A 57229-nucleotide genomic window follows, 5' to 3' on the forward strand; every position below is an offset into this window, starting at 1 on the left:
ACCTGCAACCTATACCTGCAAAGCCGAGAGCAGGCCTACAAGGTGGTGCAGGACATGGCCTCGATCTTTCGGGGCATGGCTTACTGGTCGGGCGGTGCCATCACCGTGACCCAGGACGCGCCGCAGGATGCGGTCTACCAGTTCACGGCTGCCAATGTCCTGGGGGGCGAATTCGCCTACCAAGGATCGTCAGCAAAAGCCCGGCACACGGTAGCCCTGGTCAGCTGGGTGGACCCTGATGATTTCTACCGCCAGAAGGTGGAATACGTCGAGGACATGGCAGGCATTGCCCGCTACGGCGTGGTGCAGGCCGATGTGGTGGCGATGGGCTGCACATCCCGGGGTCAGGCCAACCGGGTGGGCAAGTGGCTGCTGTACTCCGAGCAGTCCGAATCGGAAATCATCACGTTCCGCACGGGGCTGGAGGGCGCTGTTGTTCGTCCCGGCGATGTCATCAAGGTGGCAGACAGCAGCAGAGGTGGCCTGCGCTTGGGTGGGCGCATCGCTGCGGCCACCACGGTAAGCGTCACGCTGGACCAGGACCTGCCCGCCGGTTCGTGGCGCATCTCTGTGCTGCAGCCCATGGGAGCGGTGGAGGAACGCCAAGTTGGATCCCTGTCTGGCCGAACGGTCGGGGTGACCAGCGCGTTTTCCGTAGCACCTCAGGTGGGTGCCATCTGGGTGCTGGCTTCCACGCAGGTGGAGACGCAACTGTTCAGGGTGGTGCAGGTCGCAGAGAGCGAGCCAGGCATCCATGAGGTCACGGCACTGGCCCATAACCCGAGCAAGTACGACGCCATTGAGCGGGGGCTGGCACTGCAGCCGCGTGACATCACGGTGCTCTCCACCACGCCCGTGGCGCCCACGGGCTTGGTGGTGACCGAGAGCCTGTACCGGGTCAAGGACCAGGCACTGGTGCTCATTCAGGTGGGCTGGGAGCAAGTCTTTGGGGCCCTGGAGTACCAGGTGAGCTACCGGGTCAATGGTGGCAACACCGTCACTCTGCCCCGGGTCTCGGCCACCTATCTGGAGATCCGCAACGCCGAGGCCGGGGACTATGTGTTCACCGTGCGGGCCGTTGGGGTGTCCGGCAAGCTTGGAGCCTCGGCCACGCTGAGTCAGGCCATCCTGGGCAAGCTGCAGCCGCCTGATGATGTGCAGGATTTTGTGGTGGTGCGTCGCACGACTGATCTGATGCTCAGTTGGAGCGCCAACACCGATGCCGATCTGGCAGGGTACGAGGTGAGGGTGGGTACGGGCTGGGATGCTGGCGTACTGGTTGGGCAGACCGCTGGCACCCAGCTTGTGCATGACCAGAGTGAATCTGGCCAGTACAACTACTTCATCCGGGCCTTTGACACCTCGGGCAAGTACAGCCAGCATGTCACCACCTTTCTGTTGACCCTGCTGGCGCCTGCTGCGGTGCGTCAGTTCGATGTGGTGCAGTCAGCTAACCGGCTGGAGTTTCGGTGGCTGCCCAATGCCGAGCCTGAGGTGGTGGCATACGAGCTGCGTGAAGGCACGGCCTGGGATACGTCGATTTTCATTGCCGAAGTCAAGTCCAGCAGCTTCACGCTGCCCTCGGGTTTCGACGGCGAGCGCAATTTCTGGATCAAGGCGATCGCATCGCCCGGCATCTATTCCGATGAGGCCACCTTCGTCTCCACCGTGGTGGCTCAGCTGCAAAACGCCAATCTGCTGGTCACTATCGATGCGCAGGCGACCCGGTTTCCCGGGGTGAAGCATTTCGCATCGGTCGAGTCGGTCAACAGCATGGATGTGCTGCGCATGGACAGTGGCGTGGCGCAGTCCGAGTACCTGTTCGAGGTGAACCTGCCCACCAGCTACCGGGCGCAAAACACACTTCTGGCCAGCATCGGGGCCACGTTGGACGACCGGGAGACTTGGTCATCGGCGAACTATGTCTGGAGCAGCAATGCGGCCAAGCGGCAGTGGACCTATGACGGCGCTCTCAAAAGCATTGAGGCGCGCTTTCAGATGGCGCGCGAGGATGCGCTGCAGCCGGGTGAGATCTACGGTTGGCGTCTCAATGGGGCGCTGGCTGGGTACGGCAACCCCGCCAGTGGTGAAGCCGTCGGTGTGAGCTATGGCGACGGGCGCTACGGCAGCGGCGTGCTCATCAAGGACACGACCAGGGTCTCCTGGGGCGTGAGCATTCCTGGGGTGTTCCATGTGAGCTTCTGGTTCATTCCGAACCAGATCACCACATCGGTCATCTGGATGGCCACGGGCACTGGGGTGAGCTTGCTTGTTGGGTTTGATGCGGTGACAAGCAGCTTCTTTCTGGAAGACCACCTGTTCAACCGGATCGTGGTGCCATACCCCGTTAACGTGAGCGATCGAGTTTGCATTGGCGTGTGTCAGACGGCCACCGAGCGCAGGCTCTTTGTCGGAAAGATGGGCGCAGAGGTGCAAAGCGCAAGCAGCCCACTGCTCCCCACAGCCGGGTATACGGCACTCAAGCTGTACTGAACCAAAACCTGAATCCTCACCACCACGTCGGGCGTTGCATCGAAATGTGAAGCGCCCGTTTTGTTTAATGAAACGGAAAACTCCATGATTGAAGAAGGCATGAGCATCAAGGGCTCGATCACGCTGCTGCTGGCCAAGCCAACCGGCGAAGTCGAGGTAGTCCACAAGGACAACATCATCGTCAACGGTGGCTTCGACTTCGTGGCCGATGCCATTGGCAATTCGGCCAGTCGTCCCGGGGTGATGGGCTGGATCGCAGTGGGTACCGGCTCCACGGCCGCTGCCTCTACCCAGACGGCCCTGGTCACTGAAATCAAGCGCAATGCGGCCACCTACGCCCACACGGCCGGTACCAAGGTGTTCACCTTCACGGCCAGCTACCCTGCAGGCGACGCCACGGGTGCTCTGACCGAAGCCGGGGTGTTCAATGCAGCCTCGGCAGGCACCATGTTTGACCGAGTCGTGTTCCCGGTGGTGAACAAAGGCGTGGACGACAGCCTGACTGCCGTCTTCACCTTCACCATGAGCTGATTGGGCGCTTGAGATGGCCGAGACCGTCAACGTCTCCAGCTCCCCGGGGGCGAACTACACCTGGACTTCGGGAAAGTTTGCCTGGAGCAGCGCCACGGCAGGCAAGAACTGGTCAACGGCTTACCCAGCTGTGTACGCCCTGAGCGTGGCCACGGATTTGAGCTTCGCCGAGCTGTTTCAGAAAATGGGCATCAAGCGCAGTTCCGAGGGCCTGGCCTTGGCAGAAAAGCCCAGCCGGGCTGTGGCGCTCAACAAGTTCGAAACCTTGAACTTCGTGGAGACCTACACCGATCTGATTGCCTATGTGCTGCGCATCGTCGAGTCGCTGACCTTCTCGGAAAAGTATGCACGCTCCGGCACAAAGGCCGTGTTCGAGGTGTTTCAGGTGGGGGAGGGACTGGCGCGGCAGTTGGTCTGGCGCAAATACGAGACGCTGGCGCTGGCCGAGACCTACACCGACCTCATTGCCTACATCCTTCGGGTGTCCGAGAGTTTTAGCTTGGCTGAGAAACCTGCCAAGGCCATGACCAAGCCGCAAGGCGAGAGCTTTGGCGTGAGTGATGCGCTGGCCCGCTCACAGGTCAAACGGGTGGCGGAAGTTTTCTCATTTGCCGAAGTTCTGGGCAGGACGGTTGCATACCGTCGCTCGATCAGTGAAGGCTTTTCGATTGGCGAAGCGCTCAAACGGTCCCAGACACTCAGACTCAGTGAAGCCTTGGGCCTGGCAGAGCAGTATCGGCGCCGAGCCAATGGCGTCATCAGCGACATGATCGTGGCCAGCACCGAGATCACCGAGCAGGACTTCATGGACATCCTGGAGTCCGGTCATCCCCCCGGGTATACCAACTTCCGGGATTTCATTCAGGGTGACTATACCTACCAGCGGGCGCTTTTCAGGGCGATCCTTACTTCCAGCAATGCCGACCGTGGCTACATCGATGGCCTGCGCGTCACGGTGGACGTGCCCGATGTCTTTGATCGTGGCACAGCGCAGGTGATCACAGCCGCCAATGGCGTTGCCGTGGTCTTCACCAGGCAGTTCCGCGTGGCACCTGAAGTTACGTTGACTTTCAAGGGTGGCACCACCATCGCCGTCCCCCGAATCCTGGGTTCGGTCTCCATCACCGGCTTCACCGCTGTTCTTGAAAGCACCTCTGGCACGCGAGTGACCGGGGCCATCTCCTGGGTCGCACAGGGTTACTGAAGAGAAACCAAATGCAGAACTACACCGAAATCCCATCCTCCACGACGCTCTCGGACTCCTTGTCCCAGATCCTGAACAACGACAAGACGGCGTTGTCGCTCTCCAGTGGCACATCATTTCCGACGGTGAACCTGCAGCAGGGCATGCCGTGCTTCCGGACCGATGAGCAAAAGCTCTACGTCCTCACCGTGGTCAGCCCCGCCACTTGGAAGATGGTCATTGATCTGTCGGCCACCGTGGGCAAAGTGGCCAATGCGGACCTGCTCGATGGCATTGACTCGACAGGCTTTGCGCTTGCTGGGCATAACCACGACGCGGCCTACGCAGCCTTGGGTCACAACCACAACGCCACTTACTTGGGGCTCACGGCCAAGGCGGCCGACGCTGACAAGCTTGATGGCTATGACTCCACAGCCTTTGTGCGCTCGGTCAATGGCTACGGGCCAGATGCGAACGGCAACTCCACTGTGCCGATCGATCTGTCCAGCCGAGTTGCCAAGACCGGAGACACCATGTCCGGCACGCTCACAGTGCCACGCCTGCAGATCTCCAGCACGGCCAACTACCTGGACATGGTGGACCAGGACTGGGGTACGCGCTACCTGCACCACAACCAGGGGCTCATGGGATTTCTGAAATCCGATGGCAACTGGGACATGTACATGAACAACAGTGGCCAGATGTGGACCGCCAATTACGGCTGGCTGCACGACTACTTTTTCAGCGCCGTTAGCAACTGCTTCAGAAGCTACAACCCGAGCGCGGGTTGGCAGGGTGCCCCCAACTGTGTTGCCAATACAGCCGATTACTACAACTGTGGGGATCAGAACCCATACGTTGGTTATTACATGTTGCGGCTTGTTGATGGCGGCTCGACGGTCAGCTTTGGTTCTCAGACCACGCGTTACAACTGCAATTGCGCCTGTGATTGCTGTTGAGGAGGAAACATGAAGCTCTACACAGGCAACAAAAACCCACCCTTCGCGCTGGATCTGGCACTTGACGGTACCAGACTGAGTTACAGCGTGCGTCCCATCATGCAGCGGGAGTTCGTCGGCGATCCGACCAAGGACCACCCAGGCGGCGGCAAATACTTCGACCAGTCTTTGATCACGGAGTGGCGTGGCGATTTCGGGGTACTTGGAGAGCCGATCTACCAGCGCACGCTGGACCTGCAGGCGTTCCAGCAGCACCCCGAGTTTTCTGATCACGCCAGCTTCATGCTGTACGCCCCTGTGGGCCGGATGGAGCGCTCGGCTGCACCCGAGGGTGTTTATGTCCAAACGCCCAACCTCTACGTGGCCACGCTGGCCTCCAAGATGGATGCGCAGGCTTACCACGCCTCGGTCCTGCAAACACATCCCTTGGGCCACATCCTGGTGCCATTCAGGGCCTCGCCCCTGGAGGACTGGAGTCTGGGATTCAACGTGTTTGATCCGGTTTTGATCAAAGCAGGGCGCGGCATCAAAGTCGTTCCGGCGATCACGCTGGCGCTGGTGCGCGAGGAAACGCTGCCCGTTGTCCGATTTGTCGGCGGCCATTCTGTCGAGGTTGCCGCAAGCGAAGAGCTCGCCATCGGGTTCCGTCTGGAAACGCCTGAGGGTGTGCCCATCACGGACAGGGATGCCGAGGTGTATCTCGAGGCGACGGCGGGCTATCTGGTCGGCCGACGCATCAAAACCGTCGGCGGCCAGGGTTCCACCAGCTTCAGGCCGGACGGCATGGCTGCGGGTGAGAACGCCAAGATCAAGGTCGGCTTCAAGTATTTCTCCGGCACCGATGACCTGATGGTGAATGTCCTATGAAGCTTGATCTCTTTCCGACGATGGCAGGCATCTGGGCGTTCAATCTGGGTGGCAGTTTTGATCTCTTCCTGTGCAAGGAATTGCTGCGGCTTCATGAACACATGAAAACCGGTGCCGAGATCTGGGACCGCAGGCCGCACGACATCTTTGACGGCTCAGTGAGCCTAGCCTCCATGCTGGCCAGAGAAGCCTTGCCCGTGCTGCAAAAGGACTTCATCGGCCCAAATGGACGGATCACAAGTCTGCAAGGACGCGAGGTGGTCCGCACACGTGGCGTGGAAATCATGCCGCACTCGGACGAGGATGAGTGCCATTTGCAGGCGGTGTACTTCCCCAATGGCCCGGAGCTCGATCCGGGGCAGAGCCTGCAGTCGCAGGTCAATCAATACGGACCGAATGCGTTTGCCATCTGCAATCCGGACTGGCGTTCATCGGGCTTTGGCAAATGCCTGATGCCCTGGGAGCAACACGCCAAGTACTGGATCAAGCCCCACAGGGGTTTGCTGGTGGCCTTTGACGCCCGGGCCGTTCATTTCCAGAAGCCCTATCCCGGTGATCCCCTCAGGGACGACCCGTTTGTGCAGGTGCTTTTGAACATCAAGGTGGAACGAATCGATGGCTAAATTTCTGATCACGGCATTGGACCCTCGCACAGACACTGTGGTGCCACTGCTCTACGACAACATGGACTCAAGCCTGACAGACCTCAAGGGCCAGTCAGTGATCCGCACGGTAGACCCCAGTCTTCAGGCTCCGCATCCAGTGGCACAGGTGACCTCCCGGGACGCACCGCTTGGGAAAACCTCTCCGCGCATCCTCAAGATCTCGCTGGGTCTGTCCTGCAACTACGCCTGCGAGTACTGCTCCCAGCGCTTCGTCGCACGCAACGACGAGACCAACCCAGAGGATGTGACGGGTTTCATGGCGTCACTGGACAGTTGGGTCCGCTCACCACCCGAGGCCATCGAGTTCTGGGGTGGGGAGCCACTGGTGTACATCAAGACCCTGCGGCCCTTGGCCGAGGCGTTGCGACTGAAGTATCCCCAGACCAGGTTCTCAGTAATCACCAATGGCTCGCTGCTGAACCTGCAAGTCAATGAATGGCTGGATGACCTGGGATTCACAGTCAGCATTTCCCACGATGGCCCAGGTCAGCATGTGCGTGGCCCGGATCCATTGGAAGACCCACTGGCCAGGCAGGCGATCCTGGAGCTGTACCGGCGCTTGGCACCTGAGGGGCGGTTCAGCTTCAACGCCATGCTCAACCGATCCAACCAGTCCCGAGCTGCAATTCACGCATTCTTTGCCGAGCTCACTGGCGACCCAGACGTCTTGATCGGGGAGGGCGGCTTTGTGGACGCCTATGACGATGGGGGGCGGGCACTGTCCCTCAAGCCAGAAGAGTTCCACGCTTTTCGGCGACTGGCATTTCAGGAGATCCGGCTGGGCAAGGCGGGGCGCATCTCAAGCGTCCGGGACCGGACCATGTCCTTCGTGAATTCCTTGAGGTTCAAGCGGCCAGCCTCAAGCCTGGGGCAGAAATGCGGCATGGACCGCACCGATTCCATGGCCGTGGACCTCAAGGGCAACGTCCTGACTTGCCAGAACGTGAGTGCGGCAGCTGTGGCGCCTAACGGTGAGCCCCATCGCATTGGGCATACCAACCAAATGCAGGACGTGACCCTCAAGACGGCAGCGCACTGGTCCCACCGGCAGGAATGCCCGGGTTGCCCGGTTCTTCAGATCTGCAAAGGGGCGTGCATGTTCCTGGAGGGGCCGCTGTGGGACGTGTCCTGTGACAACGCCTATTCGGATGCGCTCCCCATCTTTGCCGCCGGGATCGAGTTCCTCACCGGGCTAGTGCCTGTTCACATCGAGGGTGAACTGCGCGAGGAGCGCAAGGACATTTTCGGGTTTTCTGAGCAGGCGAGAGCACCTCGGGATAGCCCCACCAAGCCCTTCCCGATTGCGGTTGTTGCCGCCTGAACTGATCAAGCCCCTTTTATTGACCGCTGCCATGGTTCGCCCTGGCGGCTTTTCTTTTGGAGAAACGAATGCCAGAACCTACAAGCAGCGGGGTCGCCGGAGCAGCGGTGGCCTACAAAGCATTTGGTGGAACCGCAGCAGCGGCAGCCAGTGGAGCCACCCTGGCTGCAGTGGTGGTCATGTTGATGACGCCACCTCGCAACAAACGGGAGTGGGCCGTTGGGCTGATCAGCACCGTGGTGTCCAGCATCGGCGGTGGCGCCATCACTGTCGAGCACTTTGGGCTTCATCACTGGGCCTTCTCAACCATGGGGCTGTGCGCCCTGGGTGGGTTGATCTTTGCCTGTGGCCTGCCGGGATGGGCGATGGTACGTTGGACGTTTGCCTTCATCGATAAACGCCGTGACGACTCCATTGATGAGGTAGCCAAAGACGTGAAGGAGCTGCTGTGATTCCCAGTGAATTCATCATGCGGCTCACGCCGGGTGCTGTGGCATCGGCCAAAGCCACGGGTGTTCTGGCCAGCATCTCTATTGCGCAGGCTGCTCTGGAGTCGGCTTGGGGGGAGTCTGGTCTGGCCAAGACAGGCAACAACCTCTTTGGCATCAAGGCAGACAGCCTCTGGCGCGGACCAACACTGACCATAAACACCAAGGAGTTCATCAAGGGTCAGTGGGTGGTGGTGCCTGCTTTGTGGCGCAAATACCCAAGCTGGCAGGCCAGCATCGATGACCACGCCGCGTTCCTCAAGCGCAACCCCCGGTACAAGGCCTGCTTTGCATGCACCAGTGCTCCGGCATTCGCCAGGGCCCTGGCTCAGTCAGGTTATGCCACCGATCCCGAATACGCAAACAAATTGATTGCTGTGATGGACAGACACCAGCTTCAAGCTTTGGACGGAGGTGACCTATGAATGCCATTGCCCTGATCAGTGCACTTGGTGCTTGGCCTTGTTGGCGGTTGGTTCTGAAGCTGCTTCTGTGCCTGGCCATCTTCACCGCCGGATTCGTCCTGGGCCAACGGCATGTCCAGCAAGCCTGGAATGCTGAGCGGCTACAGCAACAGGCCGAGTCCTTACAGCAGTCCCTGCAGGCAGCCCAGATTCAAACCCAACAAGAACGCATCAACCAGAAGATTTCGATCGACTATGAAACCCAAAAATCCAAGCTGGCGCGCCGTCCCCCTGTGCTGCGCGATGGCTCTCTCAGCCTGTGCATCCCGCCCAGCAATCCAGCCGGTCCAATGCCCACCATGGCCGAGCCTCCCCCCAGCGCTGATGCCGCCCCCACCAACCTTGTACCTGATCCCGACCGAGATGCGGCCATCATCAGCTGTGACCAATTAGCCCGTGATGCGACCGACACCACGCTCATGGTGCTGTCGTTTCAGCGCTGGTATGCCGAACAAGCCAAAGCGCAGGCCACAGCACAGACCGTAGTGCCCGAACCTTGATCATTCCCAGACCCCGTCTGCGTCCATCATCCCCACTGGGGTGGTGAGTCGCAGACGGGGTCTTTTGTCGTTTCTGGCGTAGATCTGCCTGTGTTGCTTACAGGTCTGTGCAATCTGTCTGTTCCGCTTGACTTGTTCACCCGGCAGAGCGTTCATGCTGGCATGACAGACAAGATAAACAAAACATGACTCCACGGCTGCTGACGACACAAGAAGCTGCCGAGCGCTTGGGCCTGACCCCCGGCAGCTTGCAAGAGCTGCGCTGGAAAGACGATGGGCTGCCCATATTCCAGAACGGCCTGTCCGTTCACTACCGGTTGGAAGATCTGGAAGCATTCGAGCAGCGCGAGTTGCGAACCCTGCTGAAGCAGGTGCTGCAACGCGAGCGGCCACTGCCTCTAATCCGAGCCATTGCTCGCTCGCTCGACCTCAGTGTCAACACCCAAGGCGAAGAAAGCAACCCCGAGGTCTTCAAACTCGCCGAGCGGCAAGACTTGAAGCCAGCCCCCAAGGTCAAGGGTGCTGCTCCTACACCAACAGAGGAGCCTGTTCCGTCATCACCTGCCAAAGCCACGGCAGCCATTGACCTCAGCCTGCCACCTCAACACGCCTGGTACCTGGTCCACACCAAAGCCCGCCAAGAAGACACTGCCATCACCAACCTGCAGCGACAGAACTTCCGTTGCTACATGCCCATGCTGCATGTAGAAAAGGTCCGCCGGGGCAAACCGGTGGTGGTGGCCGAGCCCATGTTCCCCAGCTACGTGTTTGTGCAACTGGACACCAGCGGCCAAGGCCAAAGCTGGTCGCCTATTCGCTCCACGCTGGGCGTACGCGAGTTGGTCAAATTTGGCGGTCACCCGCCCAAGGTTGACGCCGAGCTCATCAACACACTTCACGAGCGCGAGCAACTGCAGCAGTCCAATCCTCAGGCCCTCTTTGCCGCCGGCGACAAGGTCGTCATCACCCATGGGCCCTTCGCTGGCATCGAGGCCATCTACCAAACAACCGACGCAGAGCGGCGTTCCATGATCTTGTTGTCCATGCTCAACAAGCCCGTGTCCATGCGCATTGAGCCTGGCCAGTTGCGTAAATGTGGCTGATCGCAAAAAAGTCTGCAAACAGGTCTAGAAATGACTTGATAGCTCTGCCGCTTCGAATCCAACATGGTCCGAACGAACAGAACCAAGCAGTCCACAAGTCCACATGACCTCAGAAGATCCACCCAAAACATTCCGTGCCGCCCAGTACGTGCGCATGTCCACCGAGCATCAGCAGTACTCCACGCATAACCAGGCTGACAAGATTCAGGAATACGCCGACCGGCGTGGCATTGAGATCGTGCGTACCTATGCCGACGAGGGCAAGAGCGGCCTGTCCATCGACGGCCGGGCCTCCCTGCAAAAGCTCATCGCCGATGTCGAAGCCGGCAATACCGACTTCAACCTGATCCTGGTCTACGACGTCAGCCGCTGGGGGCGGTTTCAAGATGCGGACGAGTCGGCTTACTACGAATACATCTGCAAGCGCAAAGGTATCGCGGTCGCCTACGTGGCCGAGCAGTTTGAAAACGACGGCTCACCCGTCTCCACCATCGTCAAAGGCGTCAAGCGCGCCATGGCGGGGGAATACAGCCGGGAGCTGTCAGCCAAGGTTTTTGCCGGCCAGTGCCGGCTCATCGAGATGGGGTTTCGTCAAGGGGGGCCTGCAGGGTACGGCCTGCGCCGGGTGTTGATTGACCAGACCGGCGCCATCAAAGGCGAGCTCAAAAACGGCGAGCACAAAAGCCTTCAGACTGACCGGGTCATCCTCATGCCCGGCCCCGATCACGAAGTGGCCATGGTCTTGCAGATGTTCGCTTGGTTCATCCAAGACGACTTGCCCCTGGCCGAAATTGCGAAGCGGCTCAACGACCAAGGCATTCGCACCGACAACCAGCGGCCCTGGACGTACAGCACCGTGCGCCAGGTGCTCACCAACGAAAAGTACATCGGCAACAACGTCTACAACCGCCACTCCTTCAAGCTCAAAAAGCTGCATGTCAACAACCCGCCAGCCATGTGGATCCGCAAGGAGGGTGCGTTTGAAGGCATCGTACCGCTGGACACCTTCCTCAAAGCTCAAGAAGTGCTGGCTGAGCGCACCCGCCGTTACAGCGACGAAGAGTTGCTGGCTCACCTCAAGCAGCTTTATGCCGAATGCGGCACCTTGTCAGGCTTCATCATCGACCAGGCCCCTGGGCTGCCGTGCGCCATTACCTACGCACACCGCTTTGGCAGCCTCACCCGGGCTTATGAGCTGGTGGGGTTCCACACCTCGCGCGACCAGGGCTTCATCGAAATCAACCGACGGCTGCGCCAGCTCCACCCCGAGATCGTGCGCCGCACCGAAGAGACCATTGCTGAGCTGGGCGGCAGTGTCCGCCGCGACGGCAAGACAGATTTGCTCACCCTCAACGACGAGCTGGTCATCAGCCTTGTGCTGGCGCGCTGTCAAACCCTGCCCAATGGCCAGCAGCGTTGGCGCATCCGGTTTGACACCGAACGCTTCAGTCCCGACATCACCGTCGCGGTGCGACTGGATGCGCAAAACGCCAATGAGCTCGACTACTACCTGCTGCCCCGCCTGGACCTGCCTGAGCAAGAAATCCGGGTCTGCAACCGCAACAGCGCTAATTTCGAGTGTTTCCGGTTTGACGACCTGAACTTTTTCTACGGCATGTCAGAGCGCGAACGCTTGCAGCGCAAGTTTTAAACCCACTCCACCAACCTGAAAGGACTTACCCCATGCTCACCACCCCAATCCAAACCCCACGGAGGCCTACATGATGACCGACACTCCTGAAAACGTGAGCTTGGTGCCCATTGCGCGCATCGAGGTGCTCAACTCCCGCGACCGCAATATGAAGGTCTTTGAGGAGATCGTCGAGAGCATCCAGCTCATCGGCCTCAAAAAACCCATCACCGTGGCCGAGCGGGCCGGTGAGGATGGCCAACCCAAATACGTGCTGGTCTGCGGGGAAGGGCGCCTGAACGCCTTCCGCATCCTGGGCGAGACGCACATCCCCGCCTTGGTGGTGGACGTGAGCGATGAAGACGCCTTCATCATGAGCCTGGCCGAAAACATCGCCCGGCGGGGTTACCGGCCGCTGGAGATCCTGGCTGACATTGAGCTGCTGCGCGAGCGGGGCTACACGGCCGACGTCATCATCCAAAAGACGGGCCTGTCTCCCAAATACGTGCGCGACATCGTCTTTTTGCTGGAGCAGGGCGAAGAGCGCCTGATTGAGGGCGTGCAGCGCGGCTCCATCCCGCTGACCACCGCGCTTGAAATTGCCCGGGCCAGTGCCAACGACCCGCAAAACGCCAACGGTGAGGGCGGCGAATCCAACCTGGGCGACCTGCTGCAAGAAGCCTATGAAAACGGCCAGCTCAAAGGCCGCCAAATCATCGAGGCCAAGCGCCTGATTGAAAAACGCCAAGAACTAGGTCCATCGTCACCCAACGCGGCGCAAATCAAGCCGCCCACCTCCAGCTACAGCTTGGTGCGCACCTACCAAAAAGAGGTGGAGCGCCAACGCAAGATGGTCCTCAAGGCCGAGCATGCTCATCAGCGACTGCTGCTGGTGGTGCAGGGCCTCAAAAAACTCTTTGCCGACGAAAACTTTGTCACTCTGCTGCGCGCCGAGGGTCTCGACACATTGCCCAAGTACCTGGCCGAGCGCATCAACCACTTTGAAGGAGCACCCGCATGAACCCCAGCAGCAACGCACAGCCCAAAATCGCAGAGATGTACCCCGGCATTTACAGGCCCACAAACCAGGGCGAAGGGGAGGGCGGCCCTGACCTGCCCATGCAGCCCCTCAACACCTTGCTGGGTTTTGACCTGGAAACCTACCAGGTGCCTCTGGACCATTTACTGCCCAGCAAAAAGATCATGGACGGCACCATGAGCACCCGCAAATACAAGCAGGTGGTCTCGTCCATCCACGAAATCGGGCTCATCGAGCCCCTGTCTGTCATCCAGCCCGACCCCAAAAAATCAGAGTTCCTATTGCTCGACGGTCACCTGCGGGTGTTGGCTCTCAAAGAGCTGGGCATGGAAACGGCACCCTGCCTCATGGCCAAAGACGACGAAACCTTCTCATACAACCACCGGATCAACCGTTTGTCTACGGTGCAAGAGCACTACATGTTGCGCCGCGCGATCGACCGGGGCGTCAGCCGTGAGCGTTTAGCCAGGGCTTTTAACGTCAACCTCAGCTCCATCAACCGCCGCATCAACCTGCTCGAAGGCATCTGCCCCGAGGCCATCGACCTGCTGCAAGACAAGCAGTTCACCCCAGATGTCACCCGCATCCTGCGCAATATGAAAGCGGCCCGACAGGTGGAAGCGGTAGAGCTCATGGTGGCCAGTAACACCATCACCGTGGCCCATGCCGAAGCCCTGCTTAAAGCCACGCCACCTGAGCAGCGCGCCGACCTTAAGCCTGCCGAGCGAGACAAGACCTCACCCATCGAGCAGATCGTCAAGCTTGAGAAGGAAATGAGCCAGGTACACACCCAGTACAAAGACGCCGAGCAGAACTATGGCTCCGATCTACTCAACCTGGTGGTGGCCAAAGGCTACCTCACCAAGCTGCTGGCCAACGATGCCGTCAAAAGCTATATCCAGCGGCACGAGCCCGAGATTCTGGAGCAGTTCGAGCTGGTGGTGAACACCGTCAGCATGGAAGAGGCTGTCCAGCAGCAGGCCGAAACCAGCCCGGCAGACGTCAGTGAAGCGTCAGAACCATAATGTTTTCGATAAATATTTTGAGCCTGACATACAAAACCCATCAGGAAAACCCTAAAATCATGCGAATTCGCACAAACGTTCCCCAGCGGAACAGCTCCTAACGCGCTTGCCGATCGTGACACGGCATGGCGGTAGCGTGGCCAAAACCTCATCCCATGACCAGCCGCCGATCCCAGCTTCAGGAAGACACCTATTTCCGAGTCTTGCGTATGCTGCAAGACAACCCCGACATGACCCAGCGCGAAATTGCTGAAAAATTGGGCATCAGCACCAGCGGGCTGAACTACTGTTTGAAAGCGCTCATCGATAAAGGCTGGGTGAAGGTGCATAACTTCAGCCAAAGCAAGAACAAGTTCGGCTACATCTATGCTCTCACGCCGCAGGGTATTGCAGAAAAGGCCCTGTTGGCAGGCAGATTCCTGAAGCGAAAAATGATGGAGTACGAACAACTTCAGTCTGAAATTGAAGCCCTTAAGCTCGAAATGAGCAGTCCTGGTGGGGATGCCCAGAAAGCGCAAAACGCATGATTCAAGTTACCCCTGTCATTCTCTGCGGCGGCTCTGGCACCCGCTTGTGGCCACTGTCCCGTACCGGTTTTCCTAAACAATTCCTGTGCCTGACCGGTAACGAAAGCCTCTTCCAGCAAGCTGCCCTGCGACTGAATCATTTGGGCAATGCAGACATTGCGGTTGCCAGCCCCATCATCGTCACGGGTGAAGACCACCGCTTTTTGGCCGCCGAGCAATTACGTGAAGCAGGCATTGAACTGGGCTTTGCTCTGCTTGAGCCTGTGGGGCGAAACACTGCACCAGCGCTTACTTTGGCAGCCCTGGCGGCCATGGAGGGTGACGCAGACCCTGTGCTGGTCGTTTCACCCGCAGATCAAACGGTGGTCAATGCAGCGGCCTTCACCGCTGCCATGCAACAAGCAGTGGGAGAGGCTGCAAACGGCACCATCGTCATTTTGGGTGTGACACCAGACAAGCCAGAGACTGGTTATGGCTATATCCAAATCAACCAAGCTGAGACGAATGCCGGCGTACATGCTGTCCGCCGCTTTGTAGAAAAGCCTGATGCCAACACAGCTCAGTCCTACCTGAACGAAGGTGGCTACTACTGGAATGCTGGCATGTTCGTGCTCAAAGCGTCGGTGTGGCTCAAAGCACTTGAGCAGTTCCGCCCAGACATCCTGCAGGCCACGCAGGCCGCCTGGGACAAGCGCAGCACAGACAACCAATTTATGCGCCCTGGCATGGCTGAATTCGCTGCCATTCCGTCCGAATCCGTCGATTACGCCGCCATGGAGCAATGCCCAGGCAGCAGTTTTCCCATCAAGATGGTCCCGCTGGATGCAGGTTGGAATGACTTGGGTGCATGGGACGCAGTCTGGAATGTTTTGCCAAAGGACGGAGCTGGCAATGCCCATTTGGGCGACGTACTGACCACTGACAGCAACAACACTTTGGTGCACGCCACCAGCCGACTCGTTAGCCTGGTGGGGGTTGAAAACCTGATCGTTGTGGAAACGCCCGACGCCGTGCTGGTAGCAGACAAAACCCGCAGCCAGGATGTCAAACACATCGTCACCCAACTACAGAAAACAAAACGCGAAGAGCATACGCTGCACCGTAAAGTGCATCGCCCATGGGGTTGGTACGACACCATCGACGAAGGCGGGCGATTCAAAGTTAAGCGCATCCAGGTCAAGCCCAAAGCCAGCCTCAGCTTGCAGAAACACCATCACCGCGCCGAGCACTGGATTGTGGTGACTGGCACCGCCGAGATTACTAACGGCGACAAGGTGTTGACCTTGACCGAAAACCAATCTACCTACATCCCACTGGGTGAAGTCCATCGCCTGGCAAACCCCGGCAGTATCCCGTTAGAAATTATTGAAGTTCAGTCAGGCAGTTACCTTGGCGAAGACGACATAGTGCGTATTGAGGATACATACGGAAGAAATGGATTAATTGGATAACGAGAATTTTGAGTTTCTGTACTAAGTTAAAAATTCATGAATAAAACAATCGCAATCATTGGCTTGGGATATGTTGGTTTGCCGCTAGCCGTCGAGTTCGGAAAGAAGCGTCCTGTGATCGGCTTTGACATCAACGAGGCACGGGTGATAGAGCTGGGCTCCGGCCGTGACCACACCCTCGAGTGCAGCCCTGAAGAGCTGGCAGAGGCCGCGCATCTTACCTACAGCCATCAGTCTGACGACCTGGCGAAGGCCCAGATCTACATCGTCACAGTACCCACCCCGGTCGACCAAGCCAACCGCCCTGACATGACCCCCTTGATCCGGGCCAGCCAGACGGTGGGTAAGGCCCTCAAGCGTGGCGACATCGTCATTTATGAATCCACGGTCTATCCGGGTGCCACAGAGGAAGTCTGCGTGCCGGTGCTCGAGCGTGTGAGCGGCCTGAAGTTCAACCAGGACTTCTTCTGCGGTTACAGCCCTGAGCGCATCAACCCTGGCGACAAGGAGCACCGTCTACCGACGATCAAGAAAGTCACGAGCGGCAGCACCCCGGCCATCGCTGATGAGGTCGACGCCCTGTATGCCGCCATCATCACCGCGGGCACGCACAAGGCCAGTAGCATCAAGGTGGCCGAGGCCGCCAAGGTCATCGAGAACACGCAGCGCGATGTGAACATCGCCCTGATGAACGAGTTGAGCCTGATCTTCCACAAGCTGGGCATCGACACCCAGGAAGTGCTGATCGCCGCAGGCACCAAGTGGAACTTCCTGCCCTTCCGCCCGGGCCTGGTGGGTGGCCATTGCATTGGCGTCGACCCTTACTACCTGACCCACAAGGCGCAGGAAGTGGGCTACCACCCCGAGGTGATCCTAGCGGGTCGGCGCATCAACGACAGCATGGCCCGCCATGTGGCGGACGAGACGGTCAAGCTGATGCTGCGCAAGAATATCCAGGTGCTGGGCGGCAATGTCCTGGTGCTGGGCCTGACGTTCAAGGAGAACTGCCCTGACGTGCGCAACACCAAGGTGGTGGACATCGTGAAAGCCCTGGGCCAGTACAACGTCCGCGTGGACATCTACGACCCCTGGATCGACGTGGAAGAGGCCCGTCACGAGTATGGCGTGCAGTGCTTGACTTCGGCCCCGGCGCAAGGCGCTTACGACGCCATCGTGCTGGCTGTTGGCCACCATCAGTTCGCCGCGCTGGGCGAGCAGGGCATCAAGGCCTTTGGCAAGCAGGGCGCCGTGCTGTTCGACGTCAAGGGGCTTCTTCCTCTGGGTGCGGCCGATGGCCGTCTGTGAGGGGGCAGGCATGAACCGGTATCAGCAAGTCAAGGAAACGCTCAAGGCCCAGCCACGCACCTGGTTGGTCACGGGAGTCGCGGGCTTCATCGGCAGCAACCTGCTGGAGAACCTGCTGCGCCTGGATCAGCGGGTGATCGGGCTGGACAACTTCGCCACTGGCCACCGTCGCAACCTGGATGAAGTGCGCAGCCTGGTCGACGCCCAGCAATGGGATCGGTTCACCTTCATCGAAGGCGACATCCGTGACCTTGACCACTGCAAGCGCGCCTGCGAAGGCGTGGACCACGTGCTGCACCAGGCGGCATTGGGCTCAGTGCCCCGCAGCTTGGGCGATCCGGTCACCAGCAACGCGACCAACATCTCCGGCTTCCTTAACATGCTCGTGGCTGCTCGCGACGCGCAAGTGAAGAGCTTCACCTACGCCGCCAGCAGCAGCACTTACGGCGACCACCCTGCGCTGCCTAAGGTCGAGGCCAACATCGGCAAGCCCCTCTCGCCGTATGCCGTGACCAAGTACGTCAACGAACTTTACGCCGACGTCTTCGCCCGAAGCTATGGCTTCACCACAATCGGCCTGCGCTACTTCAACGTGTTTGGCCGACGCCAGGATCCCAACGGGGCTTACGCCGCCGTCATCCCCAAGTGGACGTCCTCCCTGATCGCCGGCGAGCCGGTGTTCATCAATGGCGACGGCGAGACCAGCCGGGACTTCTGCTACGTGGCCAATGCCGTGCAAGCCAACATCCTGGCGTCAATGGCCACCGATCCGGAAGCCCGCAACCAGGTCTACAACGTCGCCGTGGGCGACCGCACGACTTTGAACCAGCTCTATGGCCTGCTCAGGGACGGCTTGGCGGCGGAAGGTGTCGGCCGTGACGCCCAGCCCACTTACCGTGACTTCCGGGCTGGCGATGTCCGGCACAGCCAGGCGGACGTCAGCAAGGCCCGCCGCTTCCTGGGTTACGAACCTTCCCACACCTTGAAGCAAGGCCTGGACGAGGCCTTGTCCTGGTATGTGGCGCATCGTTGAGCGACTGAGGAGAAAGCAGACATGAAGATCCTTCTCACCGGAGGTCGGGGCATGGTGGGCATGAACGTGCTTCAGCATGCGCGCGCAGCCCGGCATGAGTGGCATGCCCCAACGCGCCAGGAACTCGACCTAATGGACGCCGGGGCCGTCCTCGCGGCCATCGAGCGCATTCAGCCGGATGTCATCGTGCATGCCGCAGGCAAGGTCGGTGGCATCGAGGCCAATCGTGCGGATCCTTGGGGCTTCATGGTCGAGAACGTGACCATCGGCCTCAACGTGGTGACTTCTGCCCGCAAGGTCGGCGTGCGCAAGCTGGTCAACTTGGCCAGCTCGTGCATCTATCCGGCCAACCATGCGGGACACCTCACGGAGGACATGCTCCTCTCGGGCGCGCTGGAGCCCACGAACGAGGCTTACGCGGTGGCCAAGATCGCGGTGCTGAAGCTCTGCGCCTATGCCCGCGAGGCCAGCTCAGGGCTTGCGTACAAGTCCATCATCCCCTGCAACATCTTCGGGCCATACGACAACTTCCATCTTATCCGCGCCCACCTGCTGCCCGCGATCATCCGCAAGGTCCACGAGGCGCGCGAGTCCGCAGGCCAGTCGGTCGAGATCTGGGGTGACGGGTCGGCGCGACGTGAGTTCATGTACGCCGGCGATCTGGCTGACGCCATCATTGAGGCTTGCGAACGCTACGACGAGATGCCCTCGTTGATGAACGTCGGCACCGGTGTGGACTACAGCATCCTAGAGTATTACGAGGCCGCGCGCCGAGTGCTGGGTTGGGAAGGCGAATTCACCTTCGACCTCTCCCGTCCGACCGGCATGAAACGCAAGGTCGTCGATGTCTCGTTGCAGACCTCTTGGGGCTGGAGTCCCCAGGTCAGCCTCGACGAGGGCATTGCCCGCACGTACCAGTCTTTCTTGGAAGGGAAAATCCGATGACATTCAAGTTCCCCCTGGCGACCTTTACCTGGGACGCCGAAGAGTACGCAGCCATCCAGTCGGTGATCGACTCCAACATGTTCAGCATGGGGCCGCGCGTGGCCCAGTTCGAGCGGGAATTCGCGGCCTTCGCGGGCTGCCGCTTCAGCTTGATGGTGAACTCTGGTTCGTCGGCCAACCTCGCCATGATCGCCGCCTTGTTCTACACCAAGGAAGAGTCCCGCAGGCTGCGCCCCGGCGACGAGGTGATCGTCCCGGCGGTCTCTTGGAGCACCACCTACTATCCCCTGCATCAGTACGGCCTGAAGGTGAAGTTCGTCGACATCGATCTGCAAACCTTGAACATGGATGTCGAGCAAGTGCGGCGAGCCGTCGGACCGCGCACGCGGGCGATACTGGCGGTCAACTTGCTGGGCAACCCCTGCGACTTCCGTGCGCTCCAGGCCATCTGCGAGGAGCACAAGCTCCTGCTGCTGGAGGACAACTGCGAATCCATGGGCGCCACCCTGGATGGCCGCCAGTGTGGCACGTTCGGTCTGATGGGCACCTATTCGACATTCTTCTCCCATCACATTTCGACGATGGAAGGTGGGCTGATCTGCACGGATGACGAAGAGCTGCATCACATCCTGCTGTGCCTGCGGGCCCACGGGTGGACGCGCAACCTGCCCCAGCAGAACCTGGTGACCGGCACCAAGAGCGATGACCCGTTCGAGGAAGCCTTCAAGTTCGTGCTGCCGGGATACAACCTGCGTCCTCTCGAGATGGAAGGTGCCCTGGGCAGCGCTCAGGTCAAGAAACTTCCTGACCTGATCGCTGAGCGCCGCCGTAACGGCGCCCTGTGGACGGCCCGCATGGCTGACCATCCCGACCTGATGATCCAGCGCGAGCAAGGCGAGAGCAGCTGGTTCGGCTTCAGCATCGTGATCCGCCCCGGTTCTGCAGTGACACGTCCTCAACTCCTGGCGCGTCTGCGCGAGCTGGGCTTCGAGTGCCGTCCTATCGTGACGGGCAACTTCGCCAAGAACCCAGTGGTGCAGTATTTCGATCACGAAGTCGTGGGTTCCCTCGAGAACGCAAATCACATCGACAAGCACGGCCTGTTTGTCGGCAACCATCATTACCCTATCCCCGAGGCGGTTGAGGCCATCGCCGCTCTGCGTTTCTGAGGAATCCACCATCATGTCCAACACCCCTCGCAAAAAAGCGCTTGTCACTGGTATCACTGGCCAAGATGGCGCATACCTCGCGCAGTTCCTGCTCGACAAGGGCTACGAGGTGCACGGCATCAAGCGTCGCACCTCCCTGTTCAATACCGACCGTATCGACCACCTCTATCAGGACCCCCACACGGAAGATCCACGGTTCATCCTGCACTTCGGCGAGATGACGGATTCCACGGCCCTGATCCGCACGGTCCAGAAGGTGCAGCCTGACGAGATCTACAACCTTGCGGCCCAGAGCCACGTTGCGGTCAGTTTCCAGGAGCCCGAATACACGGCCAATGCCGACGGCCTTGGCGCCCTGCGCCTTCTGGAGGCCATCCGGATCGTGGGCTTGGAGAAGACGACCAAGTTCTACCAAGCCAGCACGTCTGAGCTGTATGGCCTGGTGCAGGAGATCCCCCAGCGGGAGACCACGCCTTTCTATCCCCGCAGCCCTTACGCTGTGGCCAAGCTCTACGCCTATTGGATCACGGTCAACTACCGCGAAGCCTATGGCATGTACGGGTGCAACGGCATCTTGTTCAACCACGAGAGCCCGATGCGCGGCGAGACCTTCGTGACGCGCAAGATCACCCGTGCCCTGGCCCGCATCTCGCTGGGTCTGCAAGATTGCGTCTACATGGGTAACCTTGGAGCCCTGCGTGATTGGGGCCATGCTCGGGACTACGTGGAGATGCAGTGGCTAATGCTTCAGCAAGACAAGCCCGAAGACTACGTGATCGCCACCGGAGTGCAATACAGCGTGCGTGAGTTCATCCGCCGTGCTGCGATGAGGCTGGGTGTGACGGTCGAGTTCTCTGGTGAGGGCGACCAGGAGATCGGCACGGTGACCCGTGTCGAAGAAGTGGCAGCAAAGTCCCTTGCCAAGTGCAAGCGCGGGGATGTCATCGTCCGTGTGGATCTCCGGTACTACCGTCCCACCGAAGTGGAAACATTGCTCGGCGACCCCACGAAGGCCCGCGAGAAGCTGGGTTGGACGCCCCGCACGACTTTTGAGGAATTGGTCAACGAGATGGTCGATGCCGACTTTGACTCCGCGCGACGCGACCATATGGTCAAGGCGGCTGGTTTTAAGATCTATCACCACCACGAGTGATTCGTCCTGGCTTCACTACTGCACCCTGCTGAAGCAGAAGATGGTACCTAGGTACTGCCTTTGACTAGATGATTTCCATTGCATCGTCCACGATACGAGCTACGGTCGTCGCTTTCCGGGGCAGGCTTGCTTCCGGGTTTTTGTGGAACCTGATCTCGACCTTTGCCTTCCAGGGCTCGGTCCTGATTACCGGATTGATTCTAGCTAGGGTCCTTGGTCTCAAGACTTTTGGTGTGTATGCACTGGTCACCATGACGGTGATGACTGTAGTAGGCGTCGCCCAAGGTGGTGTCGGAATTATTGGCACCAAGTTTGTGGGCGAATGGCTTCATGCCGAGCGTGATCGGATTAGCCGTGTGTTACACATTTGTGCAGTATTCACGTTGCTTACGGGCGCTGCAGCAACCGCCTTTCTTGGCCTTTCTGCCCCTTGGGTAGCGGATAGGCTGCTGAACAACCCTGACGTGGCCACAGCCTTGAGGTGGGTATCGGTCGGCACGCTATTTCAAGTGCAGACGGTTTACCTTCAGGGAGCCCTGCAAGGCTTTGGTGCCTTCCGGGCCATCAGTAAGGCAGGCGCCTGGGTCGGCCTGTTTCATGGTGCGCTTTCCGTTGCGGGAGCATTGCTCTGGGCACTGGATGGAGCGGTAATTGCATTCACATGCTCTTCGGTTGTGCGCTGGTGGCTGTTCCGCAATGCTCTCAATGAGTGCTGCCGAGAACATGACATCAGAGCCTCCAGCGAGACTCGTCCGGAGGACTGGGCGCTGATTTGGCGTTTCGCCTTGCCAGCAGGACTGGCTAGCTTGGTCACGTTGCCCTGTCTTTGGGGTGTGACCGCGCTGGTGGCTCGGCAGCCAGACGGGTTGGCCTGGGTGGGTCTGTTTGCAGTGGCTCATCAACTGCGACAACTAGTTCTGCAGATTCCCATCCTGCTTAATACGGTCGCCTCCTCAGTGCTCAGCCGTCTCAAGGGCCGGAACGAGGGCAGTGAATATTGGAAGATATTCCGAGCCAACCTGATCTTGGGAGTTAGCTTCTCGACATTCATGGTACTTTTGCTGGCATCGGTCTCGATCCCTGTGCTGAAGTTGTATGGCCCAGGCTTTCAGGATGGGCAGGGACTGCTGCTGGTGCTATTGTTGTCGGTGATCCCAGAGGTGATTGGCGTGACGGCCTATCAGTTGGTGCAGTCTTCTGGGCGTATGTGGCGCTCTTTGTTATTCATCGTCGCTCCACGTGATCTACTTTATCTAACCTTGGCAGCCTGGTCCTTGCCAATCTGGGGTTTGGTCGGCTCTGGCTGGGCCTATCTCACAGCCTATACGCTTGGTTGTGTAGCGACCTTGGTTGTGGGACTTGGTGGCAAGAAGCAACTTCCAACTGATAGGTGACCGTGGAAAGATCGTCAATTCATAAAACTTTAAATAGATTGCTCAAGGAACGATGGTGAATCTAGCGGCCGACTAGGCATAGAAACATGCGAATATCAGCTATTTTATGGCGCTTATAGCTTGTGTAATCACTCACCACGATACCCTTATTAGCCCGTAATTTATAACCTATATCAAATGCAGAAAAAGTTAATTAAAGTAGCGATACTTGGGCTTCGACTCGATGCAATTCGTGAACTTGGTCGCTTCGAAGTCCATGGCCTTCCATTGATTGAACTGAGTGGTTTGCGCCGCTCTTTTCGAGGACTCCTGCGCGACGGGCTTGGTAGTGTTCAATACGGACGAGCGATGCTTAAGGCTGAGTATGTCGACGATCTGTACCGAAATCGGAATCCTAAGTACATGGCTGCTGCACAGGCACTGTTAGATAGCCTAAGCGATTTCGACGTAGTTATATTTAGCACTTACAACCCGCTCCATCCTGAGCTTCTCGCTGACGGCTTAAAAAATAAAATAAAAGTACTCGGTTTTACCGATGATCCACACTCGACTTATGTGCGTGGCATTCCGTATCTTTGGGCATTTGATGCTGCTTACTATATATCGCCTGCATATTCCTCTCAGATGGGGTTTTCAGAACTCTTTGCAAAGATCGGGTACAAGCGAGTTAAATGGCTCCCCCTTGTCCAGCCTATTGATTACCCTCGGCTAACATTTGATGAAATTCGAAACCGATCCATTACTATGGCTTATGTGGGGGCTCCCACTGGTTCAAAAATCGATAGGTTAAAAGCTCTTGATCAAGCGTTTGGATCCGACCTAGCATTGTTTGGTCGCTGGCGGATGAAGGGCTATTATGGTTATGTCCGCCCCTTTCTTGGTGAACCTCCTTTTTTACGAACAGTTCGACCAATCACTCAAGCGGACAAATTGTTGCTGTACCGCAAAACAAAAATCGGCTTCAACATGCATGTGAGTAATATTCCTAGCGAGTGTGGGAATATGCGTACATATGAGGCTGCTGCCTTTGGAATGATGTTGCTGAGCGATCGTGCTGGATTGAACCTTCAGAGGGAAATCTTTGAAGAAGGTAAAGAGGCAATTTACTACGATAGTATCGAAGAGGCAATTGAACTAGCACGCTTCTACGCTAACAACACAGAGGAGCGGACCCGGATTGCACTAGCAGCGCATCGACGTGCACTCGCAGAGTACTCATGGGAAAAAGTGACTCATGATTTTTTAACTTGGCTTATTGACGGTAAGGTCTCTTCGAGTGCTGCGTCGAAATAACTTGCAAGATCAGGATCGCAACTCCGTAGTCAGATCCTGGTGGTTAACAGCATTCCAGTTCCTCATTTTGCTGTTTTTTTCAATGTTTGACTTTTATAAGTCAGGTGTTCGAATTTTTGATATTGCGGCATTTATTATTATTATAATATTTTTATTGATATATTTTTTTGATCTAAAGTCATTGCAGACAATACCGGTAATATTGCTCGCGGTAGCTGGAATCTATGCGTCCTTCGGCCTCCTTTCGAGCGAGAACTATCTAACCGTCTTCGCACTCTTCATCAACTGCTTTCTCTTATACCTGCTGTCTCAAAAAGAATTGAGGCCAAGTCAAAATCAAATAATTATAGTATTGTTAATTCATCTTGCATTTTTCTTTTTACAATTATTTTATTTTTATGCAGTTGGAGATGTGGTCAATTATCACTATTTTACTGATATTGATCCAAGATTGGAGAGTTCAATATTTAGACCGGCGGGATTGTTTTACGAGCCCGCGATTTATTGCTATGCATTATTTATATTAACGACGATGCTGGATCCTAAGAAGTCTAAATACGGTTTCCTAGAGGCAGTTGTCATGTTTTCCATGGTTCTATCTGTGTCGTTGTTGGGATTTTTGTTTGCTACTTTTATCTTCATTAGACTTGTGTTTAATAAAAAGTTTATTGCGCCAATATTATGCCTTCTGCCGATTATTTTTGTAAGTAAAGAGCAGTTCGAAATGATATTTATTTTTATAGAGAGTCGAGTTTTGGATTTAGGTTCCGACGCCTCTGCTGAAGGTCGATACGGAGACTTTTTTAATCTCTTCTCTAGCGAAAATTTAATCTATCACCTCGTTGGTCGAGGATTTGGTGCCAGCTTCGAACAGTTTGGCAGTTCGGGAGCATCGGCGGCTATTAGTGCGGTTGGCGTTGTGGGTGTTGTGCTCTTTGCGGGTTGGTTGTTTTTTAAATCACGAGAGTTACTAGTTGGTATATTGTCTTTGATTGCAATCATGATCTCCGCCCCGATTTTTAGTTATGGAATTTTCCCGTATTGGATCGCAAACATCATATGTCACAGCAATCGTTTGCGTAACGCTATGAGTGAACAAAAAATCAAAAAAAGCATGCACGAAGATATTGGTCAGTGAGTTTTCGATGATGCTGTATATATTAAAAATTGCAAACAATGAAGATTGTTCACATTATTAGCAGCCTTAGGACCGGTGGTGCTGAAACAATGCTTGCCCGGCTCATTCGAGGAATGCCTCAGCATAGCCATGTCGTGATCACACTGACAACAGTTGGCCCGTTGGGTGAGACATTAAAAGCGTCTGGTTACAAGGTTCATGACATTGGTCTAAGGGCAACAACCGCATGGTATGCCTTGCCTCGCTTGTGGTTTCTGGTCCGGCGCGAATCCCCTGATATTGTTCAAACTTGGATGTACCATGCTGATTTATTGGGGGGCTTGATAAGTCGCTTAGCGGGTGTGAAGCAGATAGTTTGGAACGTGCGAAATACAGAGATCCCGCAGGGTCGCACATCAATGACCGGCCTTATTATCAGGCTGTGCGCGGTTATCTCAACATGGCTTCCCAAGGCCATAATATGTTGCGCAAATGCCGGACTAGAAGTACATGCTTCTAAGGGTTACAAGCGAAACAAAATGCTCGTTATACCAAACGGCTACGATATTCATGAGTGGCAGCCAAATGGTGTCAGTAAATTGGAGATGCGCCAAGATTTTGGTCTTCCTGGCGACGCCTTCATTGTCGGAATTGTCGGGCGGTATGACTCGTTGAAGGGCTACGATGTATTCATCGAGGCCGCAGCTCTTATCGGAAAGGTTGTTCACAACGCCATTTTTCTGATGATTGGTCGCCACGTAGAGGCCAGCAATATTGAACTTCGTAGCTTGATCGAGAGCCGTGGAGGTGATGCTGTTTTCCTACTGCTGGGCGAACGCAGTGACATCTCCCAACTTATGTCCACCATGGATGTGTACTGTCTCTCCTCCAGAGCCGAAGGCTTTCCTAACGTGGTGGCGGAGGCCATGTTGATGCAGGTGCCCTGCGTTGTGACCAATGTGGGAGACGCGGCGCGGATCGTCGGGCAAACAGGCTATGTTGTTCCACCTGGCGAACCGGATGCTATCGCTAAGGTAGTTTGTTCATTTGAACGCATGGGTGAGGAGCTACGCCGCGCTGCCGGCGAAGCTGCACGCCAACGTATTGTCAATCACTATGGTATTGAGGTGGTCTCAAAGCAGTATGAGCAGGTTTATAAAAAGTATGCGAAGAAATTGGAGCTTGAATGAACAACGTCAATAAAGACTCTAAGACGGTCGCGGGATTCGGCGACGAATGGGAGCGTTTCGACCAGTCAGATCTCGAGGCCAATGAGCACGAAAAATTATTTGAAAAATATTTCAAAATTTTTCCGTGGGACGTTCTACCTTCGAATGCCGAAGGATTTGATATGGGTTGTGGAAGCGGGCGATGGGCAAAGCTTGTAGCGCCCAAAGTTGGCAAATTGCATTGCATTGACCCAAGCTCTGCAATTCATGTTGCAAAACGAAATTTAGAAGGGCAGTCTAATTGCCTGTTTCATCAAGCGGGTGTCGATGACGCCGCTCTTCCTGAAAGTAGTATGGATTTTGGTTATTCCTTGGGGGTGTTGCACCATGTGCCTGATACTCTCCAAGGGGTTCGTGATTGCGTGAGTATGCTTAAGCCTGGTGCACCTTTTTTACTTTATTTGTATTATGCATTGGACAATCGTTCAGTCGTGTACCGCTCCTTATGGAAAACAAGTGATTTTTTGAGGCGTTTTGTCAGCAAATTACCCCACGTGATGAGGTATGCAGCAAGTCAGCTTATAGCGGGATTTGTCTACTTGCCGTTAGCGCGTTTTGCAGCCTTGATGGAGAAACTGGGTATGTCGGCCGCTAAAGCTGCTTCTCTTCCTTTGGGGTTCTATCGAACCCTAAGTTTCTACACGATGAGAACGGATGCATTGGATCGGTTTGGTACTCGCTTAGAGCAACGTTTTACGCGCAAACAAATCGAATCGATGATGCAAGCCGCAGGTTTAGAAAATATTCGTTTTTCGGAAGATTCTCCCTATTGGTGTGCTGTGGGTACACGGAGAAAATAAAATATGTGTGGGTTTGCTGGCTTTCTAGTTTCAGAAAATTCCATCCAAAATATTGATGCTAATAGCGTGCTGCATCAAATGGCGGATGCTATTATTAAAAGAGGCCCAGACAGTGATGGCTATTGGGTAGACGATAGTGCCGGTATAGGGTTGGCGCACCGACGCTTGGCAATTGTCGATTTGAGTCCTGCAGGTGCGCAGCCGATGACTTCAAGAAGTGGGCGCTATGTTTTGGCCTTCAATGGCGAGGTTTACAACCATTTGGGCTTGCGCGCTGAGATTGAGCGATTCAGAGGTCAGCCCCACGCCTGGGGGGGGCATTCAGATACCGAAACGCTGTTGGCAGGCTTTGACGCGTGGGGTATCGAAGGCACTTTGCAGCGTGCAATAGGGATGTTTGCCTTTGCCGTGTGGGACAAACACACTCGCACCCTTACGCTTGCTCGTGACCGCTTGGGTGAAAAGCCGCTTTATTATGGCTGGCAAGGGCAGGGCGCGCATGCAGCCTTTTTGTTTGGATCTGACTTGTCTGCATTGCGTCGCCACCCAGCGTTTTTAGCGGACATCAATCGCGATGCCTTGGCCACGTTCATGCGCCACAACTGCATTGGTGGCGTCGATTCCATTTATTCGGGCATTCATAAGCTAGAGCCGGGGCACATGCTCTCAGTGTCTTTGGCTGCGCCTAAGCCAGTGGTGCGCGCCTGGTGGTCAGGGGCTGCGGTGGCTCGACAGAACGTGGCCCATCCGTTTGCGGGTACGCCCGATGAGGCGATTGATGCCTTAGAGGCTTTGTTGCGTGATGCGGTGGGCCAGCAAATGATGGCTGATGTACCGCTGGGGGCGTTTTTGTCGGGCGGTATTGATTCGTCAACGGTGGTAGCGCTGATGCAGGCGCAGTCCAGCAGACCGGTACGCACTTTCAGCATTGGTTTTAATGAGGCGGGCTACAACGAGGCTGTGCATGCCAAGGCTGTGGCTCGGCATTTGGGCACAGACCATACCGAGTTGTATGTCACGGCTCAGCAGGCTTTAGATGTGATTCCCAAGCTGCCCAGCTTGTACAGCGAGCCTTTTGCCGATTCGTCTCAGATTCCCACTTTTCTGGTCAGTCAGTTGGCGCACCAGCACGTAACGGTGTCCCTCTCAGGCGATGCAGGCGACGAGCTGTTTTGTGGCTACAACCGTTACCAAATGACAGCAGGGCTGTGGAGCAAGTTGTCGCGCATTCCACGGCCTTTGCGGCAGATGATGGCAAGCTTAATCACCACTGTGCCCCCCTCCGCATGGGACAAGTTGGGGTCGGTTCTGTCCATGTCTCGTGTGGGTGACAAGTTGCACAAAGGTGCGGCCGTGTTGGGCAGCCGTTCGGTGGCTGATTTGTACCGTGGCATGGTGTCTCATTGGGCGGACCCAGCCAGTGTGGTGCTGGGGGCCACAGAGCCTGCCAGTGTGTTATCCGGGGCCGCGCCCAATTTACAGGGGTTGAACGATGTCGAGCGGATGATGGCGCTGGACATGCTGAGTTATTTGCCAGATGACATTTTGGCCAAGGTAGACAGGGCCGCCATGGGCGTGAGCTTGGAAACGCGGGTGCCGTTTTTGGACCATCGGGTGGTGGAGTTCGCGTGGAGCCTGCCGCTGCACTACAAGCTGCGCAACGGTGTGACCAAGTGGCCGCTGCGTCAGGTTCTATACCGTCATGTACCGCGTGAGTTGATCGAGCGGCCCAAAATGGGCTTTGGCGTGCCTATTGACCAATGGTTGCGAGGGCCGTTGCGTGATTGGGCTGAAACGTTACTGAGCGAATCTCGCTTGCGGCAAGAAGGCTTTTTTGACCCAGCTCCGATACGGCGCAAGTGGGCCGAACATTTGTCTGGCCAGCGCAATTGGCAATATCACTTGTGGGATGTATTGATGTTCCAGGCTTGGCTGGAAGAAAACTAGTCACGATGAAAAAGCTGCTTTTCATTTTGAATGTGGATTGGTTCTTCCTCTCGCACCGTTTGCAGATTGCGCTGGCGGCTCAGAAGGCGGGCTTTGATGTGCACATTGCCACGGGCATTACCGATAAGTTGGGTGTTTTGCAGGCGCATGGCCTCAAGGTGCATCCCTTGGGTTTGGTGCGTGGTGGTGTGGGGCTGCTGAACGCAGTGCAAACCGCTTTTGACTTGCGGCACATCATCAATCATGTAAAGCCCGACGTGGTTCATTTGGTCACCATCAAACCGGTGTTGCTAGGCGGCTTGGTGGCGCGGTGGATGCGGGTGCCGGCCTTGGTGTCGGCGGTGTCGGGTCTGGGTTATGTTTTCACAGCTCATGGTTTGAAAGCTCGACTGCGGCAGAGACTGGTGGGGCTTGTTTACGGCTGGGCTTTGGGGCATCGCAATCAGGCGGTTATTTTTCAAAACCCGGATGACCGCGACACCTTGATGGCCGCGACTGGCTTGCCCCATTCCAAAGTGGAGATGATTCGTGGCTCGGGGGTGGATTTGGCTCAATACGCAGTGGTCCCAGAGGTGGCTGGTGTGCCGGTGGTGTTGTTTCCGGCCCGTTTGCTCGCTGACAAAGGGGTTTTTGAGTTTATGGCGGCAGCAAGGTTGCTGCGCGCAAAAGGGCTTTCTGCGCGTTTTGTGTTGGCGGGCTTGGTGGATACGGCCAACCCCACCAGCGTGACTCAGGAGAAGCTGGATGCCTTGCTGGAAGAGGGGGTGGTGGAGCATTGGGGTTACCGGTCTGATATGCCTCAGGTCCTGGCTAGTGCCAGTGTTGTTGCTTTGCCATCTTATCGTGAGGGCATGCCCAAGGCCTTGCTGGAGGCGGCAGCATGTGGGCGAGCTGTTGTTACCACCGATGTACCTGGCTGCCGCGATGCGATTGAACCCGGCGTAACCGGCCTGTTGGTGCCTGTGCGTGATGTAGCGGGTTTGGCGTACGCGATTGAGCAGCTGCTGACCCACCCCGAGCAGCGCAAGGCGATGGGTTTGGCCGGTAGGCGTTTGGCCGAGCAAGAGTTTGATGTGCACGCCGTGGTGGACAAGCATTTGGCCATTTACCAGAGGTTGTTGGCATGACGTTATCTATGGGCAAGGTATTGGTAACAGGCGCCACTGGTTTTGTGGGTGGGGCTTTGGTCAAGCGGCTTGCTGGTGAATACCCATCTGGTGATGTGCTGGCAGCTGTCCGGCTCAAAGGTGTTGTACTTCCCGAAAGTGTGACGTCAGTTTTCGTAGGGAATTTGCTGGCCACAACCGACTGGCGCGTAGCTTTGCAGGGTGTGAAAGCCGTGGTGCATTGTGCGGCGCGGGTTCATGTGATGCGAGAAGAGGGCGGTGACCCATTGATGGTTTACCGGCAGGTGAATGTGGAAGGCACACTTAATCTGGCAAGACAGTCGGCAGCTGCCGGTGTGTCCCGGTTTGTGTTTGTCAGTTCAATCAAGGTGAATGGCGAGGTCACCCCGCCAGGGCAGCCGTTTTCTGCGGAGGATGAGCCGGCGCCTCTGGATCCGTACGGCGTTTCAAAGCTGGAGGCCGAACAAGGATTGCGTGAGCTAGAAGCCAAAACCGGCATGGAAGTGGTGATCGTGCGGCCTCCACTCGTGTACGGCCCTGGGGTTAAAGCCAACTTTGCTTCTATGATGCGTTGGGTGGCGCGGGGCGTGCCCCTGCCTTTGGGGGCCATACAAAACGCCCGCAGTATGGTGACCTTAGACAACCTTGTGGATTTGCTGGTCACTTGCCTGAAACACCCCGCTGCAGCGGGGCAGACCTTTTTGGTGTCAGACGGGGAAGATGTGTCCACCAGCGAGCTGTTGCGCCGCACAGCACAGGCTATGGGTAAAAAGGCGTTGCTGTTGCCTGTGCCTGCGTTCGTGCTGGATTTGAGTGCATCCCTGCTGGGTAAGCGCGCGGTGGCGCAGCGCCTGTGTGGTTCTTTACAGGTGGATATTGAGAAAACCCGCCGGCTGCTGGGCTGGTTCCCGCCCCTGTCACTGGACCAAGGGTTGAAGAAAGCCGTGGAGGGCATGAAACCGTGAAACGGCTGTTCGATTTGGTGTTGGGGTTGACGGCTGCAGCCCTGTTGCTGCTGCCTATCGTGGTAGTGGCCGTGCTGGTGCGCTTGACATCTCCGGGGCCGGCCCTGTATTGGTCTGACCGGGTGGGCCGGTACAACAAGATCTTCAAAATGCCCAAGTTCCGCAGCATGCGGGTGGGCACGCCTGCCGTTGCCACGCACTTGCTGGCCAACCCCAAGGCACACCTTACGCGCATCGGCTCCTTTCTTCGCAAAAGCAGCCTGGACGAACTGCCCCAACTCTGGAGCATTCTGGTGGGTGACATGAGCTTCGTCGGCCCCCGGCCCGCCTTGTTCAACCAGCAAGATCTGATTGAGCTGCGCACTCAGAAAAACGTGCACACCCTGGTGCCAGGCCTCACCGGTTGGGCCCAGGTGAACGGACGCGACGAACTGCCCATTCCCCAGAAAGTGGCCTTGGACGCCGAATACCTGCATCGCCAGGGCTTTTGGTTCGACATAAAGATTTTATGGCTCACCTTTTTGAAGGTTGTACAGCGAGATGGGGTGTCTCATTGATGGCCAAGACTCGATTGCTGGTGGTCGGCGCGGGTGGACATGGACGCTCGGTAGCAGAGGCTGCTGAATTGTCTGGTCAGTTTGAGGTGGTGGGGTTTCTGGACGATGCACTCCCGGCCGGCAATTCGGTGCTCAATGTGGCTGTGTTGGGGCCTATGGTCAGCATGGGCCATCACAGGGCTGCGGCTGATCAAACTATTGTGGCCATTGGCAACAACGCCATTCGCGAGAAGCTGATTCAGCAATTGGCCGCAACGGGTTTCGCTTTAGCGACAGTCGTTCACCCTCGGGCCATCGTGTCGTCCAGTGCGGTGTTGAGTGAGGGCTCTGCTGTAATGGCCGGCGCCATTGTGGGTACTGAAGCCCGCCTGGGCATGGGTTCCATAGTGAACTGCGGCGCCGTGGTAGACCACCACGCCATCGTCGAAGACTTTGCCCATCTGGGTGTGAACGCCAGCATGGCCGGTGGCACGGTGCTGGGGCGCGGCGCCTGGATGCAGGCCGGAGCAGCGCTGGGTTACGGTGTGACGGTTCCGGCAGGGGTCACGCTGGCCCCCGGTGAGGCAGTGGATAGCAAGACCAACAAATACCAGAATGACTAATCAATCAAATTCAGATTTCGGGACTCGGGACTCGGGACTCGGGACTCGGGACTCGGGACTCGGGACTCGGGACTCGGGACTCGGGACTCGGGACTCGGGACTCGGGACTCGGGACTCTTGCGGGATTTCACATCATGGGTGAAATCATGATCCGCACTTTGAGTCGTTTTGCAGCGCCTGCCTTGGCTTTGCCCCGTGCGGTCAAGCGTGGTGTCGTGCTGGCTTTGGATGCGGGCCTTTGTATTTTGTCAGTTTGGCTGGCTTTTTACCTGCGCAGCGGTAGTTTCGCGCCACTGTCTGGCCCAGCCATTTGGCCAACAGTGGCCTCTGTTGCGTTGGCTTTGCCGGTTTTCATCACCTCGGGTCTGTACCGTGCCATCTTCCGCTACAGCGGCTTGCCTGCGATGGTGGCGGTAGGGCGTGCCATGCTTTTGTATGGCCTGGCTTTTGCGGCCATTTTTACCTTTTGGGGTGTGGATGGCGTGCCGCGCACGGTGGGCTTGATTCAACCCATACTGCTGTTGCTCTTGGTCGGTGCATCACGCGCTGCGGCGCGGGTGTGGTTGGGGGGGCTTTACCACCAGCAGTTGCGCAAGGCTTCTTTGCCGCAGGCACTCATTTATGGGGCGGGCAGCGCAGGCCGCCAGCTCGCCTCAGCCATGGCCAATAGCCCAGAAATTCGGGTGGTGGGTTTTCTGGACGATGACGACCGGTTGCATGGCCATGTGTTGAACGGTCTGCCCATTCACAACCCAGCCGATTTGGCCGAGGTGTTGAATGGCACCTCCATCACCGATGTGCTGTTGGCCTTGCCAAGCGTGTCGCGTCAGCGGCGTAACGAAATCTTGAATGAGCTCAAGCCCCACAAAGTGGCGGTACGCACCCTGCCAGGCTTGAGTGACATTGCCACAGGCAAGGTGAGCCTGAGCGATGTGCGAGAGCTGGACATTGACGACCTGCTGGGCCGCGAGCCGGTCAAGCCCAACGGCCTGCTGCTCAACCTGAACACCCACCACAAAACCGTGCTGGTGACCGGGGCGGGGGGCAGCATTGGCAGCGAACTGTGCCGTCAGATCCTCAAAACCAACCCCAAGCAACTGTTGTTGGTGGAGATGAGTGAATTTGCGCTCTATCAGATTCACCAGGAGCTGCAGGCATCGGTTGCTGGCGAAAGGGTGAACGTGAACGAGCCGGTGGAGGGCGATGCGGCTGATGCGCAAAAAGCTGATGCTGGGCCAGACATTGAAATCGTGCCTTTGCTGGCCTCGGTGTGCGATGAAGTACGCATGCAGGAGATCATGGACACCTGGAAGCCGAACACGGTGTATCACGCTGCTGCCTACAAGCATGTGCCTCTGGTGGAGCACAACCCGGCCGAGGGTGTGAGGAACAACGTGTGGGGCACACGGGTGTGTGCCGAAGCGGCCGCGCGAAACGGTGTGCGCAACTTTGTGCTGATCAGCACCGACAAGGCGGTGCGGCCGACAAATATCATGGGCGCGACCAAGCGCTTGGCAGAAATGGTGTTGCAGGCCCTGGCCGAGGTGAATGCGGCAGTAACCGCTCAAGGGGGTAGGGCGCCTACTGCAAAGACCACCTTCTCCATGGTGCGCTTTGGCAATGTGCTGGGCTCCAGTGGTTCTGTGGTGCCGTTGTTCCGCGAGCAGATCAAGAACGGCGGCCCCATCACGCTCACGCATGCCGACATCACCCGCTACTTCATGACCATTCCCGAGGCAGCGCAGCTGGTGATTCAGGCCGGTGCCATGGGGCAGGGCGGCGATGTGTTCGTTCTGGACATGGGCCAACCCGTCAAGATCATCGACCTGGCACGCCGCATGGTGGAACTGTCTGGCCTGACGGTGCGCGATGAGTTGAACCCCAGTGGCGACATTGAGCTGACCGTGACTGGCTTGCGCCCCGGAGAAAAGCTCTACGAAGAGCTGCTGATTGGCGACAACCCCAAGCCTACCCAGCACCCACGCATCATGAAGGCGCATGAGCAGTACCTCACTTGGCCTCAATTGGAGGGCAAGCTCAACGCCCTGAGCATGGCCATGAGCGTGAACGATGTGCCCGTCATCCGCGCCTTGCTCAAAGACCTGGTCAGTGGCTACCAGCCCAGTGGCGAAGTGGTGGACTGGGTGCACATGGCGCTGGAGCGCGAAGCGCTGGCCAATGAGTAAATTGGGCTGATGGGCGGACGATGAAAATCTTGTCAGACCTCGTCAACATGCTCATGCCCAGGAGCGATCCGTCCGTGCTCTACGTGAGCATTGACGAACTGCCCAACCCGCGCGATTGGGGCACTGTGGACTTTATTGCCGGCAACAAGCTGATCTTCAGCGAAGACATTGACTTGGCCGCACCCAACACCGACGCCATCGAGGCCTTGATCGGCCAGTATTGGCAAGAGATCCAATCCAGCGGTTACCAGCGGATCGAATACAAAAACGTGTCCGACTGGGTGCAGAAAAAGATCGAAGAGAAGCTGGCTTCTGGTCGGCGCTGACCCAAATCTGCCTTTTGGTCTGGCTCAGTTGACTTTGCGGATGCTGGCAGGCGGCACGGCCATCTTGACCTGCTTGCTCAGAATGTTGAGCAGCACCATCACCCGGCCTTCGGCATCGGCCATTTGGTAGATGGCCTCCACCCCCACAAACGGCCCATCTGTCACCACAACCTGTTCACCAGGCTCAAAGTGACGCAGTTGCACCTCGGTCGAATCGGTTTTGACCTGCAGCTGGGAAATCAGCTCGTCTTCAATCTTGGCGGGCGTTTGCCCAAACGTGACTAAGCGGCTGACGCCAATGGTGGAGCGGATAGGCGCCCAGCTTTGTGATTCCAGCCCAGTGCCCAGGCGGATGAACAGGTAACGGGGGAAAAGCGGCTCTTGCACCACCTGCAAGGCACCCCGACGCAGCTTTTCTACACGGATCAACGGCAGAAAACACGCAAAGCCTTGGCGCTCGAGGTTCTCCAGAGCAACCCGTTCTTGGCGGATCTTGGTGTGGATCAGATACCAGTTGCTCATCACAAGGCCTTTTTCTTACAGATTCGACAACGGATTCTACCGGTTTGGGTGACCGGTAACTGACAGGGAAGCCAGTAGCTGGGCCGTTTTCAGCTGCGCCGGTCAAAACCAGCGCGATCCCAAGGCCAGATGTCCTGGTTGTAGCGGTTGCGCACTTTGCGGACCAGTTTTTTGGAGAGGGTGTCGGTGATGCCGCTGACGAAATAGGCGCGTTTTTCTGCATACGCCCCCCTGCGCTCGGGGTCTTGTTCGTAGGTCAGGCCTTCGTGCTGTTCGGCCAGTTTGGCCCGCTCTTTGAGTATGGCTGCTGAGTTGAAGACCCAGTCCACAAAGTCGATTTCTTCAGGCGTCCAGTCGCAGCTAGGCGCATTCAGATACTCGGCTGCCCATTCGATACCGTACCGGTTGCTGGCGTGCCAGTACAGGTGCTCCGTCAACACCGTTCTGCCTGTGAGCCCCTCCGCAATGTAGGGGTTGGCCGCGATCCCGCGCCGGATGTAGGTGCAGGCAGACACGTAATCCCCACCCCTGAAAGCAATCTGCCCAGCCTGGTACCAGTGGGCCGGTGAGTCTGGTGAGTGTTCCAGAAAATGCCCCAGCGCTGAGCGGGCATCGCCCAGCATCATGCTGATGTCGCCCACCAGCATGCGAACGCCCAGGTTGTCGGCCGGACACCAGGCCAGCATTTTTTGGGCGAGCTGCTGCGCGGCTTTGGCATCACGACGGTCCATCAAGCCCAGCAGATAGCCGTGGGCCACCCTTAAAAATGGGCGGTTGTCGACTTCTGACCAGCTGATCTGACCCGAGTAGCCTTTGGGGATGAGGGAGCTGGCTTGCTTGAATGCCTTGGCCCAAACCTCGGTGGCTTCATCCCGCATTTCGAGCGTCCACAGGCGGTTGGCCAGGTAGTTCTGCAATTCCAGATTGCCGGGCGACTGGGCCAGCAGTTTTTGGGCGTGCAGCAGGGCCTGCTTGTCGTTGATGCGGCCGCAGTCTTGGTCGTTCATAAGCTGGTCCAGTGCTTCTTCCTGCTCCCAGTTGCGCGAGAAGCAGCCAAACTCGACGAGTTCGTCGGTGTCGAAGTCTGGCTCTTGGCGGATGGTGAAGGTCAGTCCTTGGCTGTTGGAATTTTTTTGGGCGGTGGGCTTTTTAGGCATCTTGAGTGCTTGGGTAGGACGGCTGAGGCAAGGCAGGCGTAGTAGTTGTGTAAACCCGGCCTTGCGTGGCGATGTAGCGGCGGATTTCTGGAGCCATGTGCTCTGGCACAAGCATGACACTCAGGCCCATGGCCTCTGTAATGCGCTCGATGGACGACAGGCGAGGATCGCGCTTGCCGCTCTCGATCTCGGACAAGTGCTGCGGCGACATGCCCGTGGTAGCCGAGACCGCCTCCAGTGTCAAATGCCGCTGGTTGCGCTGTCGGCGCAAGGCTGAGGGAATGAAAGAATCCATATGCGGTAGAGTAGCTCAAGTGTTTGGAATATTTTCATATGATCGTATGAATTCGATTTTTTCTTAATTTGTGAATGTATGGTTCAAATGAATTCGAGTGGTTGGTTACCTGATAAGGAGTTCGCAAAGGCGGTTAATGCTCTGCCACTGGTCTCGGTGGATCTGGTGCTGGTGAACAAGGCTGGGCAGATGCTGCTAGGCCTTAGAAGGAACGCCCCTGCGCGTCATTGGTGGTTCACGCCCGGAGGTAGGGTGCGCAAGAACGAGCCGTATGAGGCGTGCCTGGTTCGAGTGGCCATGGGAGAGTTGGGGCTAAAGGAGCGGGATGTTCAGGGCGCTCAGCTGATGGGTGTCTGGGATCACTTTTATGAAGACAGCGCCTACAGCCCTGAGGTGTCAACGCACTATGTGAATCTGCCGCATGTGTTCCAGCTGAAACAACCGCTGGAACTGGATGCTTTGCCTGCTGATCAGCACAGCGGTTGGCGCTGGCAGGATGCGAAAGATGCCGTTATTGCAGAGGATGTTCATCCGTACGTCAGGGTCTATGCTCAGTGGCTGTTTGACCACGGTTCTTATCGGGGTGCTTGAAGTGCTGGTGATGCGTGTCGGTTGGTATTTGGCGATGGCGGCAGTGACGGTGCTGGCGCTGATGCCCATGTAGCATTTGCAGCTGCCGGTGTTTGAGTGGTGGGACAAGGCGCAGCACGCCCTGGCCTTTGTGGTGCTGACCGGCTGGGCCTTGCTGCTGTGGCCAACGCATGCATTGCGCGTGGTGTTGGGGATGCTGGCTTATGGCGCAGGCATTGAAGCCGCGCAGTGGGCCGTTGGCTGGCGCTTTGCCGAATGGGCCGATCTGGCGGCAGATGTCGTGGGTGTGTCAGTGGCTTGGTTGGTGGTCAACGGCTGGTGGCGTTTTCAAAGCTGCAAACAGGAGGGGGCAGTTTCATGAGCGCACGCGTTTTTACGTTTGACCAATTCGCGGGCTTGCACGATCAGGCCAAGGCTTCACCCCGGCTGCGACAGCACCTGAACACCCACGCCAGCCATGAAGCGCCGTTCCAAAGGCTATTCATTGCATTTGGTCTGGACAGTTATGTGCGGCCCCACCGGCATCACTTGGTGCCCAAAGACGAAACCCTGGTGGCAGTGCAAGGCTTGTTGGGTGTGCTGGTGTTCGACGATGCAGGTCAGGTTGTTCAGCAATTCAAACTTGGCACACAAAGCCACGCAGGTCCAGACGTCGGCCCCGTGGTGGACATGCCAGCCGGGACTTGGCACACCGTGCTGGCCTTGACGCCCGATGCTGTGCTGCTGGAAGGCAAGGCCGGACCGTTTGACCCGCAGGGGCCGCGAGAGTTTGCTGACTGGGCTCCGCAGGAGGGGACGGATGAGGTGCTGGGGTTGTTACGGGAGTGGCGGCGGCTCTTTTTGTGACAGAGGCATGCCGTTTGGGTGGAAGGGGTAGCAACTGGAAATAATTCGTGATTCAATAACAATTATTCATGCGGAGGTTGTTATGTCGAAAAACACAAAGCAGTCATCGGCTCAAATCGCCAAATTGGCGGCGGAAACGTTGCAGGACAAGCAAGCTTCACAAATTGCTCGAAGCCTTGCAGCATCAGCACTGTCCCAAGTTTCAGGTGACAAGCAAACCGGTGCACAGATGGAAGACAAGGCCGCCAAAGTATTGGCTAGTGATCATTATTCCGCTGCGACGAAGCAGCTTGCCGCGTCTGTCTTGGCTCAGGCCAACAAAGAACGGTGATGTTTTCAATGCCAGATCCCCAATGAGGAAGCCATGACGCCAATTTATGATGCCAACGTCCAACAGGTCGCATGGTTTGACGGAGAGAACCTGTTCGACCTAGGGCTAAACTGGATCGCCTTTCATAGCAGTGGGCACATTTTTTCAAGCAGTAACCTGAGGTGGCTCGGTCCTTTAAATGACGGTTCACTTCAAGACCGAAGTGGCAAGGTTGTAGGGTGGCTTGCTGGTTCGCAGCCCTCAAGTTCGCTGCGCCCCCTGACTCCATTGCAGCCGCTACGGCCTTTGAATCCGCTGCGCCCGCTGAATCCATTGCGCCCATTGCAGCCGCTTCGGCCGCTTAATCCTTTGGGTGGCTGGTCATCTACATCTTGGCAGCAGTGGCTGGCGTGAACGGGGGGATAAAAGACTGTTCGATATGGACAGTTGGTAGCGTTTCGCTGCGGCGGCTCAATTCCGACCACTCGGTCGCGATGTCAGGGCGATGATTGAAGTGGTGACCAATCAATCAGCACAGTCCGGGTGTGAAGATATCCACTGCGTATCTTCAGCAAAAGGGCTATACAAGACGGTCATAACCGGAGAGGCCGAGTCTAGCAATGCCATCTGTGCCTTGACCTTTGGAGGAGACGACCGGGTCAGTCGCTGCAAATAGGCTTGAATTTTGGCCCGTGATTCTTTGCCGCCGAGGCAAGCGGCCTGAATCTGCTCAAGGCTGGCTTCGCCTGCATGCCTTAGATACAGCAAAATTTCTTCGATGCCTGCGAAGTTGGAGCGGATGAGCTTTTCGTAGTCCTCAACGTCCGTCAGAGGGTACATGACCTTTTTGCCGAGCTTGAGGTATTCAGGCCCCACATTGATGGTGCGCCAGCGTTGCAGTGTTTTGGGGCTCATGCCCCAGCGGGCTGCCAGTTCGATTTCGTTCAGGGTTGTGGTCACGCCGGGCGCTCCTTGATGTCACGGAGCTGCATTCACGCGTACTTCGGCGCAGAAGTCGAGTGAATTTTGCTGCGCAGCCTGGGGATGACTGGCGCTACACAACCACCTCTGTTCCGCTCATTTCCTCTCTAGCGCTCGCTAGCCTGTTTGAGCGGGAATAGAATGGTCGTTGGTGGACATGCCACCACTACCAACAAATGGAAAAGCCACTGATTTCGGTCAGTGGCTTTTTTTATTCAACTAGCCTTCCGAGAACCGCATCTGAGCAGATTCAAAACACGGGCAATGAACGTGGAATGATGAATTGTCCCTCTCCCCATTTTTCTGTTTTTGTGACGAGCCCATTCGCTGTGTCCAGAACAGTCTGGAGCACTTGATTGCCTCCTTCGGCAAGGGACATTTCTCCTGTGATGAGGCTGCTGAGGTCGACATCAATTCCATCTGACCAGTGCTTCACGGTCTGAGGGTTTCCGCAGAGTTTGAGCGTGGGCGTCAGTGGGTTACCGGAAGGATTGAAAACGCCCATCGAAAACAGCGTGATCTGAGCGCCTGCCGCCACCATACCGGTGATGGAGCAAGGGCTGAAGAAAGGTGTATCCATGAAGTAAAGCCCAGGCCCTCCGGGGGATTGCCCGAAAGACAGACAGCCTTCAAAATGCGCGTTGCCAATCTTGCAAACCGCCCCCATGGTTTTTTCTATCAGGGTCGTGAGACCGGCCTCAATGTTCTCGGCTGTGGGATTCACGCCACGGTAATGGTCACCATCTTGGGCCATGCGCGCCTCGGTGATGGCGATGCAGTTGATGATGGCCTGCGCTATGTCTGGCGACTTGGATTGAGCCCGTACCACCTCTTCGCCGCCAATGAATTCAGCGGTTTCCGAGACGATGACGCGTGCGCCCTGTGCAATCGCAAGGTCCACAAACTGACCTACTGCAGGGTTTGAACAGACGGCACTGGAGGCATCAGAGCCGCCGCATTCCAAGGCGAAGGTCAGCGTTGAAAAAGGGCAGGGAACTCTTTCTTGACCACGTAGCTGTTGACTCAATCGCTCGAGCGCTTGGCTGGCCAGCGCAATGGAGTTTTCCACTCCCTCGCCGTCCATCACCGCGAGCACCTCAACGGGCTTGTGAGACACACGTTTTTGCCAAGCCTGAGCCGATCGCCGATCGTGGCACAAGACCAGCGCTGCGCCGATATTGGGATGTTCAATGAGTTGTTCAATAACTTGATTTTGTAATTGCGCATCAGCAAGTTGCAGGCCTCTTTGAAAGTCCCCTTTGATTTGCAATACGGACTCACCATGGCCTGCTTCGTGGCGCTGGGCTGCAAGTTCGGCGATACGGTTGCTCAGTGCAACGGTTGAAATGACCGCCAGGTGGTTTCGCACGCCTACGAGGCCACCTGGCCGGACAAATCCCATAAAGCTGAGGCCGCCATTCAGGGCGGAGGACAGCAGCTCAGCAGCAATTGTGGACATGAACGTGCTCCCCTGCCTGGATCGTTGTTGTGGCTTTGCCGATGGCCACGCCATACTTGATAACGGCGTGCCCTTGGGCAATGTCGTGGCGAGCCACTTTATGGCCAAAAGGAATCGACGCCTTCAACACGAGCCCATCTCGCGTGGTCTTCTCATCGGTTTGAAAGTCCAACAAGGTACTGACGTTGTCACTGGGATGAACGGTAAGGCTGATGCGGCTCATGTTGAATTTTGAGTGATAAAAATCTTTGGATTAGCTTGGATAAAGCGGCTCGGGAAAACCCTAAGTTTTAAAGTATGTACTATGGTACCATAGGGCTAGAAAAAGGGATTGGAGCGTTTTTACCATGCCTCGTTTGCGCCATTTGGGTCTCCTGCTGCTGCCTTGGTTTTTGTTGATTGCTTTGTGGCATGGCGTTGCAACTTCGGGCCTCGTGAATCAAGGTCTCATGCCAACGCCGGGACAGGTTGCTAGCAAACTGATCGAATTGTTGTTTGGTGGCAGACTGGGCATTGACATTTTGAAGTCGACCCAGCGTGTCACGCTGGGCGTCACATTAGGCATTGCGGTGGCTGTGCCTGTCGGATTTCTGATTGGGTGGTACAAAAATGCCCGAACGTTTTTAGATCCACTGATCAATTTTTTTCGGGCGTTGCCACCCATTGCGTTGATTCCTTTAGTCGTGGTGTATTTCGGCATCGACGAACCCGCGAAAGTCGTGATTCTCTTTTACGCCAGTTTCTTTGCGGGCGTGATTGTGATGTACGAAGGGGTTTCCCAGATCAGCCCCATCTACATCAAGGTGGCCCGCACCTTGGGCGCGACTGAATGGGAAATTTTCTCAAGGGTGATCCTGCCAATGACCACGCCCCACATACTGACCGCCTTGCGGGTTGCTTTGGGCGTGGCCTGGGCGACCTTGGTGGCTTCGGAGTTGGTGGCTGCACAGCAGGGGCTGGGTGCACTGATTCAAAGTGCTGGATCTTTCTTCCAGATTGACGTGATTTATGTCGGCATTGTTTGCATCGGTGTGGTCGCCATGTCGATGGACATGGGCTTGCGTTCCGTCACCCGTCGCATGGTCCGCTGGCAAGAACGAGTGGAGGTCCAATGACTGCACCGCGCATCCAGTTTGACAATATATCTTTTGATTTCCAAACCGACAATGGGCCCTTGAGGGTGGTGGACGATGTGTCCTTGGATATCCGTGAAAACGAGTTCATTTGCGTCGTTGGCCCCTCAGGCTGTGGCAAAACCACGCTGATGAACCTCCTTGCGGGTTTTGCCAAGCCGACCGAAGGACGTCTGACGCTGGATGGCAAGTCGATAGAAGGCCCGGGTCGCGATCGCGGTGTCATCTTCCAGGAATATGGGGTTTTTCCGTGGTTAACGGTAGAGCAAAACATTCTTTTTGGTTTGAAGCTGTCAGGCAGCAAAACCCCTGCTTCCGAGGCTGAATCGGTCTGCCGCAAGTATCTGGAATTGATGGGCCTGACAGATTTTGCGAAGGCTTTTCCCAAAACACTGTCTGGGGGTATGCGTCAACGCTTGGCGATTGCACGCGCCTATGCGGCCCAACCGGAGTTCCTGTTGATGGACGAGCCTTTTGGTGCGCTCGACGCTCAGACGCGTTCAAAGATGCAGAACTTGCTGCTGGAAGTTCTTCAGCGTGAAGGCAAGACAGTCATGATGATCACACACTCTGTGGATGAGGCGGTGTACCTTGCCTCCCGTATCGTGGTGGTCACCGCAAGGCCCGCACGCATCAAGGAAATCATAGAGATTCCGTTTGGCTACCCGCGCAGCGAAAGCCTGCACGAGACGGCCGAGTTCATCGCGATCAAGGCACATGTCCGCGATCTTGTGATGGCGGAGTATGAAGTGCAGCAGCGACTGGGTATCGCCGCGGGTTAAGGATTCAGTCAGGTCATTTTTTTCACTCACGATGCAAAGGAAAATCTCATGAGCAACAACATGCAAATTCGTCGTCGGGATATCGTCTTGGGCCTGGGCGCTGCGGGCTTGTCCAGCATTGGGGCACCGGCCATAGCGCAGCAGCGCACCAAAATCCGTGTGGGTTATGTCGATACCCTGGCGGTCACAGGCCAACTGTGGACTGGCGTTCACCGTGGGCATTGGGAAAAAGAGCGCATTGAATTTGACCCGGTCAAATTCAACACGGGTCTTGAGCTCTTCAACGCCATGATTGGCGGTAGCTTGGACATGTTGTCCACTGGCGCAGTGATTTCCAACTTTCCCGCGCGCGGGCAAGGCAAGGCTTTTTTGATCAACAACATTGAGTTTGCGACAGCGCAGCTGTGGATTCGAGAAGACCAAGGGGTCAAGACATGGGCTGACCTGAAGGGGAAAAAAATTGCCACCACCTTGGGGACCACGGCCCACGTGTTCCTGGATGCGGCATTGCGCGCGAATGGGCTGGACCCCGCCAAGGATGTGGAGCTCATCAACCAAGGCATGCCGGTTGCGGTCACTTCATTCATCTCTGGCGCTGTCCCGGCTGTGGCTTTGTGGGTGCCTTTCAATATGCAGGTCCGCCAGCGCGTGCCTAGCGCCAAAATGTTGGTGGATGCCTCGGCCTATTTCCCCAAGTCTGCGATCGTCGGCGGTTGGGCGACACGTGCCGATTATTTTGAAAAAAATCGCGCCGTGGTCGCACAAGTCGTGCGTGGATGGGCTGCGGCGAACGACGATTTGATCAAAAATTCGGCCAGCATCTTGCCTATCATTCAGGCCAAAAATTACGAACAAGTGCCATTGGCTGAATTACAGGAGCAGTTCAAGGCGTCCAAATACCACACGGCAGCCGAGTGGCAAAAGCTCTACCAAGACGGCACCGCCGTGGGATGGCTGCAGCAAGTGACCGATTTTTATGCCCGCTTCGGGGGGATTCAAAACCCAGTGCCCGCAAAGACGTATTTCGACACTTCTTTGCTGTTGAACAACGTCAAGACCTGATGCGGGGCATTATTTGAAACGTGTGTTCAACTGATCTGATGCTTGGGCGAGCGGCTCCAAGCCGCTTGATCCCCCTGTGCAGGCGTGTCAGCTCTGTTGGCACGCCAAAGAGAGGGCATCGAGGTCCGGTTCAACCCCAAGTCCGGGATCTTGCGTCAATGTGATGAACCCGTTGTCGATTTTTTGCAGTGCCGGTGCGAGCAGGGTTCGCAGTGGATTTTCATTGGCATCTACTTCGAGCAAACCGTCACCGCCGGCAGCGGCAAGCAGATGCGCTGATGCCATGAGTCCAATACCGGCGCCTAAATAATGTGGGCAGTAGCGTAGACCCCGTGAAAGCGTGTTTTGAGTGACGGCCCAGGTCGCAGAGATGCCCCCCCATTTGGCAATATCGGGTTGCAATACATCAAATGCTTTACTAGCTAGGGCAGACATGAAACTGGCGGATCCCAGCATGTTTTCGCCTGCAGCCAATGGAATGCGGGAATGCGCTTTGAGCGCCTGCCATTGATGCATCTCACTGTCACATCGAAGAGGTTCCTCGAGCCACCTCAATCCGTAAGGCTCTAATTTCGGTATGGTTTCTAGCGCTTGGGCCAGGTCCCAAGCTTGGTTGACATCGGCCATCAGTTCAAGTGAAGGGCCTAGCCACTCACGCACGGATCTCAGGTTGGCGATGTCTTGCTCGGTGTCAAATCCGATTTTCAATTTAAAAGCGCGAAAGCCTTCTTGGTGCTTCTTTTGGACAGTTTGCAATGAGCCATCGGGATTGATGCCGCTGGCATACACACCAATTCGCGCATTGGATCCTCCCAGCAATTGATACAAGGGTAGTTGGGCCCTTCTTGCGCACAAATCCCAAAGCGCTATGTCGACGCCAGCAATCACTTGTGCCACAGGTCCAAGTTCACCCGATTGGAGGGCAAGAACATGTGTTTTCGAACTCGCTTCTTCAAAGGCATAAGCAGGGTGGCTAAAGTCTTTGTTCAACAACAAAGGTGCCACAACGGTTTCAAGTAACTTGGCACGGTGCTCGGCACCACAGGCTGGAAAATTGCACCAAATTTCGCCCCACCCTACATGGCCATCGGCGCTTTCTGCTCTGACAAAAACTGCGGGTCGATCGTGCATGATGCCAAACGAAGTTTTCACCGGGACGGGGCTAGGGCACCGAAATACCAAAGCGTTCAGACTGATGAGGCGTAAATTCAGTGCGCTTGGAGCTGCTGATGAAGTTGGCAAAGGTAATAGTTTCATAGCAGGTAGTCTAAAGGTATGGCATATAATACCTTTGATGAAAAATGCAAGCAACTCTTTGGGTTTTGACTACATCATTGTGGGCGCAGGGTCCGCAGGTTGCATATTGGCCAATCGGCTCAGTGCCAATCCGAATTGTCGAGTGTTGTTGTTGGAAGCGGGTGGCCCCTCACAAGGTTTTTGGTTGCGATTACCGGTAGGCTACTTCCGCACCATCAATGACCAACGTTTTTCGTGGCAATTTCCTGTGCAGTCGCAGCAAGAGACGGCCAATCGTGCCATGACCTGGCCGCGCGGCAAAGTTTTGGGTGGCTCTAGCGCGATCAATGGCTTGCTGTACATCCGTGGTCAACGCGCAGATTACGACGATTGGTCTGCACTTGGCGCCAGTGGATGGTCTTACAACGAGGTCTTGCCGTTCTTCAAAAGCGCCGAATGTTATGAAGGTGGCGAGAGCGAATTCCATGGTTCAAAAGGTGAACTGGGCGTTTCCAATTTGCGCAATGACCATCCTTACTGTGAGGCTTGGCTGAAGGCTGCCCAACAAGCCGGCCATCCCTTGAACGAAGATTTCAATGGCGCACAATCCGACGGCATGGGCCGATACCAGTTAACTTTAAAAGGCCACTGGCGGTGCGATGCAGCAACGGCATTCCTCAAGCCCATCAAAGCCAGAACGAATTTGACCATCGTGACGCATGCTCAGGTCACCAAGGTCGTGGTTGAAAAAGGGCGCGCCTCTGGCGTTGAATGGCTTGCCCAGGGACAGCTGCAAAGAGCCAAGGCGGACACAGAAGTGGTTTTGTCGGCGGGCGCGCTTCAATCGCCGCAGTTGCTTCAATTGTCTGGCATTGGACATCCCGATTTGCTACAGCGCTTTGGGATCCCTGTCGTGGCGCAAGCGCCAGAGGTGGGCGAAAATTTGCAAGACCACTATCAAGCGCGCGTCATCGTGAAGTTGCGAAAAAAACATTCACTGAACGACGATGTGCGCAACCCCATTCGTTTGGCGCAAATGGGGGCGCAGTGGTTGTTTCAAAAGCGTGGTCCCTTAACAGTGGGTGCCGGCCAGGTGGGTGGACTGGCTTGCACCGAATATGCTGAAAATGGAAGAGCCGATGTGCTTTTCAATGTCATGCCGTTGTCGGTTGATAAACCTGGCGATGCTTTGCATCGCTTCTCAGGCTTTTCTGCTTCGGCTACCCAATGCCGGCCACTGTCGCGCGGTCACGTCCAAATCAATTCTGCAGACCCACTTGCTGCGCCCAGAATCTTGGCGAATTATTTGCAAAATCCGCACGATGCCAAAGTTCTGGTGGCTGGCTTGAAGCTGCTGCGTGAAATTTTTGCGCAGCCTGCTTTCAAAGAACTGGTCACAGGCGAAGAGCATTTTCCGGGTAATCACATCACCACGCCTTTGGCGTTAGAGCAGTTCGCACGCGAAAAGGGGGGCACGGTTTACCACCCTGTTGGCACGTGTCGCATGGGCGAAGACGCCAACGCGGTGGTCGATTCGCGTCTGAGGGTGCGAGGCGTGGATGGCCTGCGAGTCATCGATGCCTCTGTCATGCCGCGCATGGTGTCAACCAACACCAATGCCGCAGCCATCATGATAGGTGAAAAGGGTGCAGCCATGATGCTGGAAGACGCTGTTTAAACGCCGGACCGATGCCATACGTTGTAGGGCAAAGTTTTTTTATTTTGAAGTGAATGATCCATGTCCAACTATCCCCATGTTCAGCTTTACATCGATGGCCACTGGCGGGAGGGTGCTGCTGCGCGTAAATTGCCGGTGCGCAACCCTGCCACAGGCGAGGTCATGGGCGAGCTGGCTTGCGCCGAAACCTCTGACCTTGAAGAAGTCGCACAAGCCGCCCATCGTGGCTTTGATGTGTGGCGAAAAATCAGTGCCTTTGACCGCTACAAAATGATGCGCAAAGCTGCGCAGTTGTTGCGGGACAGAGTGGAAACGGTGGCCCAGCTCATGACTTTGGAACAAGGCAAACCCTTGGCCGAAGCCCGCATGGAAGTGATGGCGGGCGCTGACACCATTGATTGGTTTGCCGAAGAGGGCCGCCGAGCCTATGGCCGTGTTATTCCCGCGCGCCAAATGGATGTGTACCAATTGGTCATCAAAGAGCCGGTGGGTCCAGTAGCAGCGTTTACGCCTTGGAACTTTCCCATCAATCAAATTGTGCGCAAGCTTGCTGCCGCCTTGGCTGCGGGTTGTTCCATCATCGTCAAAGCGCCAGAGGAGACGCCAGCGTCACCCGCAGAACTGATCCGTGTATTCATAGATGCGGGCGTGCCATCTGGGGTTGTGAATTTGGTCTACGGCGATCCCGCGCACATCTCCACATACCTCATTGCCCATCCAGCCATTCGTAAGATTTCCTTCACGGGTTCAACGCCTGTTGGCAAACAATTGGCGGCCATGGCTGGGCAGCACATGAAGCGCATGACCATGGAGTTGGGTGGCCATGCGCCGGTCATCGTATTCAATGATGCCGACATTTCACTGGCTGCCAAGACCATGGCCGCCAGCAAGTTTCGCAATGCAGGGCAAGTCTGTGTGTCGCCCACGCGTTTCTTGGTTCAAGAAGGTGTTTTCAACGAATTTGTAGACCAATTTGTGATGCACGCAGAGAAACTCAAAGTGGGCAATGGCATGGAGGCCGACATCACCATGGGACCCTTGGCCAACCCGCGACGCGTAACGGCCATGCAAAATTTGGTGGACGATGCCGAGCAGCAAAATGCCAAACTCAAAACTGGTGGCAAGCGCTTGGGCAGTTCAGGTAACTTTTGGACACCTACGGTTTTGACTGAATTGTCCTTATCGGCTCGCGCAATGTCAGAAGAACCGTTTGGCCCTATGGCCTTGATCAATCCATTCCATACTTTTGACGACGCGGTGCAAGAAGCCAATCGCCTCCCATTCGGGCTGGCTGCTTATGCATGGACACGATCGGCTAGAACGGCGCAGCAAATTGCAGCGTCTGTACAAACGGGCATGATTACCATCAACCATTTGGGCTTGGGCATGCCCGAAACACCATTTGGTGGTGTGAAAGATTCGGGCTATGGCTCAGAGGGTGGCACTGAAGCCTTGGAGGCTTACCTCAATCCCAAGTTTGTATCTCAGGCGGGTTTGTCAGACGGCTTGTCTGGTTGAACGGGTTCGACATATGGAAACCTAGCGCGGGCCTTCACACTGGTGGGACCCGCGGTGCCAGAGCCGCGTATAAAGCGCTGGGTTTCATCCACAAACGGTTGGTACGCCCAGTTGGGTGTTTTGCTTGAAGCATTGGCCACCTCGGCCAAAAACAAGCGTTCCTTTTGGCTGGCCAAAATGCGGGCATGCATGGTGGCTGGATCCCAATCTTCTACCAAGCGCGCGTGCAACTGCTGCTGCACGTCGGCATGTTCAGCTTTTCCTGCCAAGTCGTGCAATTCGTCTGGATCTTTTTCTAGGTTGAAAAGCATGGGTGCCAAGCCGTGCGTGAAAATGTATTTCCAAGGTCCGTCACGCAGCATGCGTGAAGCGGCACTGACACCCTCCGAGCTGTACTCTGAAATCACACACCGATCATGGCCTGCATCTTCGCCGGTTAGCAATGGCACAAGGCTTTTGCCATGCAATGGTCCGACGGGTTCTGGTGCTTGATTGCTGTAGGCCAGGTCCATAAACGTAGGGAGCAGGTCGACCAAAGAAACGTGTGCTGAAACACGTGCCGGTGCGAAGCGTTGGGGCATGGACACAATCATGGGCACGCGCACAGAAGATTCGTAAAAGCTTTGTTTGAACCACATGCCGCGCTCTCCCAGCATTTCCCCATGGTCCCCACAAAACACCACCACGGTATTGTCATCTAGCCCTGTTTCTTTCAAAACTTCTAAAATTTTTCCAATCTTTTCGTCCACATAACTCACCATGCCGTAGTAGGCATGACGGGCATTCAAAACTTGGTCGTCAGATACGCTGTAAATGTCTTGGGCGTGGGCTACATAGAGCCATTGACTGTGTTCGTCAAGCTCTTCAAAAGGAATGGGCGGCACACGCGGTGCATCAATGTCTTCACTGCGGTACAGGTCCCAATGTTTTTGCTGAGCCACAAACGGCGGATGTGGATGCGTGTAAGACACCGTGAGAAAGAAAGGTTTGTCTTGCGGTGCACGTGCCAAGTCGTAAAGGCACTGAGCGCCCTTGTATTCCACCTCATCGTCGTAATCGATTTGCATGCTACGCACGCAAGGACCAGCTTCTAAGACGGGGCGCATGCTGACACCGGTTGGGCGATAGGCGGGGCCTTTGAGCCAATCGGGGGTCCAGGCAAAATCAGCAGGATAAATGTCTGTGGTGAGGCGCTCGTCGAAGCCATGCAATTGGTCGGGACCAATGAAATGCATTTTTCCGCACAGAATGGTCCGATACCCTGCATGCCGCAGGTAATGTGCCATGGTGGGCATTGCTGCTGGAAACTCAGAAGCGTTATCGTAAGCTGCTATGGAGTGGGGTAGTCTGCCAGAGAGCATTGAAAAACGTGACGGTGCGCAAATTGGAAAATTGCAATAGGCGCTGTCAAATACCACTCCACGCGCAGCCAGCGCGCTCAAATTCGGCGTCTTGACCAACGGGTGCCCATGAAAGGGCAAGGACTGCACGGCCAACTGGTCTGCCATCACCAGCAAAATATTGGGTTGCTCTTTGCTCATTGGATAAATTCTTGGTGTGGATTTATTCAAGTTTGATGCCGGCGTCTTTGACCACTTTGGTCCATTGCGTCAACTCTTGCTTAAAAAAAGCATCAAAAGTTTCGGGCCTGCCGGGCTTGGCACTGTGCATGCCGGCATTGACCAATGCCTGCCCGAAGTCGTCCATTTGCAGCACTTTATTGACTTCAGTGACCAGTTTGTCCACCACGGCAGGCGGTGTACCTTTGGGTGCCAACAGGCCCAACCATTGGTCCACTTCAAAATCTTTCATGCCTGCCTCTGCCATCGTGGGTATCTGCGGAATACTGGGCATGCGCTGTTGGCTGGTGACCGCCAGAGCGCGCAGTTTGCCGGCTTTAATTTGAGGCAGTGCAACCGCCGCATTGGCAAACTGGTAATCAATACGTCCTGCGATCTGATCCGTGATGGCTGCTGGTGCGCCGGTATAGGGGATGTGCACTACAAATAAATTCAGACGCGATTTAAGAAGTTCGCCAGTCAGGTGTGCCGGTGAACCTATCCCCGCTGAAGCGTAGCTCAGTGTGCCAGGCTTGGTTCGCGCGGTATTGATTAAATCTTGCAAAGATGTGATTTTGCTGCTCGATGGCACCACCAGAATCAGCGGGCCATAGGCAACCATGGCCACTCGCTCGAAGTCCTTGACGGCATCAAAAGGCATCGGCGAACGCATCGCGGTGTTCATGGTCAGAGCGCTGGTGGTAAAAAGTAAGCTGTAGCCGTCGGCGTTCGCTTTGGCCACTTGGTCTGCCCCAATATTTCCGCCTGCACCAAGTCTGTTTTCCACAACAAAGGGTTGGCCCAACATGGTTTGCATGCGGTTGCTGAGTTGTCGCGCCGCCACATCCACTAGGCCTCCTGCGGGCCAAGGTACGACCACACGCACTGGTTTGTTAGGGTAGTTTTGTGCTTGCGCGGATGAAAAAAATACTGTGACGGTAGCGGTGGCTACCAACAGTGTGCGCAGCACATATCGGCTGAAAAAGCGCGTGGTGGGCATGGCAGTGGCCTTGAAGTGGTTGTACAAAAAGTTAAAGCGTTAGCTGCATTTCGAATTGAATGAAGTCGCCCCGGTAGATAATCAGCCCGAAATAAAGCACGGTTCCGTCGCTCGATTGCACAATGCGCCGCACTTCCGCTACCGGCGATCCCACCGGTACCTGAATCAGGTGGGCAATCTCAACGTCGGCTGTCGAGATGCGCAAGGTCTGGCGGGCAGCGGCGATGTCCAATTTTGGCAAGTCCATCATCACTGGCACCACGGTCTCCTTGCGAAAGCGCTTGGGCGCCTGCCGAAACACCCGCTGGTCGATAAAGATGGATGCCGCGCAATATGCTTGGCCGGCGCGCGAATGCACCCGACGCATAAAGTGGTAGGCGGGTGCGGCCTTACCGTCCTGTGGTGTGAGTGGGGGTTGTACCCCGGCTTCTTCAAGCAAAGTGAGTTCGGGCTTGTCGTTGCGGTAAGACTCGGCAAGTCCGCGCAAAGAAGTTTCCAGTGTGAGAGAGCGTTGGGGGAGCACTTGCTCGGTGACAAAGGTACCGCGCCCGCGTTGCGGCAGTAAGAGGCCTTCCCGCGTGAGGATGTCGATGGCTTGGCGCACGGTGACGCGTGCCACCTTGAATTCGGCGACCAAGGCCTCTAGTGAAGGCACCTTGGTACCCGACTCCCACACGCCGCGCAGCACGCGCTGACGCAAAAGATCTGCCAACTGGGAATACAGCGGTACCGGGCTGTCAGGAAAAATGGGATGGGTCGAACTCTGCATTAAAAATCCGATAGTTCTATCTATAGTAACATAGCTTATGGGTCGTCTCTGTGTGCCAAACTCGCACCAACACCTAAGGTGAGAACCCGCAACAAAAAGCCATGCATGAAGACGATATTTGTTCTGTTTGACTCTCTGGTGCGCAATGCCTTGGAATGCTATGGCGGTAGTGCCGTGGCCACTCCGCAGTTCAAGCGTTTTGCTCAGCGTGCTGTGACATTTGACAATCACTATGTGGGTAGCCTGCCATGCATGCCGGCTCGGCGAGATCTGCATACTGGGCGTCTGAATTTTTTGCACCGCAGTTGGGGTGCACTCGAGCCTTTTGACCAGTCTTTCTCCGAACTGCTTCGGTCCCAAGGCACTTACACCCACCTGATTTCGGACCATTACCACTATTGGGAGGATGGTGGTGCCACTTACCACAACCGCTATTCATCCTGGGAATTTATACGCGGTCAAGAATGGGACAAATGGAAAGCCATGGTGCAACCACCCTTAGAGCGCTTTAAGCAGATGTACCACCCCCTGCAACAGCCTGAAGGTCCGAACGATGGTCGCTTGCAAACCATGGTGAATCGCGAGTACATGAAAAGCGAGGCCGACTATTGTTGCCCGCGCACCTTCCAGGCCGGATTTGATTTTCTGGATGCCAACCGCGACGCAGACAACTGGCTGCTGCATCTGGAATGCTTTGACCCCCATGAGCCGTTTGCTGCCCCTGCGCGCTTTCGCGAGCGCTACCCCACCGGTTACACCGGCCCGATTCTGGACTGGCCGCGCTACAAGCGCCATGAGGAAACCGCGTTAGAAGTGCAGGAATTGCGTGCTAACTATGCCGCCTTACTCAGCATGTGCGACGAATACTTCGGCCGATTGCTCGACTATATGGATCGCTACGATATGTGGAAGGACACCACTGTCGTCTTGAGCACAGATCATGGTTTTTTGCTGGCCGAGCATGACTGGTGGGGCAAAAACCGCATGCCATTTTTTAATGAGATTGCGCATATCCCGCTCGTGATTGCGCATCCGGCTTTTGCAGCCCAAGCCGGCCAACGCCGCCAGGCATTGACCCAAACCACCGACTTGATGCCCACCTTGCTGGATTTGCACGGCATGAAGCCGCCGGCCACGGTTGAGGGCCATTCCCTGATGCCTTTGCTAGCGCAAGACATGCCGCTGCGTGAAGCAGCTATTTACGGCATGTTTGGGGCGGCCACCAACATCACCGATGGGCGCTACACCTATTTCCGCTATCCGCATGACATGACGCGTCAGGATTTGTATGAATACACCTTGATGCCTATGCACCTGAAGTCCATGTTTGCAGTGGCCGATTTAGCCCAGGCTGAGTTGGCGCGCGGTTTTAATTTCACGCAAGGGGTTCCTCTTCTCAAAGTACCGGCACGGCGCAATGCCAAAGGTCAGCCGGTGGGTCACACAGGGCAGGGAAGCGGCTACGAGGACACCACTACGGTGCTATTTGATCTGGCCTCCGATCCGGCCCAGTTACAACCCATTCGGGACGCGGCAGTGGAGGCGCGCTTGCTGTCTCAAATTGGCAACCTGATGGCAAAAAATGATGCTCCGCCTGAAGCATTTTTAAGACTGGATTTAAGTGTGCCTGCCAAGTCCATGCGCGTCTAAAGCCAACAGAACGGCGCTGCAAGGTGACAGCCATATCTTCGCCAGCACTATTGGTTTAAATGACTGCTCAAATTGAGCTGAGGCCAACGGAGTCATTTTGTGTGGAAAAAGTGCAAGGGGTGGCGTCAAAGTCGGCGAAAACTAAGTGCATCGCGGGGCTGTGTTCTTTGACTCAACGTGTGTCAAACGCACATTAAAATTGGCACCAATAACAAATGCTGTAGCGTTGATTGACTCTGGCAGTGGCGATGCAAGGGTGCCTCTCTATGCCGCAAGATAAATGAATGATGATTAAAAAATAAGTATGTCTAAAAATTTTACGGTTCAAAATATAATGAATTTTAAATTTTATTTAATAATCGGATTTGCAATTTTTTTAAGTGGCTGTGAAACGCTTGATAGCAAGCAGGCTAAACATCTAACTTTTACAACTCACAAAGCTAAATCTCCTTCGCCAACAGTAATTATCGCTCACGGTTGTGATGGCCCCAACGTTTGGGGCGAGGATTGGAGGAGAAGACTAGTTTCGTGGGATTATAATGCTGTTATTGTTGAGCAGTTTGTAAAGCGTGGATTTCCATCAGGTGTATGCAATAGAGGAGCCTTGATTCCGCCTGATGAAAGAAATATTGATATTTCTGAACTTATCGATTGGATAAAAATACAAAAATGGCATAAAGGTGATGTCTCTCTTATTGGAATGAGTCATGGTGGAGCGGTTGCAATCGATGCTGCTATAAATGAAAATATTTATCCTAAATTAAAGGCCTCAGTTGCACTTTATCCAGGATGTATGCTTGTACGATATAATTATGATAAACCTAAAATCCCTGTTCAAGTGCATCTTGGAAAGCAAGATAATTGGACGCCATGTTTAAGTTCAAACTGGTCTAATTATGAGTCTTATGTGTATGAGAATGCAGGGCACTCATTTGATATGGACTTGCCTAAAAGACAATACGCTGGACACACAATTTGGTTTGATAAAGAAGCTGCAACATTTAGCCAGTCTCGCATTAAAGACTTCCTCGCTAAAAATCTAAAATAAATAAACTATGCATGGTTTTATAAGGCGTACCAATTAAAATATTATTATTTTGTAGAAAAAATAATATAAAAAAGCCCGCGCATTGGCGGTCTTTTTCATGGAGTCGTTTAAAGCAACAGCAGCGTTTAGGGGTTGCTGGCACTCTGCTTGCTGCGGACAATGGGCAGCAGTTGCCCCGTTCTGGCTGCGTTCATCTCAGTCAAAACGCACGTGTCTTTGAGACCTTTGTCCAATCACGAGATGTTGTTTGTGATCGATGCGTTTGCTAGGCGAATCGTGGACTGGCGGGTGAGCAGCTCGATGCGGACTGACTTTGTGTTGGTTGGCTTGGTGGATCCCTCACCGACTGTTCAGCTCGAATGGGTTCATTCCAACTCTTGAGGGTCAGTTCAAGCCCTGGGCTAAGGGGGGGGCATGGGCGGCTGAGGACTACCCAGGGGACAGTGATTCAGAGAGCTGACTCACCAATAAATTATTGGGTGTTATATAAATTTTGAAATTAAATTTTAATAAATTAGTTGATATTTGATCATAACTTAATAATTTTTAACAATTACTATTAAAATATATACTAAAAGTTACGTAGAATTTTCATCACACGAACCTGCAAGTCTTGAGGTGGTTCTCATGTCGTCGTTATTGATTTTTTGAATTTCATCAGAAATATTTAAAATTAACGCAAACAAAAAATGTTACTCGAAAAAATTTTCGCTTTGCATGAGTGGGAAATGAGTCATTTCCCATTTTTTCGAACCGCAACAGGCCGGCATATTTATGTCTGCCTTTTGAGAGATGTTTTTTCTTCGGAAGATAACCAAGATGTATCGGTGAAAAAATTATTGTCATCTAACTTTTTTTCAGACAGAGCTATTAGGCTAAAAATTCGAGAAATGGAGCAATCGGGTTATCTCAGATCAGAATCAGGTGTGCATGATCGCAGAATTATAAAGATCAAGCCCAGTGATTCCCTGAAGAATTTGATGAAGGAGCATTCTGCTATGTTGAATGAGCTGGTATCCAAAGATGTTATCTTTATTAAAAAGACTAATTAAATCAGAGTTAAATTTTTGGTAATTATTATATTATATTATTTATTTATTTATTTATTTATGGGTTGGCTTTTGATAATTCAGTAGTTGCTCAAAGCGAAATTTAAAATAATTTCGGATTCGAATAAAAATCATCCGAAGGTAACGCGCCATGTGGTTCCCAAATTAACCGGACTGGTCGGAACCCGTTTACCTGCACAACACTCAAAATCATTTCGACTTTTAAGAATGGTCTGAATAACTCTTGATAGGGAGTCGTAGGAAGCCACGACTACCCAAATGGCTTCTCAATCTTTTCTGTCAGCTGATCTATCCGAATGCTCTTGACAGCAGGGCGGCTGAGGATGCCTTGCTCGCTGGCTTTGCCGCACGCGTCCACTTCCTGACTGTGCATCAAGCAATAACGGAACCGCAAGATGTCACTTTGAAGGTGCAAGTGGTGCGTGCGCAACATGGTTGCCATCGATAGGGAGGCCGGCCTTTCTTGACCTGCGGGCAGTAAGGCGAGAACAAATCGATCAAAGCCAGGCACACGAGGGCGGAGCTTTGTGCAGATTTTCTTCGTTCAAAACAGGAAATTTTTTCCTACTTTATGCTGAAAAAACGCTAAATATAGTGTTTTTATTAAAAATATGAAATAAATATTATTAAAATATTGTTGCGAAATTTTGCAATTTGTGCACTCGCAGAAGAACTGAGCATCTCAGTAGGAACCATTTGAAATTTGAAGCCTGACAAGGAAATTTCCATGCTCCCGCACAACGAACCCCATTGCTTTGCAGTAGCGCTGCTTGAAGATGATCTTGATTTTGCAGATCAGCTAACAAAAGACCTGATTCCAATGAACTGCCAAGTCAGTCATTTCCACACCGGTGAAGACTGCTTAGAAGCATTGGAAAAAAATACATTTGATATTTGTCTTTTTGATCTCCAGTTGCCAAGCATAAGCGGTCTAGAGGTGATGACACGCCTAAGGACAGGAGGTCAGATGCCGCTCGTGATATTTTTGACCAGCAACGACAATGAAGCCGAAATTGAGCACACATTGCTGGCCGGTGCCGATGACTACATCATCAAACCTCACAACCCCAACATTCTGAAGGCCAGTATCAGGGCATTGCTACGGCGCACTCGCAGCGATGCAGCGCCATTCAAAGAGCAATTGGGCGCGTTAACTATCGATCACTCTG

Annotated in this window: 56 protein-coding genes (1 of these 56 cut by a window edge); 46 read left to right on the forward strand and 10 right to left on the reverse strand. The window is 55.5% G+C overall.

Annotation, left to right across the window (positions count from 1 at the left end; translation table 11 throughout):
- The 33 genes from Q1M54_RS10885 to Q1M54_RS11045 form a co-directional block, all read left to right on the forward strand.
- A partial coding sequence (locus Q1M54_RS10885) for a phage tail protein (RefSeq protein WP_300557170.1) occupies positions 1 to 2493 on the forward strand: 2493 nt, incomplete at its 5' end.
- A gap of 84 nt (positions 2494 to 2577) precedes the next feature.
- Entirely contained in the window at positions 2578 to 3024 is a 447-nt protein-coding gene (locus tag Q1M54_RS10890) for a hypothetical protein (protein ID WP_300557172.1), read from the forward strand.
- A 13-nt stretch (positions 3025 to 3037) separates the two neighbouring features.
- Positions 3038 to 4228: a hypothetical protein gene (locus Q1M54_RS10895; protein ID WP_300557174.1), complete on the forward strand. Its 1191-nt coding sequence runs from the start codon at positions 3038 to 3040 to the stop codon at positions 4226 to 4228.
- Between the two features lie 11 nt (positions 4229 to 4239).
- Positions 4240 to 5166: a hypothetical protein gene (locus Q1M54_RS10900; protein ID WP_300557176.1), complete on the forward strand. Its 927-nt coding sequence runs from the start codon at positions 4240 to 4242 to the stop codon at positions 5164 to 5166.
- 9 nt (positions 5167 to 5175) lie between these two features.
- On the forward strand, positions 5176 to 6033 hold the full coding sequence (locus Q1M54_RS10905; RefSeq protein WP_300557179.1) for a hypothetical protein: 858 nt from the start codon (positions 5176 to 5178) through the stop codon (positions 6031 to 6033).
- Complete coding sequence (locus Q1M54_RS10910; RefSeq protein WP_300557181.1) at positions 6030 to 6656, forward strand: hypothetical protein; 627 nt, start codon at positions 6030 to 6032, stop codon at positions 6654 to 6656. Before Q1M54_RS10905 ends, Q1M54_RS10910 begins: the two co-directional genes overlap by 4 nt.
- Entirely contained in the window at positions 6649 to 8019 is a 1371-nt protein-coding gene (locus tag Q1M54_RS10915) for a radical SAM protein (protein ID WP_300557183.1), read from the forward strand. The genes Q1M54_RS10910 and Q1M54_RS10915 overlap by 8 nt, the downstream gene beginning before the upstream one ends.
- A gap of 68 nt (positions 8020 to 8087) precedes the next feature.
- Positions 8088 to 8471 (forward strand): hypothetical protein, encoded by a 384-nt coding sequence (locus Q1M54_RS10920; RefSeq protein ID WP_300557185.1) that lies wholly within the window; start codon positions 8088 to 8090, stop codon positions 8469 to 8471.
- Positions 8468 to 8932: a glycoside hydrolase family 73 protein gene (locus Q1M54_RS10925; protein WP_300557187.1), complete on the forward strand. Its 465-nt coding sequence runs from the start codon at positions 8468 to 8470 to the stop codon at positions 8930 to 8932. The genes Q1M54_RS10920 and Q1M54_RS10925 overlap by 4 nt, the downstream gene beginning before the upstream one ends.
- The gene (locus Q1M54_RS10930) at positions 8929 to 9471 is read left to right on the forward strand and encodes a hypothetical protein (protein ID WP_300557189.1); all 543 of its coding nucleotides are present in this window, start codon (positions 8929 to 8931) and stop codon (positions 9469 to 9471) included. The genes Q1M54_RS10925 and Q1M54_RS10930 overlap by 4 nt, the downstream gene beginning before the upstream one ends.
- Positions 9472 to 9656: 185 nt before the next feature.
- Positions 9657 to 10574, forward strand: coding sequence for a transcription/translation regulatory transformer protein RfaH (gene rfaH, locus Q1M54_RS10935; protein ID WP_300557191.1), 918 nt, complete (start codon positions 9657 to 9659; stop codon positions 10572 to 10574).
- A 103-nt stretch (positions 10575 to 10677) separates the two neighbouring features.
- Complete coding sequence (locus Q1M54_RS10940; protein WP_300557193.1) at positions 10678 to 12225, forward strand: recombinase family protein; 1548 nt, start codon at positions 10678 to 10680, stop codon at positions 12223 to 12225.
- 73 nt (positions 12226 to 12298) lie between these two features.
- The gene (locus tag Q1M54_RS10945) at positions 12299 to 13225 is read left to right on the forward strand and encodes a ParB N-terminal domain-containing protein (protein ID WP_300557251.1); all 927 of its coding nucleotides are present in this window, start codon (positions 12299 to 12301) and stop codon (positions 13223 to 13225) included.
- Positions 13222 to 14268 (forward strand): plasmid partitioning protein RepB C-terminal domain-containing protein, encoded by a 1047-nt coding sequence (locus Q1M54_RS10950; RefSeq protein WP_300557194.1) that lies wholly within the window; start codon positions 13222 to 13224, stop codon positions 14266 to 14268. The genes Q1M54_RS10945 and Q1M54_RS10950 overlap by 4 nt, the downstream gene beginning before the upstream one ends.
- Positions 14269 to 14423: 155 nt before the next feature.
- Positions 14424 to 14795 (forward strand): MarR family EPS-associated transcriptional regulator, encoded by a 372-nt coding sequence (locus Q1M54_RS10955; protein ID WP_300557195.1) that lies wholly within the window; start codon positions 14424 to 14426, stop codon positions 14793 to 14795.
- On the forward strand, positions 14792 to 16246 hold the full coding sequence (locus Q1M54_RS10960; protein ID WP_300557196.1) for a mannose-1-phosphate guanylyltransferase/mannose-6-phosphate isomerase: 1455 nt from the start codon (positions 14792 to 14794) through the stop codon (positions 16244 to 16246). Before Q1M54_RS10955 ends, Q1M54_RS10960 begins: the two co-directional genes overlap by 4 nt.
- A 36-nt stretch (positions 16247 to 16282) precedes the next feature.
- Positions 16283 to 17551 (forward strand): Vi polysaccharide biosynthesis UDP-N-acetylglucosamine C-6 dehydrogenase TviB, encoded by a 1269-nt coding sequence (tviB, locus tag Q1M54_RS10965; RefSeq protein ID WP_300557197.1) that lies wholly within the window; start codon positions 16283 to 16285, stop codon positions 17549 to 17551.
- A gap of 10 nt (positions 17552 to 17561) precedes the next feature.
- Complete coding sequence (locus Q1M54_RS10970) at positions 17562 to 18584, forward strand: NAD-dependent epimerase/dehydratase family protein (protein ID WP_300557198.1); 1023 nt, start codon at positions 17562 to 17564, stop codon at positions 18582 to 18584.
- 21 nt (positions 18585 to 18605) lie between these two features.
- Positions 18606 to 19529: a GDP-L-fucose synthase gene (locus Q1M54_RS10975; protein ID WP_300557199.1), complete on the forward strand. Its 924-nt coding sequence runs from the start codon at positions 18606 to 18608 to the stop codon at positions 19527 to 19529.
- On the forward strand, positions 19526 to 20698 hold the full coding sequence (locus Q1M54_RS10980) for a DegT/DnrJ/EryC1/StrS family aminotransferase (protein ID WP_300557200.1): 1173 nt from the start codon (positions 19526 to 19528) through the stop codon (positions 20696 to 20698). Before Q1M54_RS10975 ends, Q1M54_RS10980 begins: the two co-directional genes overlap by 4 nt.
- Positions 20699 to 20711: 13 nt before the next feature.
- Positions 20712 to 21851 carry a GDP-mannose 4,6-dehydratase gene (gene gmd, locus Q1M54_RS10985; protein ID WP_300557201.1) on the forward strand — a complete coding sequence of 380 codons (1140 nt, stop codon included), beginning with the start codon at positions 20712 to 20714 and terminating at the stop codon, positions 21849 to 21851.
- 68 nt (positions 21852 to 21919) lie between these two features.
- Entirely contained in the window at positions 21920 to 23245 is a 1326-nt protein-coding gene (locus Q1M54_RS10990; protein WP_300557202.1) for an oligosaccharide flippase family protein, read from the forward strand.
- A 177-nt stretch (positions 23246 to 23422) separates the two neighbouring features.
- Entirely contained in the window at positions 23423 to 24538 is a 1116-nt protein-coding gene (locus Q1M54_RS10995; RefSeq protein WP_300557203.1) for a glycosyltransferase, read from the forward strand.
- 1 nt (position 24539) lies between these two features.
- Positions 24540 to 25676, forward strand: coding sequence for a hypothetical protein (locus tag Q1M54_RS11000; protein ID WP_300557204.1), 1137 nt, complete (start codon positions 24540 to 24542; stop codon positions 25674 to 25676).
- A 38-nt stretch (positions 25677 to 25714) separates the two neighbouring features.
- Complete coding sequence (locus Q1M54_RS11005) at positions 25715 to 26845, forward strand: glycosyltransferase (protein ID WP_300557205.1); 1131 nt, start codon at positions 25715 to 25717, stop codon at positions 26843 to 26845.
- The gene (locus tag Q1M54_RS11010; protein ID WP_300557206.1) at positions 26842 to 27684 is read left to right on the forward strand and encodes a class I SAM-dependent methyltransferase; all 843 of its coding nucleotides are present in this window, start codon (positions 26842 to 26844) and stop codon (positions 27682 to 27684) included. Before Q1M54_RS11005 ends, Q1M54_RS11010 begins: the two co-directional genes overlap by 4 nt.
- A 3-nt stretch (positions 27685 to 27687) precedes the next feature.
- Positions 27688 to 29631: an asparagine synthase (glutamine-hydrolyzing) gene (gene asnB / locus Q1M54_RS11015; protein ID WP_300557207.1), complete on the forward strand. Its 1944-nt coding sequence runs from the start codon at positions 27688 to 27690 to the stop codon at positions 29629 to 29631.
- A gap of 5 nt (positions 29632 to 29636) precedes the next feature.
- Positions 29637 to 30758: a glycosyltransferase family 4 protein gene (locus Q1M54_RS11020; RefSeq protein ID WP_300557208.1), complete on the forward strand. Its 1122-nt coding sequence runs from the start codon at positions 29637 to 29639 to the stop codon at positions 30756 to 30758.
- Entirely contained in the window at positions 30755 to 31723 is a 969-nt protein-coding gene (locus Q1M54_RS11025) for an SDR family oxidoreductase (protein WP_300557209.1), read from the forward strand. Before Q1M54_RS11020 ends, Q1M54_RS11025 begins: the two co-directional genes overlap by 4 nt.
- Positions 31720 to 32280 (forward strand): sugar transferase, encoded by a 561-nt coding sequence (locus Q1M54_RS11030; RefSeq protein WP_300557210.1) that lies wholly within the window; start codon positions 31720 to 31722, stop codon positions 32278 to 32280. Before Q1M54_RS11025 ends, Q1M54_RS11030 begins: the two co-directional genes overlap by 4 nt.
- Positions 32280 to 32882 (forward strand): acetyltransferase, encoded by a 603-nt coding sequence (locus Q1M54_RS11035; RefSeq protein WP_300557211.1) that lies wholly within the window; start codon positions 32280 to 32282, stop codon positions 32880 to 32882. The genes Q1M54_RS11030 and Q1M54_RS11035 overlap by 1 nt, the downstream gene beginning before the upstream one ends.
- A 134-nt stretch (positions 32883 to 33016) precedes the next feature.
- Positions 33017 to 35068 (forward strand): nucleoside-diphosphate sugar epimerase/dehydratase, encoded by a 2052-nt coding sequence (locus tag Q1M54_RS11040; protein WP_300557212.1) that lies wholly within the window; start codon positions 33017 to 33019, stop codon positions 35066 to 35068.
- A gap of 20 nt (positions 35069 to 35088) precedes the next feature.
- Entirely contained in the window at positions 35089 to 35394 is a 306-nt protein-coding gene (locus Q1M54_RS11045; protein ID WP_300557213.1) for a hypothetical protein, read from the forward strand.
- Positions 35395 to 35418: 24 nt separating this feature from the next.
- Here Q1M54_RS11045 and rfaH (Q1M54_RS11050) read toward each other — a convergent pair whose 3' ends face one another.
- The 3 genes from rfaH (Q1M54_RS11050) to Q1M54_RS11060 all read right to left on the reverse strand — a co-directional run bounded on the left by rfaH (Q1M54_RS11050) (position 35419) and on the right by Q1M54_RS11060 (position 37368).
- Positions 35419 to 35916, reverse strand: a complete 498-nt coding sequence (gene rfaH / locus Q1M54_RS11050; RefSeq protein WP_300557214.1) for a transcription/translation regulatory transformer protein RfaH — start codon at positions 35914 to 35916, stop codon at positions 35419 to 35421.
- Positions 35917 to 36005: 89 nt separating this feature from the next.
- Complete coding sequence (locus Q1M54_RS11055) at positions 36006 to 37073, reverse strand: hypothetical protein (RefSeq protein ID WP_300557215.1); 1068 nt, start codon at positions 37071 to 37073, stop codon at positions 36006 to 36008.
- Positions 37066 to 37368: a helix-turn-helix transcriptional regulator gene (locus tag Q1M54_RS11060; RefSeq protein ID WP_300557216.1), complete on the reverse strand. Its 303-nt coding sequence runs from the start codon at positions 37366 to 37368 to the stop codon at positions 37066 to 37068. The genes Q1M54_RS11055 and Q1M54_RS11060 overlap by 8 nt, the downstream gene beginning before the upstream one ends.
- Before the next feature lie 78 nt (positions 37369 to 37446).
- Here Q1M54_RS11060 and Q1M54_RS11065 point away from each other — a divergent pair, with 78 nt between their 5' ends.
- From Q1M54_RS11065 to Q1M54_RS11080, 4 genes are all read left to right on the forward strand, one after another.
- Positions 37447 to 37959 (forward strand): NUDIX domain-containing protein, encoded by a 513-nt coding sequence (locus Q1M54_RS11065; RefSeq protein ID WP_300557217.1) that lies wholly within the window; start codon positions 37447 to 37449, stop codon positions 37957 to 37959.
- Positions 37960 to 38047: 88 nt separating this feature from the next.
- Positions 38048 to 38320, forward strand: coding sequence for a VanZ family protein (locus Q1M54_RS11070; protein ID WP_300557218.1), 273 nt, complete (start codon positions 38048 to 38050; stop codon positions 38318 to 38320).
- Positions 38317 to 38805: a WbuC family cupin fold metalloprotein gene (locus tag Q1M54_RS11075; RefSeq protein ID WP_300557219.1), complete on the forward strand. Its 489-nt coding sequence runs from the start codon at positions 38317 to 38319 to the stop codon at positions 38803 to 38805. Before Q1M54_RS11070 ends, Q1M54_RS11075 begins: the two co-directional genes overlap by 4 nt.
- 82 nt (positions 38806 to 38887) lie before the next feature.
- Positions 38888 to 39136 (forward strand): hypothetical protein, encoded by a 249-nt coding sequence (locus Q1M54_RS11080; protein WP_300557220.1) that lies wholly within the window; start codon positions 38888 to 38890, stop codon positions 39134 to 39136.
- Between the two features lie 504 nt (positions 39137 to 39640).
- Here Q1M54_RS11080 and Q1M54_RS11085 read toward each other — a convergent pair.
- From Q1M54_RS11085 to Q1M54_RS11095, 3 genes are all read right to left on the reverse strand, one after another.
- Positions 39641 to 40075: a helix-turn-helix domain-containing protein gene (locus Q1M54_RS11085; protein WP_300557221.1), complete on the reverse strand. Its 435-nt coding sequence runs from the start codon at positions 40073 to 40075 to the stop codon at positions 39641 to 39643.
- Positions 40076 to 40346: 271 nt separating this feature from the next.
- Entirely contained in the window at positions 40347 to 41555 is a 1209-nt protein-coding gene (locus Q1M54_RS11090; RefSeq protein ID WP_300557222.1) for a UxaA family hydrolase, read from the reverse strand.
- The gene (locus tag Q1M54_RS11095; protein WP_300557223.1) at positions 41536 to 41778 is read right to left on the reverse strand and encodes a UxaA family hydrolase; all 243 of its coding nucleotides are present in this window, start codon (positions 41776 to 41778) and stop codon (positions 41536 to 41538) included. Before Q1M54_RS11095 ends, Q1M54_RS11090 begins: the two co-directional genes overlap by 20 nt.
- Positions 41779 to 41902: 124 nt before the next feature.
- On the opposite strand from Q1M54_RS11095, the gene Q1M54_RS11100 reads away from it, so the two are divergent.
- Genes Q1M54_RS11100 through Q1M54_RS11110 form a run of 3 tightly spaced genes read left to right on the forward strand, consistent with a single transcriptional unit; the run spans position 41903 to position 44532 of the window.
- Positions 41903 to 42670 carry an ABC transporter permease gene (locus Q1M54_RS11100; protein WP_300557224.1) on the forward strand — a complete coding sequence of 256 codons (768 nt, stop codon included), beginning with the start codon at positions 41903 to 41905 and terminating at the stop codon, positions 42668 to 42670.
- Positions 42667 to 43470, forward strand: coding sequence for an ABC transporter ATP-binding protein (locus tag Q1M54_RS11105; protein WP_366146256.1), 804 nt, complete (start codon positions 42667 to 42669; stop codon positions 43468 to 43470). Before Q1M54_RS11100 ends, Q1M54_RS11105 begins: the two co-directional genes overlap by 4 nt.
- Positions 43471 to 43518: 48 nt before the next feature.
- Positions 43519 to 44532 carry an ABC transporter substrate-binding protein gene (locus Q1M54_RS11110; protein ID WP_300557225.1) on the forward strand — a complete coding sequence of 338 codons (1014 nt, stop codon included), beginning with the start codon at positions 43519 to 43521 and terminating at the stop codon, positions 44530 to 44532.
- A gap of 87 nt (positions 44533 to 44619) precedes the next feature.
- Here the strand turns inward: Q1M54_RS11110 and Q1M54_RS11115 are convergent, their stop codons facing one another.
- Positions 44620 to 45789 carry a mandelate racemase/muconate lactonizing enzyme family protein gene (locus tag Q1M54_RS11115; RefSeq protein ID WP_300557226.1) on the reverse strand — a complete coding sequence of 390 codons (1170 nt, stop codon included), beginning with the start codon at positions 45787 to 45789 and terminating at the stop codon, positions 44620 to 44622.
- Between the two features lie 37 nt (positions 45790 to 45826).
- Between Q1M54_RS11115 and Q1M54_RS11120 the strand changes: the two genes are divergently transcribed.
- Both Q1M54_RS11120 and Q1M54_RS11125 read left to right on the forward strand, forming a co-directional pair.
- Entirely contained in the window at positions 45827 to 47446 is a 1620-nt protein-coding gene (locus Q1M54_RS11120) for a GMC family oxidoreductase N-terminal domain-containing protein (RefSeq protein ID WP_300557227.1), read from the forward strand.
- A gap of 60 nt (positions 47447 to 47506) precedes the next feature.
- Positions 47507 to 48964: an NAD-dependent succinate-semialdehyde dehydrogenase gene (locus Q1M54_RS11125; RefSeq protein WP_300557228.1), complete on the forward strand. Its 1458-nt coding sequence runs from the start codon at positions 47507 to 47509 to the stop codon at positions 48962 to 48964.
- On the opposite strand, the gene betC is transcribed toward Q1M54_RS11125, so the two are convergent.
- From betC to Q1M54_RS11140, 3 genes are read right to left on the reverse strand one after another with little or no spacing between them, the layout of a single operon-like run.
- On the reverse strand, positions 48931 to 50505 hold the full coding sequence (betC, locus tag Q1M54_RS11130; RefSeq protein ID WP_300557229.1) for a choline-sulfatase: 1575 nt from the start codon (positions 50503 to 50505) through the stop codon (positions 48931 to 48933). The genes Q1M54_RS11125 and betC overlap by 34 nt on opposite strands.
- A 22-nt stretch (positions 50506 to 50527) precedes the next feature.
- Positions 50528 to 51523 (reverse strand): tripartite tricarboxylate transporter substrate binding protein, encoded by a 996-nt coding sequence (locus tag Q1M54_RS11135; protein WP_300557230.1) that lies wholly within the window; start codon positions 51521 to 51523, stop codon positions 50528 to 50530.
- A gap of 31 nt (positions 51524 to 51554) precedes the next feature.
- Entirely contained in the window at positions 51555 to 52292 is a 738-nt protein-coding gene (locus Q1M54_RS11140) for a GntR family transcriptional regulator (protein ID WP_300557231.1), read from the reverse strand.
- A 105-nt stretch (positions 52293 to 52397) separates the two neighbouring features.
- Between Q1M54_RS11140 and Q1M54_RS11145 the strand changes: the two genes are divergently transcribed.
- From Q1M54_RS11145 to Q1M54_RS11160, 4 genes are all read left to right on the forward strand, one after another.
- Positions 52398 to 53942, forward strand: coding sequence for a sulfatase (locus Q1M54_RS11145; RefSeq protein ID WP_300557232.1), 1545 nt, complete (start codon positions 52398 to 52400; stop codon positions 53940 to 53942).
- Positions 53943 to 54246: 304 nt separating this feature from the next.
- Complete coding sequence (locus Q1M54_RS11150) at positions 54247 to 54990, forward strand: dienelactone hydrolase family protein (RefSeq protein WP_300557233.1); 744 nt, start codon at positions 54247 to 54249, stop codon at positions 54988 to 54990.
- Between the two features lie 689 nt (positions 54991 to 55679).
- Positions 55680 to 56042, forward strand: a complete 363-nt coding sequence (locus Q1M54_RS11155) for a hypothetical protein (RefSeq protein WP_300557234.1) — start codon at positions 55680 to 55682, stop codon at positions 56040 to 56042.
- Between the two features lie 745 nt (positions 56043 to 56787).
- A protein-coding gene (locus Q1M54_RS11160; protein WP_300557235.1) for a response regulator transcription factor crosses the window boundary here: on the forward strand, positions 56788 to 57229 show its 5' portion. 272 nt of this gene lie beyond the right edge of the window; 442 of the gene's 714 nt are visible here — the first part of the coding sequence; it begins with the start codon at positions 56788 to 56790; its stop codon lies off the right edge, out of view.

Origin of the sequence: Limnohabitans sp. Rim8 (assembly GCF_943326455.1) — a bacterium.
Lineage (GTDB): Bacteria > Pseudomonadota > Gammaproteobacteria > Burkholderiales > Burkholderiaceae_C > Limnohabitans_A.

Coding starts and splice junctions, on each gene's coding strand:
- Q1M54_RS10915 (WP_300557183.1), top strand. CDS start 6,649: ATGGCTAAATTTCTGATCACGGCATTGGACCCTCGCACAGACACTGTG.
- Q1M54_RS11095 (WP_300557223.1), bottom strand. CDS start 41,778: ATGAGCCGCATCAGCCTTACCGTTCATCCCAGTGACAACGTCAGTACC.
- Q1M54_RS11155 (WP_300557234.1), top strand. CDS start 55,680: ATGTTACTCGAAAAAATTTTCGCTTTGCATGAGTGGGAAATGAGTCAT.
- Q1M54_RS10905 (WP_300557179.1), top strand. CDS start 5,176: ATGAAGCTCTACACAGGCAACAAAAACCCACCCTTCGCGCTGGATCTG.
- rfaH (WP_300557214.1), bottom strand. CDS start 35,916: ATGAGCAACTGGTATCTGATCCACACCAAGATCCGCCAAGAACGGGTT.
- Q1M54_RS11010 (WP_300557206.1), top strand. CDS start 26,842: ATGAACAACGTCAATAAAGACTCTAAGACGGTCGCGGGATTCGGCGAC.
- Q1M54_RS11045 (WP_300557213.1), top strand. CDS start 35,089: ATGAAAATCTTGTCAGACCTCGTCAACATGCTCATGCCCAGGAGCGAT.
- Q1M54_RS10975 (WP_300557199.1), top strand. CDS start 18,606: ATGAAGATCCTTCTCACCGGAGGTCGGGGCATGGTGGGCATGAACGTG.
- Q1M54_RS11105 (WP_366146256.1), top strand. CDS start 42,667: ATGACTGCACCGCGCATCCAGTTTGACAATATATCTTTTGATTTCCAA.
- Q1M54_RS10960 (WP_300557196.1), top strand. CDS start 14,792: ATGATTCAAGTTACCCCTGTCATTCTCTGCGGCGGCTCTGGCACCCGC.
- Q1M54_RS11100 (WP_300557224.1), top strand. CDS start 41,903: ATGCCTCGTTTGCGCCATTTGGGTCTCCTGCTGCTGCCTTGGTTTTTG.
- Q1M54_RS11125 (WP_300557228.1), top strand. CDS start 47,507: ATGTCCAACTATCCCCATGTTCAGCTTTACATCGATGGCCACTGGCGG.
- Q1M54_RS11055 (WP_300557215.1), bottom strand. CDS start 37,073: ATGCCTAAAAAGCCCACCGCCCAAAAAAATTCCAACAGCCAAGGACTG.
- Q1M54_RS10970 (WP_300557198.1), top strand. CDS start 17,562: ATGAACCGGTATCAGCAAGTCAAGGAAACGCTCAAGGCCCAGCCACGC.
- betC (WP_300557229.1), bottom strand. CDS start 50,505: ATGAGCAAAGAGCAACCCAATATTTTGCTGGTGATGGCAGACCAGTTG.
- Q1M54_RS11020 (WP_300557208.1), top strand. CDS start 29,637: ATGAAAAAGCTGCTTTTCATTTTGAATGTGGATTGGTTCTTCCTCTCG.
- Q1M54_RS10950 (WP_300557194.1), top strand. CDS start 13,222: ATGAACCCCAGCAGCAACGCACAGCCCAAAATCGCAGAGATGTACCCC.
- Q1M54_RS11005 (WP_300557205.1), top strand. CDS start 25,715: ATGAAGATTGTTCACATTATTAGCAGCCTTAGGACCGGTGGTGCTGAA.
- Q1M54_RS11025 (WP_300557209.1), top strand. CDS start 30,755: ATGACGTTATCTATGGGCAAGGTATTGGTAACAGGCGCCACTGGTTTT.
- Q1M54_RS10890 (WP_300557172.1), top strand. CDS start 2,578: ATGATTGAAGAAGGCATGAGCATCAAGGGCTCGATCACGCTGCTGCTG.
- Q1M54_RS11110 (WP_300557225.1), top strand. CDS start 43,519: ATGAGCAACAACATGCAAATTCGTCGTCGGGATATCGTCTTGGGCCTG.
- Q1M54_RS11090 (WP_300557222.1), bottom strand. CDS start 41,555: ATGTCCACAATTGCTGCTGAGCTGCTGTCCTCCGCCCTGAATGGCGGC.
- Q1M54_RS11145 (WP_300557232.1), top strand. CDS start 52,398: ATGAAGACGATATTTGTTCTGTTTGACTCTCTGGTGCGCAATGCCTTG.
- Q1M54_RS10980 (WP_300557200.1), top strand. CDS start 19,526: ATGACATTCAAGTTCCCCCTGGCGACCTTTACCTGGGACGCCGAAGAG.
- Q1M54_RS10920 (WP_300557185.1), top strand. CDS start 8,088: ATGCCAGAACCTACAAGCAGCGGGGTCGCCGGAGCAGCGGTGGCCTAC.
- Q1M54_RS11140 (WP_300557231.1), bottom strand. CDS start 52,292: ATGCAGAGTTCGACCCATCCCATTTTTCCTGACAGCCCGGTACCGCTG.
- rfaH (WP_300557191.1), top strand. CDS start 9,657: ATGACTCCACGGCTGCTGACGACACAAGAAGCTGCCGAGCGCTTGGGC.
- Q1M54_RS11035 (WP_300557211.1), top strand. CDS start 32,280: ATGGCCAAGACTCGATTGCTGGTGGTCGGCGCGGGTGGACATGGACGC.
- Q1M54_RS10945 (WP_300557251.1), top strand. CDS start 12,299: ATGACCGACACTCCTGAAAACGTGAGCTTGGTGCCCATTGCGCGCATC.
- Q1M54_RS11115 (WP_300557226.1), bottom strand. CDS start 45,789: ATGAAACTATTACCTTTGCCAACTTCATCAGCAGCTCCAAGCGCACTG.
- tviB (WP_300557197.1), top strand. CDS start 16,283: ATGAATAAAACAATCGCAATCATTGGCTTGGGATATGTTGGTTTGCCG.
- Q1M54_RS11065 (WP_300557217.1), top strand. CDS start 37,447: ATGGTTCAAATGAATTCGAGTGGTTGGTTACCTGATAAGGAGTTCGCA.
- Q1M54_RS10910 (WP_300557181.1), top strand. CDS start 6,030: ATGAAGCTTGATCTCTTTCCGACGATGGCAGGCATCTGGGCGTTCAAT.
- Q1M54_RS10900 (WP_300557176.1), top strand. CDS start 4,240: ATGCAGAACTACACCGAAATCCCATCCTCCACGACGCTCTCGGACTCC.
- Q1M54_RS11120 (WP_300557227.1), top strand. CDS start 45,827: ATGAAAAATGCAAGCAACTCTTTGGGTTTTGACTACATCATTGTGGGC.
- Q1M54_RS11060 (WP_300557216.1), bottom strand. CDS start 37,368: ATGGATTCTTTCATTCCCTCAGCCTTGCGCCGACAGCGCAACCAGCGG.
- Q1M54_RS11135 (WP_300557230.1), bottom strand. CDS start 51,523: ATGCCCACCACGCGCTTTTTCAGCCGATATGTGCTGCGCACACTGTTG.
- Q1M54_RS11075 (WP_300557219.1), top strand. CDS start 38,317: ATGAGCGCACGCGTTTTTACGTTTGACCAATTCGCGGGCTTGCACGAT.
- Q1M54_RS10995 (WP_300557203.1), top strand. CDS start 23,423: ATGCAGAAAAAGTTAATTAAAGTAGCGATACTTGGGCTTCGACTCGAT.
- asnB (WP_300557207.1), top strand. CDS start 27,688: ATGTGTGGGTTTGCTGGCTTTCTAGTTTCAGAAAATTCCATCCAAAAT.
- gmd (WP_300557201.1), top strand. CDS start 20,712: ATGTCCAACACCCCTCGCAAAAAAGCGCTTGTCACTGGTATCACTGGC.
- Q1M54_RS11150 (WP_300557233.1), top strand. CDS start 54,247: ATGTCTAAAAATTTTACGGTTCAAAATATAATGAATTTTAAATTTTAT.
- Q1M54_RS10990 (WP_300557202.1), top strand. CDS start 21,920: ATGATTTCCATTGCATCGTCCACGATACGAGCTACGGTCGTCGCTTTC.
- Q1M54_RS11080 (WP_300557220.1), top strand. CDS start 38,888: ATGTCGAAAAACACAAAGCAGTCATCGGCTCAAATCGCCAAATTGGCG.
- Q1M54_RS10955 (WP_300557195.1), top strand. CDS start 14,424: ATGACCAGCCGCCGATCCCAGCTTCAGGAAGACACCTATTTCCGAGTC.
- Q1M54_RS10930 (WP_300557189.1), top strand. CDS start 8,929: ATGAATGCCATTGCCCTGATCAGTGCACTTGGTGCTTGGCCTTGTTGG.
- Q1M54_RS10895 (WP_300557174.1), top strand. CDS start 3,038: ATGGCCGAGACCGTCAACGTCTCCAGCTCCCCGGGGGCGAACTACACC.
- Q1M54_RS10940 (WP_300557193.1), top strand. CDS start 10,678: ATGACCTCAGAAGATCCACCCAAAACATTCCGTGCCGCCCAGTACGTG.
- Q1M54_RS11040 (WP_300557212.1), top strand. CDS start 33,017: ATGGGTGAAATCATGATCCGCACTTTGAGTCGTTTTGCAGCGCCTGCC.